The 57671-nt window shown below is 60.9% G+C and carries 51 protein-coding genes, 1 other RNA gene and 1 pseudogene (2 of these 53 running past the window's edge); 24 read left to right on the plus strand and 29 right to left on the minus strand.

Annotated elements, in window-relative coordinates:
- The 9 genes from mutL to HYP802_RS0119730 all read right to left on the minus strand — a co-directional run.
- A protein-coding gene (mutL, locus tag HYP802_RS0119690; protein ID WP_024276387.1) for a DNA mismatch repair endonuclease MutL crosses the window boundary here: on the minus strand, positions 1–1243 show its 5' portion. Its footprint begins 584 nt before the window's first position; 1243 of the gene's 1827 nt are visible here — the first part of the coding sequence; its start codon is at positions 1241–1243; its stop codon lies off the left edge, out of view.
- Positions 1244–1272: 29 nt separating this feature from the next.
- A complete protein-coding gene (locus tag HYP802_RS0119695; protein WP_245261516.1) occupies positions 1273–2598 on the minus strand; it encodes a glucose-6-phosphate isomerase in 1326 nt (441 codons plus the stop codon).
- Positions 2599–2953: 355 nt separating this feature from the next.
- On the minus strand, positions 2954–4375 hold the full coding sequence (locus tag HYP802_RS0119700; protein WP_013949446.1) for a pitrilysin family protein: 1422 nt from the start codon (positions 4373–4375) through the stop codon (positions 2954–2956).
- Positions 4376–4380: 5 nt separating this feature from the next.
- Positions 4381–5745: a pitrilysin family protein gene (locus tag HYP802_RS0119705; RefSeq protein ID WP_244420919.1), complete on the minus strand. Its 1365-nt coding sequence runs from the start codon at positions 5743–5745 to the stop codon at positions 4381–4383.
- A 303-nt stretch (positions 5746–6048) separates the two neighbouring features.
- Positions 6049–6528: a hypothetical protein gene (locus HYP802_RS0119710; protein ID WP_013949448.1), complete on the minus strand. Its 480-nt coding sequence runs from the start codon at positions 6526–6528 to the stop codon at positions 6049–6051.
- Between the two features lie 60 nt (positions 6529–6588).
- A complete protein-coding gene (lspA, locus tag HYP802_RS0119715; protein WP_013949449.1) occupies positions 6589–7098 on the minus strand; it encodes a signal peptidase II in 510 nt (169 codons plus the stop codon).
- Positions 7095–10235 carry an isoleucine--tRNA ligase gene (ileS, locus tag HYP802_RS0119720; protein WP_024276389.1) on the minus strand — a complete coding sequence of 1047 codons (3141 nt, stop codon included), beginning with the start codon at positions 10233–10235 and terminating at the stop codon, positions 7095–7097. The genes lspA and ileS overlap by 4 nt, the downstream gene beginning before the upstream one ends.
- A gap of 309 nt (positions 10236–10544) precedes the next feature.
- Positions 10545–11471, minus strand: coding sequence for a bifunctional riboflavin kinase/FAD synthetase (locus HYP802_RS0119725; RefSeq protein ID WP_024276390.1), 927 nt, complete (start codon positions 11469–11471; stop codon positions 10545–10547).
- A gap of 70 nt (positions 11472–11541) precedes the next feature.
- Positions 11542–11979, minus strand: coding sequence for a MaoC family dehydratase (locus tag HYP802_RS0119730; RefSeq protein WP_013949452.1), 438 nt, complete (start codon positions 11977–11979; stop codon positions 11542–11544).
- A gap of 244 nt (positions 11980–12223) precedes the next feature.
- Here HYP802_RS0119730 and HYP802_RS0119735 point away from each other — a divergent pair, with 244 nt between their 5' ends.
- Entirely contained in the window at positions 12224–12964 is a 741-nt protein-coding gene (locus HYP802_RS0119735) for a cell cycle transcriptional regulator TrcR (protein ID WP_013949453.1), read from the plus strand.
- 14 nt (positions 12965–12978) lie between these two features.
- On the opposite strand, the gene HYP802_RS0119740 is transcribed toward HYP802_RS0119735, so the two are convergent.
- Together HYP802_RS0119740 and HYP802_RS0119745 are read right to left on the minus strand one after the other, a co-directional pair.
- Complete coding sequence (locus tag HYP802_RS0119740) at positions 12979–14682, minus strand: SulP family inorganic anion transporter (protein WP_013949454.1); 1704 nt, start codon at positions 14680–14682, stop codon at positions 12979–12981.
- 107 nt (positions 14683–14789) lie between these two features.
- Positions 14790–15098 (minus strand): transcriptional regulator, encoded by a 309-nt coding sequence (locus HYP802_RS0119745; protein ID WP_013949455.1) that lies wholly within the window; start codon positions 15096–15098, stop codon positions 14790–14792.
- Between the two features lie 258 nt (positions 15099–15356).
- Here HYP802_RS0119745 and HYP802_RS0119750 point away from each other — a divergent pair, with 258 nt between their 5' ends.
- The gene (locus HYP802_RS0119750; protein WP_013949456.1) at positions 15357–16982 is read left to right on the plus strand and encodes an acyl-CoA synthetase; all 1626 of its coding nucleotides are present in this window, start codon (positions 15357–15359) and stop codon (positions 16980–16982) included.
- Between the two features lie 70 nt (positions 16983–17052).
- Positions 17053–17778, plus strand: a complete 726-nt coding sequence (locus HYP802_RS0119755) for a DUF4396 domain-containing protein (protein ID WP_013949457.1) — start codon at positions 17053–17055, stop codon at positions 17776–17778.
- A 21-nt stretch (positions 17779–17799) separates the two neighbouring features.
- Here HYP802_RS0119755 and HYP802_RS0119760 read toward each other — a convergent pair whose 3' ends face one another.
- A complete protein-coding gene (locus HYP802_RS0119760; RefSeq protein ID WP_013949458.1) occupies positions 17800–19773 on the minus strand; it encodes an acyltransferase family protein in 1974 nt (657 codons plus the stop codon).
- A gap of 395 nt (positions 19774–20168) precedes the next feature.
- On the minus strand, positions 20169–20825 hold the full coding sequence (locus HYP802_RS0119765; RefSeq protein WP_013949459.1) for a glutathione S-transferase family protein: 657 nt from the start codon (positions 20823–20825) through the stop codon (positions 20169–20171).
- Between the two features lie 123 nt (positions 20826–20948).
- Between HYP802_RS0119765 and phaZ the strand changes: the two genes are divergently transcribed.
- Complete coding sequence (phaZ, locus tag HYP802_RS0119770) at positions 20949–22163, plus strand: polyhydroxyalkanoate depolymerase (RefSeq protein ID WP_013949460.1); 1215 nt, start codon at positions 20949–20951, stop codon at positions 22161–22163.
- A 197-nt stretch (positions 22164–22360) separates the two neighbouring features.
- Here the strand turns inward: phaZ and HYP802_RS0119775 are convergent, their stop codons facing one another.
- Positions 22361–22660 carry a hypothetical protein gene (locus tag HYP802_RS0119775; protein WP_050976893.1) on the minus strand — a complete coding sequence of 100 codons (300 nt, stop codon included), beginning with the start codon at positions 22658–22660 and terminating at the stop codon, positions 22361–22363.
- Between the two features lie 312 nt (positions 22661–22972).
- On the opposite strand from HYP802_RS0119775, the gene HYP802_RS23065 reads away from it, so the two are divergent.
- The 3 genes from HYP802_RS23065 to HYP802_RS0119790 all read left to right on the plus strand — a co-directional run bounded on the left by HYP802_RS23065 (position 22973) and on the right by HYP802_RS0119790 (position 26409).
- Complete coding sequence (locus HYP802_RS23065) at positions 22973–23767, plus strand: DUF1236 domain-containing protein (protein ID WP_013949462.1); 795 nt, start codon at positions 22973–22975, stop codon at positions 23765–23767.
- 181 nt (positions 23768–23948) lie between these two features.
- Entirely contained in the window at positions 23949–25208 is a 1260-nt protein-coding gene (zigA, locus tag HYP802_RS0119785; RefSeq protein WP_013949464.1) for a zinc metallochaperone GTPase ZigA, read from the plus strand.
- A gap of 214 nt (positions 25209–25422) precedes the next feature.
- Positions 25423–26409, plus strand: a complete 987-nt coding sequence (locus HYP802_RS0119790) for a catalase family peroxidase (protein ID WP_013949465.1) — start codon at positions 25423–25425, stop codon at positions 26407–26409.
- A gap of 68 nt (positions 26410–26477) precedes the next feature.
- Here HYP802_RS0119790 and HYP802_RS24055 read toward each other — a convergent pair whose 3' ends face one another.
- The 3 genes from HYP802_RS24055 to HYP802_RS23370 all read right to left on the minus strand — a co-directional run bounded on the left by HYP802_RS24055 (position 26478) and on the right by HYP802_RS23370 (position 28178).
- Positions 26478–27407, minus strand: a complete 930-nt coding sequence (locus tag HYP802_RS24055; RefSeq protein WP_013949466.1) for an SRPBCC domain-containing protein — start codon at positions 27405–27407, stop codon at positions 26478–26480.
- Positions 27385–27741, minus strand: coding sequence for a metalloregulator ArsR/SmtB family transcription factor (locus HYP802_RS0119805; protein ID WP_013949467.1), 357 nt, complete (start codon positions 27739–27741; stop codon positions 27385–27387). The genes HYP802_RS24055 and HYP802_RS0119805 overlap by 23 nt, the downstream gene beginning before the upstream one ends.
- 257 nt (positions 27742–27998) lie before the next feature.
- The gene (locus tag HYP802_RS23370) at positions 27999–28178 is read right to left on the minus strand and encodes a DUF465 domain-containing protein (RefSeq protein ID WP_024276391.1); all 180 of its coding nucleotides are present in this window, start codon (positions 28176–28178) and stop codon (positions 27999–28001) included.
- A 254-nt stretch (positions 28179–28432) separates the two neighbouring features.
- Between HYP802_RS23370 and HYP802_RS23375 the strand changes: the two genes are divergently transcribed.
- From HYP802_RS23375 to HYP802_RS0119825, 3 genes are read left to right on the plus strand one after another with little or no spacing between them, the layout of a single operon-like run.
- Positions 28433–28639 (plus strand): DUF465 domain-containing protein, encoded by a 207-nt coding sequence (locus HYP802_RS23375; RefSeq protein ID WP_024276392.1) that lies wholly within the window; start codon positions 28433–28435, stop codon positions 28637–28639.
- Positions 28640–28688: 49 nt separating this feature from the next.
- Positions 28689–29708 carry a ligase-associated DNA damage response exonuclease gene (locus HYP802_RS0119820; RefSeq protein WP_013949470.1) on the plus strand — a complete coding sequence of 340 codons (1020 nt, stop codon included), beginning with the start codon at positions 28689–28691 and terminating at the stop codon, positions 29706–29708.
- 2 nt (positions 29709–29710) lie between these two features.
- Positions 29711–31726, plus strand: coding sequence for a cisplatin damage response ATP-dependent DNA ligase (locus tag HYP802_RS0119825; protein ID WP_024276393.1), 2016 nt, complete (start codon positions 29711–29713; stop codon positions 31724–31726).
- A gap of 184 nt (positions 31727–31910) precedes the next feature.
- Here HYP802_RS0119825 and HYP802_RS0119830 read toward each other — a convergent pair whose 3' ends face one another.
- Positions 31911–33122, minus strand: a complete 1212-nt coding sequence (locus HYP802_RS0119830) for an aminotransferase class V-fold PLP-dependent enzyme (RefSeq protein ID WP_013949473.1) — start codon at positions 33120–33122, stop codon at positions 31911–31913.
- A 241-nt stretch (positions 33123–33363) separates the two neighbouring features.
- Here HYP802_RS0119830 and HYP802_RS0119835 point away from each other — a divergent pair, with 241 nt between their 5' ends.
- Entirely contained in the window at positions 33364–34713 is a 1350-nt protein-coding gene (locus HYP802_RS0119835; protein WP_013949474.1) for an amidase, read from the plus strand.
- 225 nt (positions 34714–34938) lie between these two features.
- Here HYP802_RS0119835 and HYP802_RS0119840 read toward each other — a convergent pair whose 3' ends face one another.
- Complete coding sequence (locus HYP802_RS0119840; RefSeq protein WP_013949475.1) at positions 34939–35907, minus strand: D-glycerate dehydrogenase; 969 nt, start codon at positions 35905–35907, stop codon at positions 34939–34941.
- 191 nt (positions 35908–36098) lie between these two features.
- On the opposite strand from HYP802_RS0119840, the gene HYP802_RS0119845 reads away from it, so the two are divergent.
- The 9 genes from HYP802_RS0119845 to HYP802_RS0119890 all read left to right on the plus strand — a co-directional run bounded on the left by HYP802_RS0119845 (position 36099) and on the right by HYP802_RS0119890 (position 45802).
- Positions 36099–36476, plus strand: a complete 378-nt coding sequence (locus HYP802_RS0119845) for a hypothetical protein (protein WP_024276394.1) — start codon at positions 36099–36101, stop codon at positions 36474–36476.
- Between the two features lie 324 nt (positions 36477–36800).
- Positions 36801–38420 carry a tyrosine-protein kinase domain-containing protein gene (locus HYP802_RS0119850; protein ID WP_013949477.1) on the plus strand — a complete coding sequence of 540 codons (1620 nt, stop codon included), beginning with the start codon at positions 36801–36803 and terminating at the stop codon, positions 38418–38420.
- Positions 38421–38747: 327 nt separating this feature from the next.
- Positions 38748–39236 (plus strand): hypothetical protein, encoded by a 489-nt coding sequence (locus HYP802_RS0119860; protein WP_013949479.1) that lies wholly within the window; start codon positions 38748–38750, stop codon positions 39234–39236.
- Between the two features lie 4 nt (positions 39237–39240).
- Positions 39241–39924: a MotA/TolQ/ExbB proton channel family protein gene (locus HYP802_RS0119865; protein ID WP_013949480.1), complete on the plus strand. Its 684-nt coding sequence runs from the start codon at positions 39241–39243 to the stop codon at positions 39922–39924.
- A complete protein-coding gene (locus HYP802_RS0119870; protein ID WP_024276395.1) occupies positions 39924–40409 on the plus strand; it encodes a biopolymer transporter ExbD in 486 nt (161 codons plus the stop codon). The genes HYP802_RS0119865 and HYP802_RS0119870 overlap by 1 nt, the downstream gene beginning before the upstream one ends.
- 18 nt (positions 40410–40427) lie before the next feature.
- Positions 40428–41147, plus strand: a complete 720-nt coding sequence (locus tag HYP802_RS0119875; RefSeq protein WP_024276396.1) for an energy transducer TonB — start codon at positions 40428–40430, stop codon at positions 41145–41147.
- Positions 41148–41311: 164 nt separating this feature from the next.
- Positions 41312–42196, plus strand: coding sequence for a HAMP domain-containing sensor histidine kinase (locus tag HYP802_RS0119880; RefSeq protein ID WP_013949483.1), 885 nt, complete (start codon positions 41312–41314; stop codon positions 42194–42196).
- A 14-nt stretch (positions 42197–42210) separates the two neighbouring features.
- Positions 42211–44208, plus strand: a complete 1998-nt coding sequence (locus HYP802_RS0119885) for an ATP-binding protein (RefSeq protein ID WP_024276397.1) — start codon at positions 42211–42213, stop codon at positions 44206–44208.
- Positions 44209–44356: 148 nt separating this feature from the next.
- A complete protein-coding gene (locus tag HYP802_RS0119890; RefSeq protein ID WP_013949485.1) occupies positions 44357–45802 on the plus strand; it encodes a mannose-1-phosphate guanylyltransferase/mannose-6-phosphate isomerase in 1446 nt (481 codons plus the stop codon).
- 33 nt (positions 45803–45835) lie between these two features.
- Here HYP802_RS0119890 and pssA read toward each other — a convergent pair whose 3' ends face one another.
- From pssA to HYP802_RS0119940, 9 genes and pseudogenes are all read right to left on the minus strand, one after another.
- A complete protein-coding gene (gene pssA / locus HYP802_RS0119895; protein WP_024276398.1) occupies positions 45836–46753 on the minus strand; it encodes a CDP-diacylglycerol--serine O-phosphatidyltransferase in 918 nt (305 codons plus the stop codon).
- Positions 46754–46818: 65 nt separating this feature from the next.
- Positions 46819–47532, minus strand: a complete 714-nt coding sequence (locus tag HYP802_RS0119900; protein WP_013949487.1) for a phosphatidylserine decarboxylase — start codon at positions 47530–47532, stop codon at positions 46819–46821.
- Positions 47533–47577: 45 nt separating this feature from the next.
- A complete protein-coding gene (locus HYP802_RS0119905) occupies positions 47578–49044 on the minus strand; it encodes a Do family serine endopeptidase (RefSeq protein WP_013949488.1) in 1467 nt (488 codons plus the stop codon).
- A 120-nt stretch (positions 49045–49164) separates the two neighbouring features.
- The gene (locus HYP802_RS0119910; protein WP_013949489.1) at positions 49165–49350 is read right to left on the minus strand and encodes a DUF2065 domain-containing protein; all 186 of its coding nucleotides are present in this window, start codon (positions 49348–49350) and stop codon (positions 49165–49167) included.
- On the minus strand, positions 49347–50246 hold the full coding sequence (locus HYP802_RS0119915) for a protease modulator HflC (RefSeq protein ID WP_024276399.1): 900 nt from the start codon (positions 50244–50246) through the stop codon (positions 49347–49349). The genes HYP802_RS0119910 and HYP802_RS0119915 overlap by 4 nt, the downstream gene beginning before the upstream one ends.
- Before the next feature lies 1 nt (position 50247).
- Positions 50248–51457 (minus strand): annotated as a pseudogene (gene hflK / locus HYP802_RS22625) (FtsH protease activity modulator HflK).
- Positions 51458–51704: 247 nt separating this feature from the next.
- Entirely contained in the window at positions 51705–52229 is a 525-nt protein-coding gene (locus HYP802_RS0119925; RefSeq protein ID WP_013949493.1) for a dihydrofolate reductase, read from the minus strand.
- A gap of 289 nt (positions 52230–52518) precedes the next feature.
- Entirely contained in the window at positions 52519–53313 is a 795-nt protein-coding gene (locus HYP802_RS0119935) for a thymidylate synthase (protein ID WP_013949494.1), read from the minus strand.
- A gap of 32 nt (positions 53314–53345) precedes the next feature.
- On the minus strand, positions 53346–54104 hold the full coding sequence (locus HYP802_RS0119940) for a CPBP family intramembrane glutamic endopeptidase (protein WP_013949495.1): 759 nt from the start codon (positions 54102–54104) through the stop codon (positions 53346–53348).
- 148 nt (positions 54105–54252) lie between these two features.
- Here HYP802_RS0119940 and ssrA point away from each other — a divergent pair.
- Positions 54253–54692: a transfer-messenger RNA gene (gene ssrA / locus HYP802_RS23380) on the plus strand.
- Positions 54693–54796: 104 nt separating this feature from the next.
- Entirely contained in the window at positions 54797–55459 is a 663-nt protein-coding gene (locus HYP802_RS0119945; RefSeq protein WP_013949497.1) for a ClpXP protease specificity-enhancing factor SspB, read from the plus strand.
- 105 nt (positions 55460–55564) lie between these two features.
- On the opposite strand, the gene HYP802_RS0119950 is transcribed toward HYP802_RS0119945, so the two are convergent.
- Positions 55565–57031 carry a glycosyltransferase family 39 protein gene (locus tag HYP802_RS0119950; protein ID WP_024276402.1) on the minus strand — a complete coding sequence of 489 codons (1467 nt, stop codon included), beginning with the start codon at positions 57029–57031 and terminating at the stop codon, positions 55565–55567.
- Between the two features lie 245 nt (positions 57032–57276).
- On the opposite strand from HYP802_RS0119950, the gene HYP802_RS0119955 reads away from it, so the two are divergent.
- The gene (locus HYP802_RS0119955; RefSeq protein ID WP_024276403.1) at positions 57277–57600 is read left to right on the plus strand and encodes a metalloregulator ArsR/SmtB family transcription factor; all 324 of its coding nucleotides are present in this window, start codon (positions 57277–57279) and stop codon (positions 57598–57600) included.
- Positions 57597–57671, plus strand: the start of a protein-coding gene (locus HYP802_RS0119960) for a hypothetical protein (RefSeq protein ID WP_024276404.1). The gene runs 147 nt beyond the window's last position; only the first 75 of its 222 coding nucleotides appear in the window; its start codon is at positions 57597–57599; its stop codon lies off the right edge, out of view. Before HYP802_RS0119955 ends, HYP802_RS0119960 begins: the two co-directional genes overlap by 4 nt.

Genomic DNA, 57671 nt, shown 5'->3' on the forward strand with positions numbered 1-57671 from the left:
TCGTGTGCTCGGCGACAGGGGGCGCGTGCATGACCGGCGCATTGGCACTTGGCGCATCGAAAACGGCGAACGGTGACGGCGTGGTTTCCGCGAAAGCCGGTGGACGCGCGGGTGACGGCATCCAGGCGTAATCCGAAGGCATCTGAGGGGAATACTGTTGAGCTGCGGCATTCGGCAGAACGCCCGTCTCAAAACTCTCGACCGTCAGCACACCGCCTTGTGCAGAGGCACGATGGCCCGCGGTCGCCAATGCGTCGGCCAGCGCACGCACAAGCATGGCACGAACGCGGCCAGAATCACGGAACCGCACTTCGGCTTTGGCCGGATGCACGTTTACATCCACATCCGACGGCGCAACGTCGAGAAACAGCGCCAGCAGCGGCGAGCGTCCGCGCGGAATGAGATCGCCGTAGGCTGCACGGATCGCGCCGATCAGCAGCTTATCCTTCACCGAGCGGCCGTTGACGAACAGGAACTGCTGCGTGCTATCGGGCCGGTGCAGCGTCGGCAAGCCAGCAAAGCCGAAGACACGCATAGGCGCAGACGCGCCGCTCGCCGCGCCGGAGACTTCGAGCGCGTCGATCATGAACTCGCGCCCCATGATGGCGCCGATACGTTCGAGCCAGGCGGCCGATGAGCGATCGCCTTGCGCGAACACCGCCGGGCGTTTCTCGCCCGTTTGCAGGGTGAAGCCGATGTCAGGATGCGCCATCGCCAAACGGCGGACGACGTCGGTCACGGCCATCGCTTCGGCGCGCTCGGATTTCAGAAACTTCAGGCGCGCGGGCGTCGCGGAGAAAAGATCTCGGACCTCGACGACCGTACCGCGATTGACTGCAGACGGCGCTACGGGTGCTTTGGCGCCACGTATGACGGCAATGGCCGAGCCTTGCGCGACGCCGTCCGTGCGCGAACGTATTTCCAGCCGCGCGATTGAGCCGATGGACGGCAGCGCTTCGCCGCGAAAACCGAGCGAGCGGATGTCGAACAGATCTTCTTCGTCGAGCTTCGACGTCGCGTGACGTTCGACAGCGAGCGCGAGGTCATCCGGGCTCATCCCGGAGCCATCATCGGTCACGCGGATGAGCGACAGCCCGCCGCCCGAGACAACGACCTCGATGTGCGTTGCTCCGGCGTCGATGGCGTTCTCGACAAGCTCTTTGACGACACTCGCCGGACGCTCGATCACCTCGCCCGCGGCGATGCGGTTGATCGTTTCTGGCGATAGCTGCCGGATCGCCACCTTGAACGTTCCCCCCAGTCAAAAGGCGCCTAAGCGCCTTTCGCGAGGCGCTCTCTCGTCAGGACTTTCGCAAGCTCGACACCCGGTTGATCGAAGGGATCGACACCGAGCAGGCGCCCTGCGAGAATCGTTTCGATCATAAAGTGCATCAGCAGCGCACCGATGGTCTTTTCGTCGAGTTTTGCAATGTCGATTGTTCGCACCGGACGCCCGGCGCGCGCCAAAGCCTCAGGCAGAGCATGCGACTGGGCGGAAACGATATCGCCGACGGTGTAGCCGCCAAGCATTTCGGCGCCAGCGATTCGCGCGAGTTCCGGGTCTATCCTGGGGCCAACGCCCTCGCTCGCGACACGTAGAATCGTCAAATAGTGATCGTGCGGACCATCCATGAAGAGCTGGAGCTGGCTGTGCTGGTCGAGAGGGCCAAGCGCGCCGATCGGCGTCGTCCCCTCGCCGCCCTTGCCGAGGCTTTCTGCCCAGAGTTGCACGAACCACGCCGAGAGGCGGCCCAGCTTGTCGGCGTAGGGCATCATTACGAGCGTGGCGATGCCTTTTTCCTTCGACAGCGCGACGGCGGTGGCGGCGCCGACGGCCGGCGCGAAATCAGCCGCGGACTTGGCGGCGAGAAGCGCGTCGACCACGCTCTTGGCGCCAGCACGAATAGCGCGCGCATCAAGGCCGCGCGCGAGAGCCGGCATCAGGCCGACGTTGGTCAGGCACGAGAAGCGGCCGCCGATGCCGGTGTGATGCTCGAGCATGGGAATACCGAACGTCGACAGCAGCGTGCGCAGGCCATTCGTCTTGCCGGGCTTGTCGGGCTCGGTGATGCCGAGAAACATTTTCGGGATTTGCGCTTCGAGACCCGCGGCTTTCACGGCCGTCAACGCGGCGATCGTTTGCGCTAGTGTTTCGGCGGTGCCCCCGGATTTCGACGTCACGATGAAGCGCGTCGTCGGCAGGTCTAGCGAGTCGAGAACACCTTGCAGCGTGCCGCCATCGAGGTTGGCATAGAAGCGCGTACGAGGACGCTTGCTCTGTCCCGGCAGCGCAACGCCGTAAATGCCCCAGCCTGCGATCTGCGCGAAAGTCTCGCCGCCGAGGCTCGATCCGCCGGTGCCGAAGAAGACAAGCGTCTTGGCGCCTTCGGAAAGTTTCGCGAGCGCCGCTTCGGCGTCAGCGATGTCCTGCTCCTCCTCGGCGATGCGCAGAAGCGGGAGACGGTCCTTGCGATAGTCGTCTTTCAGGGTTTCGATGTGCGGCCCGATACTGTCGAGCCAAGAGGCATAAGCCTGAGGCGCGAGACCGTGTTGGCCGATCGCGGTTTCCAGGCACCCATCAATATTCTGCTGAAACATATTCCCGTCGTGTCGCTGCCCGTCTTGCATGGCCGCTTCAACGCTCCCTACCTAAATCCGTTCCGGCCTAACCGATTTCGGATGTGCGGCCAAGTGCGCTTCGCGTTATGCCAAGGGGAGCGTTAACCGGCGTGCCAACAGTTATGGGACATGTGCCTATGAGATGTGCCGCAAAGACGCGGGACAGACCGGCCGTTATGCCGACGAAGAGCCTGCGCGAGCCGTATCGGCCCCGGTCAGGCACCGCTATTGTTTCTGCTTAGCTGGATCCTGGCCGCCGCCGGGACGACGTAAATGGAAACGGGGTCCCAAATGCCATCCCCGGATTAAATCCGAAGATGACATTTGCCTTTCGTCAGCCACGGGTCGGAGCGGCGACCGCGGGTTGTAGAACCGGCGGCGTTGCAGCGGAGTTCATGCCCACGGGCTTACCGACGATTGTGACAACCAGATTGTCCGGCTGCAGGAAGCGGGCCGCGACGCGCTTGGCATCGGCCAGCGTGACGGCGTTGATCATCGCGTTGCGATTCTCAACGTAGTCGGGACCGAAGCCTTCCTGCATCAAGCCCAGAAGCTGCGAGGCGATCTTCGAGTTGGTGTCGAAGCGCAACGCATAAGAGCCCGTGAGATAATCTTTCGCCGCCTGAAGGTCTTCCGCTGTCGGGCCGTTGTCGGCCATCTTCTTCATTTCGCTACGGATGATCTTGAGGCTCTCAGCCATCGACGCGTTCTTGGTCGCGACGCTGCCGACAAGGATTGATGCGTGCTGATAGGGCTGCAGATAGGTGTAAACCGAATAGGCCAAACCGCGCTTTTCGCGGACCTCTTCCATCAGCTTGGCCGAAAAGCCTCCGCCGCCGAGGATGTGGTTGACGACGAACGCCGTGATGAAATCCGGGTCTTTACGCGGCATGGCGCCAACGCCGAAAACGGCGACCGATTGCGGCACGCCCATCTCGACGATCTTCTGGCTGCCGCCCTTCACCGGCGCAGTCTGGGCGACGGGCGCCAGATCGGCCTTGGCGGGCAGGCTGCCGAAGACATCATCGAGCAGTTTGCCAAGCTCGGCAGCATTGATATCGCCGACCGCGACAACCTTCAGATTGTCGCGCGCGAAGTTGTGCTTGTGATAGGCCACGAGATCGTCGCGCGTGATCTTCGAGACGGTTTCGGCCGTACCCGTCGCCGAACGACCATAAGGATGGTCCGGGAACGCCTGCGCGTACCATTCACGGATCGCGACCTTGTCGGGATCTTTATCGGCATAGGCGAGGTTGGCGAGAAGCTGCTGCTTGATGCGCTCGACGGCATCGGTGTCGAAGCGCGGCTTCTGCACGGAAAGCTTTAACAGCTCTACGGCCTTATCGCGGTTCTTCGTCAACGTCTCGAACGAACCGTAGAGCGAATCCTTGCTGTCGTCGTAGCTCATGCGCATGGCGATATCTTCCATGCGCTCCTGATAGTCTTCGGATTTGATGTCGCCGGCACCCTCGTCCATCATCGCGGTGAGGAAGTTGGCGAGGCCTTCCTTGCCGACCGGGTCCTGGCTGCTGCCACCGTCAAATGCGTAGCGCAAAGACAGCAGCGGAACGCTGTGCTCTTCGACGAGCCATGCCTCGATACCACCGGGAGATTTGATTTTCTGAATATTCATTGCTGATGCTGGCTGACTTGCGGATGCGGTGAACAACAGGGCCAAGGCCGGAAGGGCCGAGACGATGCCGAGGCGGGCTGCATGGTGAACGACCTTTGCAGCCGCGCGTGAGATTACTGTCATCAATATCACCTCAATACGCCGCCTGCGGACGGGGGCGGAAGATCGTCGTTGGCCTGCGCAACGCCCGACTGGTCGGGAACGAGGTAACCCGTCACTGAATCCTTGATGTCGAGGTACTGAGCAGCGGCTTTCTTCACGTCGTCGGTCGTGACCTTGGAGATATTGTCGGGCCACGCTTCGACTTCGGCGACCGTGCGGCCGACGGCGAGGTTCCAGCCATAGCGGCGCGCGAGCGTCGCTTGGTTGTCGCTGTCGTAGACGTAGTCGGCGAGATAGCTGTTCTTGGCGCGCGTCAGTTCTGCGTCGGTGACGCCGTTCTTGACGATGTCGGCCAGGACAGCATCGATGCCGGCTTCGACCTTTTCGAGCGGCACGCCATCTGCGGCGATGCCGTAGAGCGAGATCGTGCCGCCGTCGAGACCGTAGCCGGAATAGTCGCCGCCGGCGCTGGAGGCGATTTTCTGCTCGACGACGAGCTTCTTGTAGATGCGGCTTGTTGAGCCCGAGCCTGCGATCTTCATCAGCAGGTCAAGCGCTTCGGCTTCGCCGGGCTTGGCCGTGACGTAGCTCGGCGCCTGATAGTAACGCTGCATCAGGTAATTGCCCGCACGCGGATCTTTCAGCACCAAGCGGCGCGCGACAAGCTGCGGCGGCTCACCCGGACGATGGCGAACGGAAGAGACGGCCGGGTTGGACGGGATCTTGCCATAGGTGTCTTCGGCGAGCTTCTTCACTTCAGCATCGGTGACGTCGCCCGAAACGACCAGGATGGCGTTGTTGGGGGCGTAATAGTGCTTGTAGAAATCAAGCGCGTCCTGACGTGAGAGCTGCGCCATCTCGCGATACCAGCCGATCACCGGCTTATGATACGGGTGATTGAGATAGAGCGCGGCGTTCATCTGCTCATCGAGCAACGCCGAGGGATTGTTGTCGATGCGCGAGCGGCGCTCTTCGAGGATGACATTCCGCTCGGTCAGCACTTCCTTTTCGTCGAGCCGCAGGTTGACCATGCGGTCGGCTTCCATCTCCATCATCTTGCCGAGACGGTCTTTCGAGACGCGCTGAAAGTAGGCGGTGGCGTCGTTGCCGGTGAAGGCATTGTCCTGACCGCCGAGACGGCTGACGATTTTGGAGAATTCGCCGACTGGAATCTTGTCGGTCGATTTGAACATCAGATGCTCAAGGAAGTGGGCAATGCCGGATTTGCCGAGCACCTCGTCGGCGGCGCCGACTTTGTACCAGACCATGTGCGTTACGACCGGCGAGCGGTGATCTGGAATGACGACAACATCCATGCCGTTCGACAGCTTGAATTCCGAAGCACGGGTGGTGCCGTCGGCGGCGCGGGCTTGTGGGGTAACTGCGAGCATCAGGGTGGCCAATACGGTTAAGAGGCTAATACGGGAGCACGTCGCTAGACGCATTATGGCGATCCTTCGAACCGAATGCAGTAGTTTGCTCCCTAGCGTTTTTGATCCTACCCCAAACTGCAGAGCCGGGGATTACTTTCGCGAGAAGGCGCGGACGCCGGATAGCGGGAAGCCGCGCCAGTGAGCGGCAGATGGGCAATCAAAGTCAAATGACAAGGCGTTCATCTCAAGGCGCGTCAAACCTCGCCCCGATCAATATTTTTACGGCAATGGAAACATTCGGTTATTGCGCGTTCGCAGCGGTCACTGCGTCGAGGATGTATCTTCGCCGCCCGTGTCCTCGTAGGGCTTTTTCTGCGTCCACTTCTGAACGGCCGTGAAGATAGAGGGGTGGCAAGGGCCGAGCGGGCCGGCCGCGGATTCGGCAGATGAATCGCCCCGCTGCATCGGCTCGGTATAATTCTTCTGGCAGTATTCCGCCTGCTGCTTTTCGAGCGCGGCCTGATCGACGACTTTCTTTCGATCGGGGTCTTGAATGGAGGCAAGCGACGGCTGATCGGCCCTTCCGCTTCCGGGTGGCGGCAGCGAGTCTGTCGGCGGCAGCGTCAGCGGTTGGCGGACGGCCATTTTTGGATCGCCTTCCGGCGTGGACGGGCCGTTCAGGCCCACCATGTCAAAAACCTTGCCGTTCAGCTGGACGCCGTCAAAGCCACCGCAGCCGCCCAAAATCAGCGTCAGTGCCGCGACAGAAAGGCCGATTTTTCGCCCGTTTTTCAACGACATGCTTTTTTGTCCGTGCCAGACCGACACGCCCCCAAGCCCACTTAGGCCGACTTTACGGCGCTAATGCGACTCGCCCCTGAAGGACTCATACAACAAGCCAATTACCCCGGCAACGATGGCCACATCGGCGATGTTGAAGACGTACCAGTGAAAACCGTACGCATGGAATGAGAAGAAGTCGGCGACGCCGCCCAGGTGAAGCCGATCAATGGCGTTGCCCAGCGCGCCACCAATGATCAGTCCGAGGCTTAAGGCCATGAGGCGGCTGCCGCGGCTCCAGTTGAGCCAAAGCCACAGACCAAAGCTGGCGGCGACGGCAAACGCGACGAGCAGATATTGGCCGGTCATGCTCGCCTGATTGAAGAGCGAATAGCTGATGCCGATGTTCTTGACGTAGACGAGATCGAGAAACGGACCGACCGTGACGCGGCCCTTCGCTTCGATGTCGTAGACGTGCAGCATCCACCACTTGTGGAACTGGTCGATTGCCATCGTCAGGACGATGACGGCAAACGCCAGCGGCGCCGTGCGGCTCCAGAAGATGCTTCGCGAGGACGCTACATCCGTCATACCGTTGCTCCGGCGTCGATCTCGCGCATGGCGGCCGCGTCACGCGCCGACAGTTCCGGATACGCCGGATCGGAACCGACGTCCTTCGTGATGCGCCACGAACGCGCGCACTTTTTCCCTTCGGCGCGCTTCACGACGACGCCGACGCCCGGCTCGTTCGGAAGCGTGAAGGCACCGCTTGGCGGCGCATCGGCCGAGATCGAAATGCCCGACGTGATGCAGACTTCCGCCATGTCGATGCCATCGAGACCCGACATCAAATCCGCGTCGGTGACGTACACGTCGGGCGCGGCTTCGAGCGATGAGCCGATTTTCTTTTCGGCTCGGGCGATTTCGAGCGCACCTGTCACGACGCTGCGGACTTCCTTCACGCGATCCCACTTGGCAGCCAGATTGTCGTCACGCCACTCGCGCGGGATCTTCGGGAACGGCATTAAGTGCACGCTCTCGGCTTCGTCCGCTTTGTAGAGCAGCCATGCCTCTTCCGCCGTGAACGACAGGATCGGCGCGAGCCAGCGGATCAGCGCATCGCACAGCTTGTCGATGACGGTGAGCGCCGCCTTGCGCTTCAGGCTAGACGGCGCTTCGCAATAGAGCGTGTCCTTGCGAATGTCGAAATAGAACGCCGACAGCTCGGTATTCATGAACTGCGAGAGCAGGCCGATGATCTTGCGATAGTCATAATGCTCATAGGCCTTGCGGATCTCGTGATCGAGTTCGGCAAGACGATGGAGCATGAGCCGCTCAAGCTCGAACGGCTTCATCGCGGTTACCGGCACGGCTTCTTCGGGCTTGAAGTGCGCCAACGCGCCGAGCATCCAGCGTAGCGTGTTCCGCAGCTTGCGGTAGGTTTCCGAGAATGTCTTCAGGATTTCCGAGCCGATGCGCAGATCGTCAGAATAGTCGGATGCGGAAACCCAAAGGCGGAGAATATCGGCGCCGGACTTCGACATCACGTCTTGCGGCGCGACGACATTGCCGAGCGACTTCGACATTTTCTGCCCCTTCTCATCCAGCACGAAGCCGTGAGTCAGCACGATGTCGTAGGGCGCGTCGCCGCGCGTACCGCAGCTTTCAAGCAGGGACGAATGGAACCAGCCGCGATGCTGGTCGGAGCCTTCGAGATACATGACGCGGTCTTGGCCACCCTCACGCTTGCGGCGCAGGCCTTTGAAACCGGGGAAAGCCGTCGGATCTTCAAGCGTAAAGGCGTGCGTCGATCCTGAATCGAACCAGACGTCGAGCACGTCTTTCACCTGCTCCCACTTGTTCTTGTCTTTCGGCGAGATGAAGCCTTTGAGGAAGCGATCTTTCGCGCCTTCCTCGAACCAGACATCGGCTCCCTTTTCGTAGAAGGCTTTTTCGATGCGGGCGATCAGTTCGTCCGACTTTTCGAAGCCGGGGCCGGGGATCACCTCGTCCGTCTCGACATTGCGGAAAACGGTGATCGGCACGCCCCACGCGCGCTGGCGCGAGACGACCCAGTCGGGCCGGTTCTCGATCATGCCGGTGATGCGGTTCTCACCCGCCGCCGGCACCCAGGCGACGCGCTTGATCTCGTCGAGAGCAAGCTGGCGGAGCGTTGGCGCGTTATGTCCTCTTTTGTTCGCGCTTGGCGACTCCCCTTCGGGGAGTCGGCCGCCAAGCGCGGAAAGTGGCTTATCCATCGAGATGAACCACTGTGGCGTGTTACGGAAGATGACCGGCTTCTTCGAACGCCACGAGTGCGGATACTGATGCTTCAAGCGTCCGCGCGCGATGATGTTTCCGGCTTCGGCCAACGCCTTGATGACGGCGTCGTTGGCATCACCCTTGTCGCCGTTCTCTTTCAACACGCGCTTGCCTTCGAAGCCGGGCGCCAATTTCGTCAGCATGCCGTCGGCGTCGACGGTGAAGGGGATTTCGGTGTCGATGCCGCGATCGCGCAGCTTCTTCTGGTTCGCGATCCAGATGTTGTAGTCGTCAGCGCCGTGTCCAGGTGCGGTGTGGACGAAGCCCGTACCGGCGTCGTCGGTGACGTGATCTCCGTCGAGCATCGGCACATCGAAGGCATAGCCGAGGTCGCGCAGCGGATGCTCACACACGAGATGGCGCAGCTCGAATGCGCTGACTGTTTCGCGCTTCTCGTAGGCTTCGACCTTGGCTGCCTTCATCACGTCGGCGGCAAGCTTGTCGGCCAGGATGTAGCGATCGCCGACCTTCGCCCAGTTGCCGTCGGGCGCAGCCGTCACCTCGTAAAGCCCATAGGTGATCTTCGAGGAGAAGCTGATCGCGCGGTTGCCGGGAATCGTCCACGGCGTCGTCGTCCAGATGACGACCGAGGCGCCAAGTAGATTGTCCGGCGTCCACTCGGGATGGAGTTCGGGCGGCAGATCGGCTTGCGAAATATAGTCAAGTTCCGGGAGCGCCTTCGCTGGGAACTTCACCCAGATCGTGTCGGACTGATAATCCTGGTATTCGATTTCAGCCTCAGCCAGCGCGGTCTTCTCGACGACGGACCACATGACCGGCTTCGAACCACGATAAAGCTGACCGGTAGCGGCGAACTTCATCAGCTCGCGCGCGATGATGCTTTCGGCGCGATAGTCCATCGTCAGGTACGGGCGTTCCCAGTCGCCGACGACGCCGAGACGTTTGAATTCCTCGCGCTGGATATCGATCCAGTGGGCGGCGAACTTGCGGCATTCATCGCGGAACGCGTTGATGGCGACCGGATCTGAGAAGTTCGGCTTCTCCTGGCCCTTGGCGCGGTACTGCTCCTCGATCTTCCATTCGATCGGCAGGCCGTGGCAATCCCAGCCCGGCACGTAGTTTGAATCATTGCCGAGCATCTGGTGCGATTTGACGACCAGGTCCTTCAGGATCTTGTTCAGCGCGTGGCCGATGTGGATGTTGCCGTTGGCGTAGGGCGGGCCGTCGTGGAGGGTAAACTTCACGCGGCCCTTCGACTGCGAACGCAGCTTTTCGTAAAGGCCGATCTCGTCCCAGCGCTTCAAGAGCTTGGGTTCGAGTTCGGGCAACCCGGCGCGCATAGGAAAGTCGGTCTGCGGCAGGAACAGCGTTTTGCCCCAATCGCGTCCGGCAGCAGCTTCCGGAGTTGCACTTGCCTTGTCGGCAGCCTTGGCGTCTTTCGACATCAGTTGAGCTTTCAATTCCAAAGGAAATCAGCGCGGGTTCTAGCAAGGTGCGTCCGCCAAGTCATCCTGCGCCTGACTGCGGCGCCTCCCACTAACTAACGTCATCCCGGCGCAGGCCGGGATCCAGACAAGCCTTGGAAATCGCCCTTTTTTCCGGCTTGGCCGGGCCCCGACCTTCGTCGGGGTGACGGTATGGATGGGGAGATCGGATGTTTTCAGCTTGTTATCGTCGGCTCTATGCCGAGGATCCATTTATCCACTTGCTTCGCTGCCGATGAATCCTCGGGCCGAGCCCGAGAATGACGAGGGTTAAGACTTGGCCAAAACCGCTTTCACCGCCGCGATGTCTTTGTCCATCTGGGCGACCAGCTCTTCGACCGTGTGAAATTTCCGGTCGGCGCGAATGAAATCAATGAATTCGACCTCCATGTCGCGGCCATAGAGGTCGCCGTTGAAGTCGAACAGGAAGACTTCCAGCACCGGCATGCCGTCGTCGAAAGTCGGCCGGGTGCCGAGATAGGCGGCGGCGTCATGCGGCACGCCGTCGAAATAGGCCTTCACAGCATAAATGCCGTGGCCGAGCGTCGTCCCTTTCGGCATCGGCAGGTTGGCGGTCGGGTAGCCCATGCCGGTGCCACGCTTGGCGCCGCCGACGACCTTGCCCGCGACGCGCCACGGCTCACCCAGCACGTGGGCGGCGCCTTTGACGTCGCCCTGCGCCAGATAAAGCCTGACGGCCGAGGAAGAGAACGGTTCGCCCGCTTCGGCAACTGGCGGCATGACGGTCACTCCAAATCCAAGTTCTTCCCCGGCGCGCAACATCATCTCTGGATTGCCGCTGCGCTTATGGCCGAAATAAAAGTCATAGCCGATGACGACGTGACTGGCGCCAAGGCCCGCCACGATCACGCGCTCGATGAAGTCTTCGGCGGTCAGCCCGGCGATTTCGGCGTTAAACGGCTCGACAAACGCAATATCGAGACCGAGGCCCGCGAAGATCTCGAGCTTGCGCCTGAGCGGCGTCAACCGGAAGTGGGCCTCATTCGGCTGGAAAAACTCGCGCGGATAAGGCTCGAACGTCAGCACAGATGCGCGGACGTTCTTTTCGGCAGCGCGCGATTTCGCTTCCGAGATCAGCGCCCGATGGCCGCGATGGACGCCGTCGAAATTGCCGATGGCGACGGCCGAACCGCGATATTCCGGCGGAACGTGCTTGTATCCATGGATCACGTGCATTCGGCGCAGCCTCGTCGGAGTTCCCGGTGACATACCTATTAAGGGAAAACGATCGCGGGCTAGACTGCCTTTACCTCGGCCGGCCAGGAACCATCAGAACTGCTTCGCCGGTCAGCACCGGTTTACCTGCGACGGAGCACAAGCACTCGAAGCGCGCCCGCTTTTTATCGGGAATAAGTTCGACGAGCCGGACCAGAGTTTCGACACGGTCGTCGATCTTGACGGGGCCGCGGAAATTCAGCGTCTGGGAAATGTAAATGGCGCCTGGACCGGGCAGCTTCATGCCGAAAATGGCCGAGATGTAGCCCGCCGACAGAATACCGTGCGCAATCCGTTCCTTAAAGATCGTCTTGGCGGCGTATTCAGCGTCGAGGTGAACCGGGTTGTAGTCACCAGACAGCGCCGCGTAGGCAACGATATCCGCCTCGCTGACTATTCGCGACATCGAGGCTTCCTGACCGACCTCTAAGTCTTCGAAATATTTGGTTCGGCCGGCTGTTGCGAGCATTCAGACGTCCCTGCATGTTATTGAGCCAGATCATTGGACCAAGCCATTTTTCTCGAACACTAACCCGCTACAAACTCTGCCTGCAACCATACTAGACCAGTTATGGCTGCGGCCTTGTTGCATTTGATTAAGGCAATGAGCCTTGCATCGAGGCGGTTGGAGGCGTTATAAAGAACCATTCCCCTTTAATTTACCGTTTTAGCCGCCCTTCGCGATCCCTTGCGAAGGACCGAACGAGGACACCATGAGCGACCGCCGCCCCCTAATGCCGAAAGCCACCGCCGTTTGGCTGGTGGAGAACACGGCGCTCTCCTTCGATCAGATTGCCGAATTCTGCGGCCTGCATCCGCTTGAGGTTAAGGGTATCGCCGATGGCGAAGTCGCGCAGGGCATCAAAGGCATGGACCCCGTGACGACGGGGCAGCTGACGCGCGAAGAAATCGCGCGGGGCGAAAAGAACCTTTCGCACAAGCTCCAGCTTGCCGTCAGCAAGGTCGAGCTGCCGCCGATGCCGCAAACGCGCAAGGGACCGCGCTACACGCCGGTTTCGCGCCGTCATGACCGGCCGAACGCCGTGCTCTGGCTGCTGCGTAACCATCCGGAATTGAAAGACAGCCAGATCATGCGCCTTGTCGGGACGACCAAGCCGACGATCGCGCAAATCCGCGACCGCACGCACTGGAACTCGGCACAGCTGACGCCGCAGGATCCGGTGACGCTCGGCCTTTGCTCGCAGATCGATCTCGACGCCGAGGTGAAGAAGGCGGCGCGCCGGTCGGAGCGGGAGCGCAAAGAGGGGGGCGGCGAAGAGCTGGATCGCGCCGGGACGCTGTTGCCTGCCGCCGAGACGACGGCGCGGGCCGAGATTTTGGCACCGAAGGCAGCAGAAGAGTCTGAAGAGACGCCCGAGCAGGAGCAGGCCCGCGTTTTCGCCAAGCTCAAGGAAATGTCGTCCGCACCCAAGGACGAGACCGAAGACGAGTAACGGCCGTTGGGCCGTTATTTGCCTATCTTTCCGCTCCGGTACGAAGCGACCGCATCCTCGATCTGCGCTGCATAATGCACGAGCGGCGTGCGAAGTCCGGCAGCCAGGAGCGTGCGGCGCACGTTCCGGCTGGCTGACGTGAAATAAAGCTTCGTCCCGGAACGCGTAAGCTTGTGCGCAAAGCCCTCCAGCGTGCGCGCCGCCGTGCTGTCGACGAGCGGCACGTCCGCGAAATCCAAAATGAAAAGTTTCGGGCTGGCACCGACGCGGTCCAGCACCGTACCGACGGCCGCGGTCGCTCCGAAGAAGAACGCGCCGGAAATGCGGTAGACCATCACGTCGTTGCCGAGATCCGCGGGCTGCTCGGTATCGGAGACATCGGCGACATCGTCCCTGATGAGAGGCGCGCCGGTTTCGATCTCGACGGCTTCCGCCATGCGATGAAGAAAGAGGAAGGCGCCGAGAGTCACGCCGACCGCGATGGCCGTCGTCAGGTCGACGAAGATCGTCAGCAGGAAGGTTGCGAGCAGAACGGCGGCGTCGCCCCACGAGGAGCGCAACAGCGCCGCAAACTCCGCCTTCTCGGCCATGTTCCAGGAGACGATCGCCAGAACTCCGCCAAGGCTCGCAAGCGGGATATAGGCCGCGAGCGGCGCGGCCACGAGCATGAACAGCAGGACGAAGACCGCGTGCAGCATGCCTGAAACGGGGCCGTGCGCTCCGGCGCGGACGTTTGTGGCGGTGCGCGCGATCGTTCCCGTCACGCACATGCCGCCGAACGTGACGGCCGCGATGTTGGCCGCGCCCTGCGCGACGAGTTCGCAATTCGAGCGGTGACGGCGGCCGGTCATACCGTCGGCGACGACAGCGGACAGCAAACTTTCGATGGCGCCGAGAAGTGCAATTGAAATGGCGTCGGGTAGTGCAGCCTGCAATTTGGCAATATCGAACGCCGGCAAATGCGGCGCGGGCAACGTGCGCGGCACTTCGCCAAACCGCGAGCCGATGGTCGCGATGTCGAGACCCAACACCCAGGCGAGGACAGAGGTCACGCCCACGGCGATCAGCATTCCCGGCCAGGTCGGCCTCCATCGGCGCAAGCCGACGATCAACGCAATCGACAGCACGGAGACTGCAAGGGTCGCCGGATTGAGCGTTCCGATATGGGAACCGAGCGCGGCGAGCTTCGGCAATAGCGCGGCAGGCTCGTGGGCGAGATTGAGGCCCAGGAGATCCTTGATCTGACTGGCGAAGATGATGACGGCGATGCCCGCCGTAAAACCGACCGTCACCGGAAACGGGATATACTTGATGTAGGTGCCGAGGCGCAGAAAGCCGGCCGCCATCATGATCAGGCCCGCCATCGCGGTCGCCAAGACCAGGCCGTCATAGCCGCGCTGCTCCACGATCGTCGCGATCAACACGATGAAGGCCCCGGCAGGGCCGCCGATCTGGTAGCGGCTGCCGCCGAGCGCCGAAATCAAAAAGCCGCCGACGACGGCCGTGAACAAACCTTTTTCGGGCGAGAGCCCGGAACCTATGGCAATGGCCATCGACAAAGGCAGAGCCACGATGGCGACGGTCAGACCCGCGACGGTATCGGCGCGCAGGTCATTCCAGCGGTATCCCTCACGCAAGACCGTCACGAGCTTGGGCGTGAACAGGTCAGCCCAGCTCGGTCGTCCGCGTGCGGATCTACTGGTTACCGAAGTGTCCATGTCTCCGTCTCCCATTTTGACAAGGAGCGGCGAGATCGTCGGCTGCACCGTCGGCGGTCGTCGTCGCGAAAGCTCAGATCTGCGGGCGTTCAGAAGTGCCGGTGCACTCAGACGCTCCCCTTTTTGCCTCGGCCGTGGCCCGGTGCCGGGGGCGCGGCCTTCACGGGCTGCCGCTCCCTCAGACGAACGCCCCGGCCCTGTCCGGTGCTCGGCATATTCTCACCGATGAGTTCGACGCCTGCGGCTTCGAACGCCGCGACGACTTTCGTCAACGTATCGACGACGCCGCGAACATTGCCGCTGCTCGCTTCCATGCGCTGGATCGTCGGCAGCGAGACGCCAGCCCGGTCAGCAAGCGTCTGCTGGTCGATGCCGAGAAGAGCGCGACCTGCACGCATCTGCGAGGCCGTGATCAAGCGCAAAACCCCTGTGCCGATTCTAAAGCCCTATGCCTAAGTATTGATGCTTTAAACATCAAGATGAATATTTGAAACATGATCTAGATCAATGGCACGGTTGCCCTCGTCCCTGGCGGCTGCTCGCATTGGTGGATCAAGCTGAAATCCGGCATTGTCGGCTCAAGGCGCATTCGCTAGCGTCGTTCCATGCTCGGACCAGCTTTCAGCTTTGAAAGTTCTGAGCGTTCGCGTGCAGGAAGAAGCAGGGCAGCAATCGTGTCGAACCCTTTTGAGCACCACCTCGATAAGAATCCGGCAAACTATCAGCCGTTAACGCCCCTTTCGTTCCTGCCGCGGTCGGCGATCGCCGCGCCGAACCACACAGCCATCATTCATGGCAACGCACGCATCTCGTACGCGGAATTCTACACCCGCTGCAAAAAGCTCGCGTGCGCGCTGGCGCAGAAGTACATCGGACCGGGCGACACCGTCGCGGTCATGCTCGCCAACACGCCGCCGATGCTCGAAGCGCACTACGCAGTGCCAATGGTCGGCGCAGTTCTGCTGACACTCAACACGCGTCTCGACCCGGCTATCCTCGCGTTCCAGCTCGATCATGGCGGCGCGAAAGTTCTCATCACGGACCGCGAGTTCGCAAACATCATGAAGCCTGCCTTGGCGATGGCCAAGGTGAAGCCGATCATCATCGATTATAACGATCTCGAATTCCCACAGACGGGCGAGGCGCTTTCGTCAATCGACTATGAAGCGTTCCTGCAAGGGGGTGATCCGGATTTCAAATGGCGCTGGCCGAAAGACGAGTGGGAAGCGATCTCGCTCAACTATACGTCCGGCACGACGGGCAATCCGAAAGGCGTCGTCTATCATCATCGCGGCGCGGCGCTGATGTGCTACGCGAACGCGATCTCGACCGGTATGACACGCTTCCCGGTGTATCTGTGGACACTGCCGATGTTCCACTGCAACGGCTGGTGCTTCCCGTGGACGATCACGATGGTGCAGGGCACGCACGTGTGTCTTCGCTGGGTGCGGGCCAAGGCGATGTACGATTACATCGTGGCGCACAAGGTTTCGCATCTTTCCGGCGCGCCGATCGTGATGGCGACGCTGCTCAACGCACCGGACGACGAAAAGCAGAAGATCGAGCATGGCGTCGCGTTCAATCACGCTGCCGCCCCGCCGCCTGCTTCGGTGATTTCCGCGATGACGGACGCCGGTTTCCAACTAACCCATCTCTACGGGCTGACGGAGACATATGGGCCGGCGACGATCAACGAATGGGATGCATCATGGAGTGACCTGCCACCAGCCGAACGCAGCGCCAAACGCATCCGCCAGGGCGTGCGCTATGTAGCGCTCGAAGGCTTGAGCGTTCGCGACCCGGAGACGATGCAGGAAGTGACGCCCGATGGCGAGACACTGGGCGAAGTCATGTTCCGCGGCAATATCGTGATGAAGGGCTATCTCAAGAACGAGAAGGCGACGGATGAAGCGTTCGCCGGAGGGTGGTTCCATTCCGGGGATCTCGGCGTGATGCACCCGGACGGCTACATTCAGCTGAAGGATCGCTCGAAGGACATCATCATCTCGGGCGGCGAGAACATCTCGTCGATCGAAGTCGAGGAGGTACTTTACAAGCATCCGGCGGTGGCGTTCTGCGCCGTGGTTGCAAAGCCCGACGAGAAGTGGGGCGAGACGCCGTGCGCCTTCATCGAGCTGCGGCCGGGAACGACGGCGACCGCCGACGAGATCATCGAGTGGTGTCGCGCTGGCCTCGCGCGCTACAAGGTTCCGCGCCACATCGTGTTCGCCGAAGTGCCGAAGACCTCGACCGGCAAGATCCAGAAATTCAAATTACGCGAGATGGCTAAAGACGCGTGAGCGTATATCCGCACGGAACTTCCGTTGCGCGTGATGCTTTCACAGGTATCCGTTGTGAAGGAAAGTTCTGTTGCCCGCCGCTGCACCGTTTCCCGATTGGTTGATTATTCTGTCGTGGTCGGCGCTCTATCTGGGCGTCGGATGTGCGGCGCTGATCCTGGTCGATGTGGCGCGTTTTCCCCAGCACATGGGGATCATGAATATCGTTTGGCCGGTGACGGGGCTGTTCGGTACGGTGTTGGTTGCGGCCCTTTATTTCAAGTACGGGCGCAACGCCGAGCCGTCGCATCGCGGCGAAACGCACCGAACGCCGGAGACGCCGTTTCCGATCATGGTGGCGAAAGGAACGCTCCATTGCGGCGCAGGCTGCACGCTCGGCGACGTGATTGCCGAGACGCTGGCATTCCTCTTTCCGGCCATCGCTATTCTGTTCGGCTGGAAAACGATCTTTGCCGACAAGACGTATGCCGTTTGGATTCTCGATTTCGTACTCGCCTTCGGGCTCGGCATCGTCTTCCAATATTTCGCCATCGTGCCGATGCGCAAATTGGCACCCGCTGAGGGGGTGCGAGAGGCCATCAAGGCGGACGCGCTGTCGCTCATCTGCTGGCAGATTGGGATGTATGGACTGATGTTTCTGGCGCAACGCTATTTCAGCGCGTCGTTCGACCAACAGGCGAGGCCGGACAGTCCGGTGTTCTGGTTCGCCATGCAGATCGCGATGGTCGCCGGGTTCGTCACCAGCTTTCCGGCGAACTGGTGGCTCATTCGCGCGGGCATCAAAGAAAAGATGTAAGATCCACGCCGAGCAACGCCGTCAGTACGGCACGGGACCGGTGCCGAGGTGCGAAATATCGGGCTCGGGCCAGATCACCGGCACGAGCAAGCGGCTGGCGATCAACTGTGCGCCACTCATCGACAGATGGTTGTTGTCGAAGTAAAGCACGGCGCCGTCAGCGTAGGGCTTGCAGCGTTTGTCGGAGCACAGCTCCGATGACACGGGAACGAAGACGGCTCCATGCTCCGTCGCGATGGCGTTCAGACGCGCCTCGACGGCATGGACTTGCTTGGCGCCATACTTGAACGAAAAGTCGTTCGGGTCGCGACCCTTCGCCGTCCAGCGCGCAACCGCCGCCGGGATGCCGGATGCTTCAGGCAGGTCAGGCACAGGGCCAAGGACGACGACGCGATGCCCGGCGGCTTGCAGCGTCGCGATGGTGCGCTCGAAGCTTGGCCAGAACTGATCGGGATACTCGCGATCCCAGGCGAGCGAATAGGTCGCCAGCACGACGGTCGCGGGCGAGATCGACGTCAGCCGGTCGATGATGCCGGAGTTGTAGTGCTCGCAGCGATCGTCTGCCGGGAACGTGAAACCGGCAGCGGGCGGACAGCCTGAGGCCGTGATCTGGCGGACGCTGGCGTGCCGGGCTTTTGCAAACTCGCCCAGCGCGGCGCTGAATTCGGCGCCGTGGCTGTCGCCGTAGACGATGACGCTTGGCGCGACGTCATCGCCGATGATGCAGGTATCATCGAAGGAGCGTTTGCCCTCGCCGTGGAAATGGCATTTCTCGCGCAGCGGGCTGGCATCAGCTTGCGCAGCGGCGATCTGGAGGACGGCGTCGGGGAAACGCTGCGGCATGCCGTTGAGCCCGACGAGGACCGTCGCCGAGGCGGTCAGCGCGCCGAGGCCCAGCGTGCCGCCTTTGAAGATCGCACTCGGCGAATAGCCCGCAGAGCCGCGGCGACGGAATGGCTGCTCGACGAAATACCACGTCGCAGTGGCAAGGCCGACGGCGGCCGTTGCGAGCGCCAATTGCTCGATGCCGGAGAGGCGCTCGGCTGTCAGGACCTTGGTGAAGACGATCAGTGGCCAGTGCCAAAGATAGAGACTGTACGAGATAAGGCCGAGCAGCATCAGCGGCCGGAATGTCAGCACGCGCGTGCCGAAAGCACTTTCGGGGCCGCCGCTTCTCCCCTCGCCGGCCCAGATTGCCATCGCCGTACCGACGCATGGCAGAAGGGCTGCGGCGCCGGGGAATGGCGTCTTCGACGTATAAACGAAAATTGCGACGGCGATTGCCGTCAGGCCGAGCGCTGCCGCCGCTTCGCTTTGAAGGCGTGAAGTCGGGCGCGGCAAAAGCCCGAGCGCGACGATGGAGCCAGCGAGAAGTTCCCAAGCGCGCGAATGCAGGAGGTAGAACGTCGCCATCGGATGCGCGGGCAGGAAGACGATGCTGGCGACAAGCGATGCCGCGAACGCCAGCCAAACAGTCGCCCCGAGCGCCCGCGGCCACCAGCGAAAAACCGCCATCAGCACGAGCGGAAAGACGACGTAGAACTGCTCTTCGATGCCGAGGCTCCAGGTATGGAGCAGCGGCTGGGTGCCACTTCCGGGGTCGAAGTAGCCGGAATGCTGGAAGAACCAGACGTTACTGTAGGACAGCGCTGCCGCCATCAGGCTCGACGCGTAACGCTGCAGCTCGTCGGGCAGAAGAAACGCCATCGCCGCGACCGTCGTGCAGGCGCAAACGAAAACAAGGGCGGGCACGATGCGCCGGATGCGGCGCTCGTAAAAACGCGCGATGCTGAATGTCCCGGCGCGCAGTTCGGCGGCAATCAATCGGGTAATCAGAAAGCCGGAGAGAACGAAGAAAATATCGACGCCGACGAAGCCGCCGGTCACGAACGGCAGGTCGAGGTGATACGCCACGACCGCTGCGACGGCGATGCCCCTCAGTCCATCGAGATCCGGCCGATAGCCTTCGCCCGGCTTGGCTGAATGGCTAAGCACGCGCGCGGTTCCCCGCGACGGCCCAAGCCGGCTTCTTTGCAATGGCGCTCATGAACCCTCAGAAGACTTGCGAATTCCGGTGCGCACGACCAGGGCGCGGCCGCACTATCGTCATTCGTCGACCGGCTCTCAAACGATTTATTTCTCGCCTTCCGTCGCAGCATTCAATGGGCGTTCAGAAATGCCACAGAGCGGTCTTTAACGCCTTGTTTTCGCCATCGGCGTCGTCCGAAGCGCTTAAATGCATCAAAATTTGGCATGGGGACCCTCTCTGGGTCCCGGGGGCTCGCGAAAGGGCTCGCCCGGGATGACACGCCGATCAAACGCCATCGGGCCGCAATACGAAGCGAGAAAAGGACCTTAGCCCTGAAGCCGAGACGACATCCTAGCGGCGGTTAAAACTCAACTTCGAGTTCAACGATCTCGTCGGGTTCAACGAGCGCGCCTTGCGTCCATTCCTGCATCAGCGGCCAGTGGAAGATGGTTTCGCAGTAGCCTGACAGTTCCGGTTCGAGCGGCACGGCGTAGGTGCGGAAGCGGGTGCAGACGGGAGCGTACATCGCGTCGGCAACGGTCGGCGTCTCGCCGAAGAGATAGGGGCCGCCGTATTTACCGAGACATTCCAGCCAGATCGTCTTGATCCGCTCAACGTCCGGGCGGGCGCCGGAAAAGATCTTGAAGGACTGGTGACGGGCCTTCAGGTTCATCGGCAGAGCCGAGCGCAGGTTGTAGAAACCGGAATGCATTTCGCCCGAGATCGAACGGCAATGCGCGCGCGTCGCCTGGTCGGCGGGCAGCAGCCCGGCGTCGGGCGCGATCTCCGCCATGTATTCGGCAATTGCGAGCGTGTCCCAGACCGTCACGGCGCCGTGGATAAGCCGCGGCACCCGGACCGAGGGCGAGAGCAGCAGAAGCTCCTGGCGAATCTCCTGATCGTCATGCGTCACGATCTCCTCGTCGAAATCGAGGCCCGCCATCCGGCACAGCAACCAGCCGCGCAGCGACCAAGAGGAATAGTTCTTCGACGATATCGTCAGTGTCGCGTTCGCCATAGACGATCAGCTCCGTCGCATCCTAACCCTGCCTAAACAATCCTCTCGCAGTGCAACGAAGAATGCACTACGTTTTTCAGTCGCATGGTTTTTTACGGTTACTGCCGGGGGACTTTCTCGCGAATGCTTTACCAAGCCTATCAGTTTCAAGACGACTTGCTCGCTCCCTTCCGCGAAGTCGCCAAGAACTCGAAAGCCGCGATAGAAAAAGAGCTTTTTCCAACCGTCGACGCCCTGAAGTCGCATTTGGCGGCGGGCTTCGAGATGATCTCCCGGTTCCAACTCACTCATACGCGACCCGACTTCGGGATTTCGACGGTGCGAGTCGGCAACCGCGACGTGCCGGTGATGGAAGAAGTGGCGCTCAGCCTGCCATTCGGGAATCTCCTGCACTTCAAGAAGGATATCGACACGCCGCAGCCGAAGGTGCTCGTGATCGCGCCGCTGTCGGGACACTTCGCGACGCTGCTTGCCAAGACGTGCGAGACCCTGCTGCAGGATCACGACGTCTACATCACCGACTGGACGAACGCCCGCGACGTGCCGCTGGACGCCGGGCGTTTCGGCGTCGATGAGCACGTCGATTACGTCATTCGTTTTCTTGAAGAACTCGGACCCGACTCGCATCTGCTCGCCGTCTGCCAACCGTGCGTGCAGGCGCTCGTCGCCGTTGCCGTCATGTCGGAGGATAAGAACCCGGCGACGCCCCGTTCGATGACGCTGATGGCCGGTCCGATTGACGTGCGCGAAAGCCCCACGGCCGTCAACAAGCTCGCGAACGACAAGCCGCTGTCGTGGTTCAAGTCGAATGTCACGGCGCGGGTGCCGTCGCGGTATCCGGGGCGCGGCCGCCGCGTCTATCCGGGATTCGTGCAGCTCTTCAGCTTCGTCGCCATGAATGTCGATCGTCACCGGGCGCAGCACCAGAAGCTTTATGAGCATCTGGCTAACAACGAAATCGCGGAAGCACAGAAAATCAAGACCTTCTACGACGAGTATTTCGCGGTGCTCGATCTGACGGAAGAATTCTACATCGAAACGATCGACCGGATTTTTCAGCAAGCGCAGCTCGCGACCGGTGACTTCACCTATCACGGCCGCAAAGTCGATCCCGGCAAGATCCTGAGAACGGCGTTGCTGACGGTTGAGGGCGGACGCGATGATATTTGCTCGCTGGGGCAGACGTCAGCTGCGCACGATCTCTGCCATTCGCTCAGGCCGCATTTGAAGCGCCATCACCTGCAAGCCAACGTAGGCCATTACGGCACGTTCAACGGCAAACGGTGGGAACGCGAGATTTATCCGGTCGTGAAGAATTTTATCCTGTCGATGGAATAGCGGTGCGGCGATACGAAAGGGGCGTCGCTATGCCCCAACTGCCCCGGCCATGACGGTTATAAGTTGAGGAACGGCATTCGCGGCACATTTCAGCCGCTCGACGCCGGGTAGCGGCGCACCCGGCAGCGTCAGGTTTCTCTCCGACCGAGCGGGCTCGCCCGCCCAAGCGCGGCGCTTGAAGGAAGTGCCGAGCCGTTCTATTTCACCCAGACTTTATGCTGGCAATCGAGCCATTTAGCGATAACGGACCGATCGTGGAATTGGATCGCTCCGCAATTCTGGCAAACGATCATCAGCACGTTGACGGGTGCGTTGCTGGATGACGATTTCCGCTCGCACGTCAGCATGTGAATGTCGACGTCGCAATTGGAGCGAAAGCGCCCGCAGACCGGGCAACCCGTAATGTGCTTTCCGAAGAGGAATTTATCGACCTCGGCTTTCGTGAGGTCGCGTGTTTCAGTGGCCGTTTCTCGTTCCACTGTTGCGGTATCAGTCATCGCAATCACCGTGGGTTCACTTGAATAGTTGAATCGTATGATGATAACCCCTGCGACACAAGAAGAGTTCGGCAATTCGCGCGATATTTTACGGCGATTCAACGTGCTCAATCCTTTTGCGGCGCCGCGATTGCGTTGCAATAAGCGCTGCGATTTTTGAGCCGTTTGCCGCAAGTCAATGCGAACGAACGCAAAGTACTCCTCAGCACGCATTCCATTTCGGCGAATTGGAACGGCACACCATTCAACACGTTGATCACCCGAACGCGAGGGGCAGTCGCGCTTCAATGGACAACGTATGGAGGTGTTTCAATGCTGAAGTTTTCACTCACTGCCCTCGCACTCGTCGCGACGTCGACGTTTGCGATGGCGGACCCGAACATGAGCAAGCCAGGTGGCGGAAACGGTCCGGGCGGCGGCGCGATAGAGCGCTCCGGTGGCGATCTGAAAGGCGGCGGAGGTGATCGCGGCATGGGAGATCGCGGCCCGGCAATGAAGGGCAGCGAGGCGGGCGAGCCGAAAAGCCTCGGCGACCGCCAAATGAGAAGCGACCGTAGCGAGGCCAAAGAGAGCCATCGCGACGCGACGGACAGGTCCGCGTCTTCCGGCGACAGGAAGAACGACGCACGCAGCGAGAACATGCCGAACGACAAGCGGAATACTCACCAGTACAATCGTCAAGCCGAGGACAATAATAGTAGCGGCAAACGCGAAAACCGTGCCGATACGAACGATCGAAACGACCGTACACGTTCCAATGAGGCCAGGGACAACTCGCGGCCGGATCGGGGCGCGACGGGTGCCAGCGAGGGCACGGAAGGCAAGGCACGGTCAAAAGGTTCGCTGACGAACATCAGTCCCGAGCAGAAGACGAAAGTGCGCGCGGCATTTTCCGGACATCGAGTGGCGCCAGCCCGCGATATCGGGGTCGATGTGCGGGTCGGCGTAGTCGTGCCGCGGTCGGTGCATTTCTATCCGTTGCCGCCTACCATCGTGACGATCGCGCCCGACTATAGCGGCTACGAGTATTTCATGATCGACGACTCGCACGTCGCGATCGTTGATCCCGACACGCTAGAGGTCGTTGATATTATCGTCGTTGCGTAGCCTTTACGCGCAGAGGATTGAAAGCCGCCGGAATTCCCGGCGGCTTTTTTTGTGGGCTGTTCCCGCTTGACTGGAGCTGGCATTCGCCGAGATGGCGAGGACTATAGAGCCATCACGCATCACTTGACGGATGTTATAACATCCGAATATATGGTCGATCCTCAACCCCGGGAGATTGGCTATGGATTCCGACATCATCACGCATTTGAAAAAGACCGCCGTCACGAAGGACGGGCGCTTGCCCGTGACGGTGCTTTCCGGGTTCCTCGGCGCAGGCAAGACGACGCTGCTTAATCACGTCTTGAATAATCGGCTGGGCCTGAAGGTCGCGGTCATCGTCAATGACATGAGCGAGGTCAACATCGATGCCGATCTCGTCGCGATGGGCGGCAGCAATCTCTCGCGAACCGACGAGACACTGGTCGAGATGTCGAACGGCTGCATTTGCTGCACGCTGCGCGACGATCTTTTGAAGGAGGTCCGCCGCCTCGCTGCCGAACGCCGGTTCGATTACCTGATGATCGAGTCGACCGGTATCGCCGAGCCGCTTCCCGTCGCGACGACATTCGAGTTTCGGGACGAAGAAGGCCGCAGCCTTTCGGACGTCGCGCGCCTCGACACGATGGTGACTGTGGTCGATGCCGCACATCTGCTGAAAGATTATTCGTCTCGCGACTTTCTGAAAGATCGCGGCGAAGTTGCGGGCGAAGACGACGAGCGACCGCTCGTGCAGCTTCTCGTCGAGCAGATCGAATTCGCCGATGTGATCGTTCTGAACAAGGTCGATATCGCGACACCGGAGGACATCTCAGCGGCGCGGACGATCCTCCGTTCCCTTAATGCCGATGCGCGGATCATCGAAACGAGCCATGCGCGCGTCGATACCTGGGACATTCTCGATACCGGGCTTTTCGATTTCGAGCATGCTCATCGCCATCCGACCTGGCTGAAGGAGCTCAACGGCTTCAAGGAGCACAAGCCGGAAACGGACGAGTATGGCGTTACGAGCTTCGTCTATCGCGCGCGGCGGCCCTTCGTGCCGGAGAAGATCCATGCATTCTTCAACAGGTCATGGCCCGGTGTCGTCAGGGCGAAAGGTTTCTTTTGGCTGGCTTCGCGGCCGCAATGGGTTGGCGAGGTCAGCCAAGCGGGCGCCGTCGTGCGGCATGAAGCAATCGGCTATTGGTGGGCGGCGGTGCCGAAAAAGAACTGGCCCGCCGATGCCGGCCTCGTCGCGCGGATCGACAAGGGTTGGCACAAGGTCTGGGGCGACCGCCGCCAGGAGATCGTCTTCATCGGCATGCGCGACATGGACCAGGACCGCATCAAAGCCGATCTCGATGCCTGCCTGCTCCCGGTTGCTGAGAATAAGCCGCTCGACGTCTCGGCGTGGCGATCGCTGCCCGATCCGTTCCCTGAATGGCGCCGGGACGCCGCATAAATGAGCCGATGCCGTTTCACTGGGCCGGACAAAACCGATGTCCGGCCCTACATCATTATTTTCGATCAGTTCGATCGGGCTTTACGTGGCTAAGGGCCGCGTACACAGTGCTTTCCCCGCAATAATTGTTCTCTATCAATGACGGCGTTAGGAGAGCGGTGTCGTTCGGCGGGATTTCCGCTCTCTTTCTGCAAACCTGCAATGGAGAGCTTCCATGAATTTCAAACGGCGTGTAGCTGCCGCCACGCTTGTCACTGCGCTTGCGATTGCCCCAATCTCCCGCGCATACGCGGAAGAAGCCGATGCCGAAAGCCTCGTCAACGCACTCAACGCCGTCTTCGGCGCTCACAAAGGTCTGCGTGCGGCGCATCCGCATGGCTTCTGCGTCAAAGGCAACTTCGTTGCGGACCCTGCAGCTGCCACGCTAACGAAAGCTCAGCACTTCAATTCGAAGACGCCGGTCGGGGTCATCGCCCGTTTTTCGATGGCAGGCGGCAGCCCGGATGCTTCCGACGCTCAGAAAGATAATGCACGCGGCTTTGCGATCCATTTCGATCTCGGACAGGACACAACGACCGACCTCGTGACGATCTCGGCACCCGTTTTCGTGGCGCGCGATCCGGATCAATTCCTGAAGCTGCTGCAAACGGTCGCGACGAAGGACAAGGCGAAGATCGGCGAATTCTTCAAGGAGAACCCGAATTCGACTCGGCAAGTCGCATGGCTCAACGCACGACCGGTACCGGCGAGCTTCGCGACCGTCGATTACTGGGGCGTTCATGCCTTCACTGCAACGAACGCGGAAGGCAAGAAGCAGGTCTTCAAGTACAAGCTCATTCCGGTCGCGGGCGATGTCGGCCTGTCGGATGAGGAAGCGAAAAAGAAAGATCCCGACTTCTATCGTCCGGAGTTGAAAGATCGGCTGGCCAAAGGCCCTGCGCAGTTCAAGCTGATCGCAATTCTCGGTGAGCCCGGCGATCCGACCGACGATCCGACGGCCATGTGGCCGGAAGACAAGCGCAAAACGCTGACGCTCGGCACAGTCTCGATCACCGGCTTTGAAGACAACAAGACGTGCGATGCTGGCATCTTCGATCCGACCAACGTGACCGACGGCATCGACGGGCCGGAGAACGATAAGATCTTCCCGATGCGTTCGGCGGCTTACGCCGTCTCGTTCTCGCGCCGCGCGGCGCCGTGATCGACCAGATTGGAAATCATCCTCGGCTGATGCCGGGGATGATTTCTGTTTGTTGAAGCGTCTCTTCGCTAGGCCTTCCCGATATACGCGGCAAGCCGCGCAAGAGTCTGGTGGCCACCTTCGACAGCTCCGAACTTCGCCATGGCGGCGCGATGCTCGGCCGTTGCCATGACGAGATGCAGCGTGACGCGGGTCTTTCCGCCTTCTGCTTCGAACGTGATCGTCTGTTTGAACGCAGACGCGGCATCGCTACCTTCGCCAGCGTCGTGATCGTAGGCGATGACCTCCGGCTCGCGGATCTCGGTGTAGCGGACGCGATTGGGATAGTCGGTACCGTCCGGTCCATGCATGGTGAAGAGCCACTGTCCGCCGGGACGGAAGTCCATTTCGTAGGTCGTCGTTCTAAAACCGTTCGGTCCCCACCAATGCCCGATGTGAGCGGGGTCCTTGAAGGCCGCGAAAACAAGCTCACGCGGCGCATTCACGAGACGTGAAATGACGAACTCTCGGCCGCCGCGCAGCTTTTCCAAAAGGATCGCGAGCAGATTGAAGGCGCTCGTCCAGCCTTCAGCGTGGCCGTCGCGCGCGAGCGCTGACGTGAAGCCTTCCTGCAGGAACGTCATTTTGGTCTTGCCGTCGCCGACGTCATCAAAGGTCACGGTGATGGTCGTCTCAGGACCAGCCTGACAAGCGCCATCGAGCCACGCGTGAGTCATGACGATGCGCTTGCCTTCGACCATGTCCAGGTACTTGCCTCGAACGCAATGGTCGTCGCCGGCGGGCGAACGCATACGCGCGAAATAGTCTCCGCCTTTGCGGAAATCCGCTCTGGCTTCGGGGATCGTGAAGCCTTCGGGCGCGGACCACTGTCCGAGATGCTCCGGCGTCGTCCAGGCCTCATAGACAAGGGCGCGGGGCGCCGCGAATATCCGAACGATTTCGAGCCGCGCCGCGGATTCGGCCGCGACATCGGCCTTACTTGGTTTTCCTTGGGCCACGCTTTTTCTCCTTCGCCTGCAACACGCGCAGATACTCGTCCAACCGATCGAAGCTCTGCTCCCAGAATTTGCGGTAATGCTCGACCCAGTCGTCCACCTCCTTCAATGGCGCCGGATCGAGACGGCATGGACGCCATTGCGCTTCGCGGCCACGCACGATGAGGCCCGCACGCTCGAGCACCTTCAAATGTTTTGAGATGGCCGGGAGGCTTATGTCGAATGGCTCGGCGAGAGCCGTGACGGATGTCTCGCCGAGCGCAAGACGCGCGAGAATCGCACGCCGCGTCGGATCGGCCAGGGCTGCAAACGTTTCGCTCAATCGGTCGTCGGGCATTTATTTAGCCAATTCGTTAAATAACCATTTGGCTAAATACAGAGAGCGCATGCGAGCGTCAAGCGTCGCGTTGCGCCCTCTTGCAAGGACGGCGCTGCTATTGCGCTGCGAACAAGCTTGTATGGGTCCAGGCTCGCACAGGAATGAAAGAGGCTGGATCAGCGCTGAGCGGGAAATATCTGCAAAAATATAAAAGCCCCGCCCGGCTGTCGCCGGTGGCAGGGCTTAGACCATGAATTCGATTTTTGGTTCCTGAGCTAGTGGCGCGTCTCTCTACGCAGCCGCTCGATTTCGTCTTTGAGTTTCAGCTTTTCTTGCTTCAACCTGCGGACTTCGATGTCGTCCGAACCTGGGCTGACTGCTACCTGATTGATTTTTTGTTCGAGTGCCCGGTGCTTCTCTGCGAGTTCCGCGAGATGAGCCGTGATCGTCATCAGTTGCCTCCTATGGAGATTGCCGACGTTGAAATCGTGCCACACGTTTCTCACGTTGTCCAACGCGTCTTAGGTCTGAGCTTGGATGTTTGATTTTTGTTACGGTTGCCGTCATAGCTGCGGCTATTAGTGATTCGTAAAATAAATTCAGACGATTAGAAAGGTCGCCCAGGTTCGCGCTTTGGAAGGCTTGCCAGACGTGAGGCAATCGCCCAAAAGCGACGGACAGTCGATCCGGGTAGCGACAGGGAATAGGCATGGAGCGACGCGACGAACGCGAGCTCAGGGAACAGTTGGTCACGTTGCGCGCCGAGCATCGCGAGCTCGACGCCGAAATCGCTGCCCTTGAAGGTAACCCTTCGGCTGACCAACTTCTTATCAAGCGGCTGAAAAAGAAGAAGCTCGTCCTGAAAGATCGGATAACCCAGATCGAGGATAAGCTCCTTCCCGATATTATTGCGTGAACGACGTTTCACGCTAGGCTGCTTTGCAGTTCCGCGCGTTTAGTAGTTCATGACCTCGCCCTCACCTGCCGTCGATACTTGGCTTTATCCGGTCGGATCCGGAATTTATTGCGAACCTGGCGATTTTTATATCGACCCCGGCCGGGCGGTCGATCGCGCCATCATTACGCACGGCCATAGCGATCACGCGCGCTCCGGGCATCGCGCCGTTCTGGCGACGGCTGAAACCATTGCCATCATGAAGGTGCGCTACGGCGAGGATTGCGCCGGCTCGTTCCAGGCTTTGGCGCTTGGCGAGACAATCTCGATCAACGGCGTCCGCGTGCGCCTTGCCCCGGCTGGTCACATTCTCGGCTCAGCGCAGGTCGTGATCGAATGGGCTGGGCGGCGGGCGGTGATCTCGGGTGACTATAAACGCTCCAGCGATCCTACGTGTACACCGTTCGAACTCGTCCCTTGCGATGTGTTCGTGACCGAAGCGACGTTCGCGCTGCCCGTATTCCGGCATGAGAAGGCCGCGCACGAAGCGCAGAAGCTGCTGGCATCGCTCGCAGCCGAGCCCGACCGCACGCATCTTGTCGGCGCCTATAACCTTGGCAAAACCCAACGCATGATCCGCGTCGTTCGCGATCAGGGCTACGACAAGCCGATCTATCTGCACGGCGCGGTCGCGTCGCTGACGGAGCTTTATCAGAAGCTCGGCATCGATCTCGGCGACCTTCAACTTGTATCGGAGACAGACGCGAAAGCGATCCGCGGCGGCATCGTGATGTGCCCGCCGTCCGCTCTTGGCGATCGCTGGTCGCGCCGGTTCGGCGATCCGGTGATGGCGTTCGCGAGCGGATGGATGCGCGTGCGCGGACGCGGGCGTCAGCATGGTGTCGAGCTGCCGCTTGTCGTGTCTGATCATGTCGATTGGCCGGAGTTGATCCAGACGATCATCGAAACGGAGGCGGAAGATATTTGGGTGACGCACGGGCGCGAAGACGCGCTGGTGCATTATCTCGGCTCCATCGGACGCAAAGCGCGCGCGTTGGCGCTCGTCGGATACGGCGAGGAGGCGGAATAGCGATGCGCGTATTCGCCCGTCTGCTCGATAGTCTTGTCTATACGCAGAGCCGCAATCGCAAAGTCGCGCTGCTTGGCCATTACTTTCGAACGGCGCCTGATCCCGATCGCGGCTGGGCGCTCGCGGCGCTGACGGACGGCGTGCCGATCCGCATTCCGCTGCGGCGCATGTTGAGCGATCTCGTCTCGCGTTTCGTCGATCCAGTGCTTTATCGGCTATCGCGCGACTACGTCGGCGACACGGCGGAGACGGTGTCGCTGCTCTGGCCGGACGATCGGGTTGTCGTTGCGACGCCGGACGTTGCGGAGGCTGCCGAAACCCAAGATGACGTGCCGGAAAAGCCGAAGCAGCTTGTTCTGGATCTCACCCCCACCGCTCGTCAGTCCCCCACCGCTCGTTTGACCCCCACCGCTCGTTTGACCCCCACCCCTAGCCCCTCCCCGCAAGGGGGAGGGGAATCGTTCACTTCTCCCTCGCCCCGCGTGCGGGAAGAGGGCTGGGGTGAGGGGCAGCCGTGGCCGAATGTTTCCGCGCCTCGGCCTCTCCCCGTGGAGGAAGGAGAGAGTGACAACGGGAACTCTCACCTGCCCTCCACGATGGGCGTTCCCACTTCTCCCCTCCCCTTGACGGGGAGGGGTCGGGGGTGGGGTGAAGCGGGACATAACTCAGGCGAGCCGCCGGAGCTTGCGCTTGGCGCGGTCATCGAGGCGATGGCAGATGGGACGACGGCACAGCGCACCGAGCGGCTTGGCCATCTGCTCGATCAACTCGATGCAACTGGACGTTGGGCGCTCCTGAAACTCATCGGCGGGGCTCCGCGCGTCGGCGTGTCTGCACGACTGGCGCGGACGGCGCTGGCGGAATGCTACGGTCGCGATGTCTCAGAGATCGAAGAGATCTGGCACGCGCTGACGCCACCCTATCTCGATCTCTTCCAATGGCTCGACGGCAAAGCCGAGCGGCCCGATCCTGGCTCAAAGCCCGTCTTCCGGCCGGTCATGCTTGCGCATCCGATCGAGGAAGAAGATTGGCCGCGGCTTTCGCCGGAAGATTTTTCGGCGGAATGGAAGTGGGACGGCATTCGCGTGCAGATCGCGGCGCGTGGCGGCGAGGTGAAAATGTTCTCGCGCCAGGGCGATGACATCTCTGGCGCGTTTCCCGAAATTCGCAGCGCCTTTCATGGGCACGATTGCGTCGTCGATGGCGAGTTGCTCGTCATGCGCGAGGGCGAGATCGCGCCGTTCAACGACTTGCAGCAGCGTCTCAACCGCAAGACCGTGACGGCGAAGATGATGCAGATGTATCCGCCGCATGTGCGGCTCTACGATCTGTTATTCGATGGAGCGGAAGACTTGCGCGGGCTGTCGTTTGAAGACCGGCGCGCACGGCTCGAAGCGTGGCACGCGAAGCATCATCCGCGGCTGACGGATATTTCGGCGCTCGTTGCATTCAAGACGTTTGAAGAGCTGGGCGAGTTGTGGGCGTCGGCGCGAGCGGAAGGCATCGAGGGCCTGATGCTGAAGCGGCGCGCGAGCGTTTATCAGGCAGGCCGCGTCAAAGGCGAATGGTTCAAGTGGAAGCGCGCGGCGCTAACGCTCGACTGCGTGCTGATGTACGCGCAGCGCGGCTCGGGCAAACGTTCGTCGTACTATTCCGATTACACGTTCGGCGTCTGGAAGACCGACGACAACGGCGAGAAGCAGCTCGTTCCGGTCGGCAAAGCCTATTCGGGATTTACCGACGAAGAACTGCTCGAACTCGACAAATGGATCAGGGGGCACACAACGGAGGCGTTCGGGCCGGTGCGCGCCGTCGAGCCGGAGCTTGTGTTCGAAGTGGCGTTCGATGCCGTGCAGCCGTCGACGCGGCACAAGTCAGGCGTCGCGATGCGGTTCCCACGCATTCACCGCATCCGCTGGGACAAGCCCGCGGCCGAAGCCGACACTCTGGAAAGTGTTCTGCGGTTGATCGGGGGCGCGACGGCCGCAACGACTGCGGAGCAATCACGTCTCGCGTAAGTATTTGGGCGGCCCGATCCGCTCTGTCATGCCGACGGAGGTCGGCACCCAGACACGTGTCAGCAAAGGTGGTGCTCTGACTTGACTAGATCCCGGCCTGCGCCGGGATAACGGCAATAAAATCGCTTCATCCTCGGCATGAAGCCGAGGATGACATTTGTTCATGGCTGCGAGCGCCGGGCGCTTACTCTGCCGCCGCCTTAGCGGCTTCCGCAGGATTGGCCGTCTCGGCGATGTAGCTCATCGCCGCTGCAACGCCACCCTTCTTGTGGGGCACGCCGGCCAACTCGAAGCCCATCTCGACGCCGGTCAGCGCGCCGAGCACCGTCAGCTCGTTGGTGTCACCGAGATGCGCGATGCGGAACGCCTTGCCAGCGATCTTGTTGAGACCGGTGCCGAGCGACATGTTGAAGTTGTCGAGCACAATCTTGCGATACGCATCGGCGTTATGGCCTTCGGGCATTTGCACCGTCGTGACGGCGGGCGAATAATACTTCGCGTCGCGGCACTGAATTTCAAAGCCCCAGGCGCGGACGGCGCGACGGGTTGCCTCTGCCAAACGGCGATGACGCGCGAAGACGTTTTCCAGGCCTTCCTCGTTGATCATGTCGATCGCTTCGGCGAGGCCGTAGAGCAGGCTCGTCGCCGGCGTGTACGGGAAGTAGCCCGTCGAATTCATCGACAGCATGTCGTCCCATGCGAAATAGGACTTCTTGAGCTGGGCGGTTTTCGACGCCTCAATGGCCTTGGCGCTGATCGCGGTGAACGACAGGCCCGGCGGCAGCATCATACCCTTCTGCGAACCGGACACCGTGACGTCGATGCCCCACTCGTCGTGGCGGATGTCGGCGGCGGCGAGCGAGGAGATCGCGTCGGCCATCAGCAGCGCGGGGTGGCCCGCGGCGTCGATCGCCTTGCGTACTTCATCGAGGCGCGTCAGACATCCGGTCGAGGTTTCGTTGTGGACCACGCAGACGGCTTTGATCTTCTTGTTCGTGTCTTCGCGCAGCCTCTTCTCAATGGCGTTGGCATCGGCGCCAATGCGCCAGTCGGTCGAGATGACTTCCGTTTCAAGACCGAGCCGGCGCGCCATGGCTTCCCATAGCACGGCGAACTGCCCCGTCTCGCACATCAGCACCTTGTCGCCAGGCGACAGCGTGTTGCTGAGACCCGCTTCCCAGGCGCCCGAACCGGACGAGGGATAAATGATGACATGGCCCTGGGTCTTGAACAGCCCCTTGATGCCACCGAGCACGCGACGGCCAAGCTCACCGAACTCAAGGCCTCGGTGATCGAGAACCTGGCGCGCCATCGCGGCCAGAATCCGCTCCGGCACGGGCGTCGGGCCCGGAATCTGCAAAAAGTGGCGGCCGGGGCGGCGGTGGCTTGTCGACATTCGCGTAGTCCTCAAAGGGTATTATTATTGTTCGTCTCCGCGGGTGTCCTAGTACCGAACCGTTCCGGATACAATTGGCCCGAAGACCGATTTTCGCGCCTGTACTGCGCATTTTGTCCTGGTGACTGTTTGAACAGGAAAAAATGGTTCTTTCCCGTAATAACAAGCACGTCGGAAGCGCGCCACTTGCATCGAAGCGCTGGTGGGCGCATGTCACCCGGACATGGGGCGAAATACTGAAATGTATGCAAGTGAACCAGGCAGTCTTGTCCGTCTGACGGCGGTCGAGGCGCAAAAAGCGCTCACCGCAGGCGATCTGACATCGGAAGAGCTTGTCGGCGCTTGTCTGAAGCGGATTGCCGACCGCGAGCCGGAAATCGGTGCGTGGGCGCATCTCAATAGCGCCGCTGCGCTGGCGGCGGCCCGTACGAGCGACCAACGGCGGGCGCGCGGCGAGCCGTTGGGGGCGCTGGAAGGCATCCCGGTCGGCGTCAAGGACATCATCGACACCAAGGACTTCCCGACAGAGCTTGGCTCTGAGATTTTCGCAGGCCGTCAGCCGACTGAGGATGCTTTCGTCGTCTCCGAACTGAAGGCTGCGGGGGCGATTATTCTCGGCAAGACGGTGACGACGGAATTCGCGTTCTTCGGTCCGGGCAAAACGCGCAATCCGCTCGATTTCGAACGAACGCCGGGCGGCTCGTCGTCCGGATCGGCCGCTGCCGTTGCCGACTTTCAGGTGCCGATTGCGCTCGGCACGCAGACGGCTGGGTCGATCATCAGGCCCGCATCCTATTGCGGCGTCATCGGCTACAAACCAACGTTCGGATACGTGTCGCGCACCGGCGTTCTCGAACAGTCGCCGCCGCTCGACACGATCGGCGGCTATGCGCGCTCGATCGACGACTTGGCGCTGCTGATCGACTGCATCAGCGGTTTCGATACGGTTGACCGCGATATGATCGGCCATGATCCGCAGTTGATGTCGGCGATGCAAAACGCGAAATCGCGGGCGCCGCGACGGCTGGCGTTCATCAAGTCGCCGGTTTGGGCGCAGGGCGACGACAAGATGCGTGCGGCGATCGAATTGTTCGCGTCGACTTTCCGAGATATCGAGGTCACCGAAACGGAATTGCCTGCGGGCTTCGATCACATCATCCGCTTGCAGCAGATCGTGCAGTTCTCGGATATCGCGCGCAACTACGGGCCGATCGCCGATGCGCATCCTGACCGCGTGTCAGGGAAGCTCAAGGAAGTGATCGCCGAGGGACGGTCGTTCTCTGCGACAAGCTACGACGACGCGCGCAGCAAGCAGGAAACTCTGTGCGAGGCGCTGCGACCGATCTTCGTCCACAACGACGCCATCCTGACACCTGCAGCCCCCGGCATCGCGCCGGCAGGACTGCAGAGCACGGGCAGCCCAATGTTCAACGGCCTGTGGACCTATCTCAAGCTGCCGTGCATCTCGCTACCGCTGCTGACCGTCGATGCGATGCCTCTTGGCGTGCAACTCGTCGGCGCGCGCGGGGACAGCGGACGCCTGCTCGGCGTTGCGTCGTGGATGATGAAAGAGCGCGGGCGGAGAACGTAGGCGAACTGCTCGCGAAAATTGCCGCGCCGGTTTCGTCCTCTGTCGTCATCTCGGTGCAGGCCGGGATCCAGCCAACCCGATACACCGCGTATGTTGATCGTTGTCTGGGTGCCGACCTCCGTCGGCATGACGGAGATGGAGGCAACGGAATCGCCAGCATGATGCAGAACAAAAATGGCCGGGGTAGCCCGGCCATTTCGTAAAAACATTTGCGAGCGTGCAGGCTCAAGCGAGCTTGAACGGCATGTCCTTGCCGGCGAAGAACGCATCGATGTTATCGAGCGCTTCGAAGCCCATCTGGTTGCGTGCTTCGATCGCCGCCGAGCCCAGATGCGGGAACAGGAACGTGTTCGGCAGGTCGTAATAGCCTTCGTTGATCTTCGGCTCACCGGCGAAAACGTCGAGGCCGGCGTATGCCAAGCGACCTGACTTCAGTGCCGCAATCGTGTCTTCGTCGTTGACGAGATCGCCGCGCGCTGTGTTCACGACGATGGCGCCCTGGGGCAGCTTCTCGATGGTCGCCTTGTTGAAGAAGCCGCGCGTTTCCGGCGTCGACGGCGCGTTGATCGAGAAGAACTGCGAGATCTTCAAGAGGCTGTCGAGGCTGTCGTGGTAGGTGGCGTTGTACTTCGCTTCCACCTCGGGCTTCGCGCGGTAGATGTCGTAGTAATGGATTTCCATGTCGAAGCCGCGGGCGCGCTGCGCGAGGGCCTGGCCGATTTTGCCGAAGCCGTAGATGCCGAGCTTCTTGTTGTCGAGGCGCTGGCCGACGAGTTGCAGCGGCTGCCAGCCCGGCCACGACCGCGTGCGGATCATCTTTTCGCCTTCGGAAGCGCGGCGCGCCGAGCCCAGAAGCAGCAGCATCGCGATTTCGGCGGTGGCGACCGTCACGCCGTGCGGGGCGTTGCCGACTTTGATGCCGCGCTTCTTGCAGGCTTCGAGATCGATGTGGTCGAAGCCGATCGAGAACGTCGAGATGCACTTGATGTTCTCGGGGATCTTTTCGATCACCGCAGCGGGGCACTTCTCATTGAGGGTGAGAAGGATGGCGTCGACCGATTTCGCCGTCTCGAGCATCTCGTCGACAGTGATCTTCGGATTATCTCCGTGGGCGATGACATCGTAGGTCTCGCGAGCGCGGGCCATGGCAGCTTCGGGCAGAGGCCACGTAATCAGGATCTTCTTCTTGGACATGACGTGAGGGGTCCTCCCGGACATTCGGATGTTTTTCGCCGGCACGCTTGTGCCCGACCAAAGCGCAACTGACAAGTCCGGCAAGTCGCTCCGCTGCACCGCAACCTGCCGCTGGACAACGCTTTTTTCACCATAATGGGGGCATGATCGGCGGCGAGGGAAATTTAGGTTTTCGCGTCCAGGGCGTTGTCATGCGTACGGTCTTGTTCGGTTTGATCCTGCTGGCAGTCGGCAAGGTCTGGTTCCAGGACCATACCTATCGCGTCGCCATGAGCGATGCCGTGGTGGATGCCTATCGCGACCATGCCATCGAGATTTGCCGCCGGATGGCGCTGAAGCGGGGCACGGATGCGCGCGAGGACGGCGTTTCTGCGTGGGGTACGGCATCGAAGGCCGAAGCCGTCATCGGCAATCCGGACATCGACGTCGCGATCTGGGATACGCAGAACCCACGGTGGGACCAGCGTTTTCGCGATCCGCAGTTGATCCTGAGTTCGACGGGCGGCGCGGCGCGGTGTGCCTACGACGTTCGCCAGGGCAGTGCGACGCTTTCGCTAGCGGTGCGCTGAGCAGACCGGCGATCTCGACGCTTTCGCACATCTCGAAAAGTTCGAACGCCCGACTTTCTGATCGCTGTCGGGAATTGCCCGCCTCCGCGGCCACGGCGTTCGGGGGACCACATCTGCTCGTTTTCATCGCCGCCTGCGGCGGGATGGCGGTGGATGAAACGCACTCTCGGCGGCTTTTGGAATGCAGATACACGGTGCACCCTTTAACCAACAACATCCTGTTCATCTTTGATCGTGACAATGACGAAGTGAGTCGGCTTCGCCGATCACGAGAGCGTTTCGGCGATGGGGTGCGCCGGCGCTGCGGGGAAATGAACTGAGGCCATGGCCGAACACAGCGCACGCGCCGACCATCATCGCTTTCGGTCCGCCCTTGCGGATGCCAAGGTGGCGGTCATCAAGCGGGCAAAGGCCGTGGCGCTTTTCCCGGTGGTGATGGGATTGATCGCCTGGGCCGTCGTGGCGTTCGTCCCGGACCGTTATGCGGCATTCGTTTTGATCCAGGTTGATCCTGGACAGGCGATGCCATCGGCTGATGAGCCGAAAACCCCTCCACCGGCGGCATTCGAACTTGAGCGCCGCGAGGTCGAGAAACAGGTCGAGAGAATGACCTCGCCTGCGTTGCTCGATAACGTGGTGACGGCGATGGATCTGACGGCCGATCCGGAATTCCAATCGCGGTCCTGGCTTTCGCGGCTGATGTCGCCGCTCGATAACTCCGATCCACGTGCCATAGCGCGCGAAGCACTGGAAACGCGGCTATCGGTTCGACGGGTTCACAACTCGTCTTTGATCAATATCGGTATCTCATCGCAAGATGCGGCGAAGGCGGCGAAAATCGCCAATGCCGTCGCGGCGCGCTACATCGCCGAGCTGCTTTCTGAAGCAACCGCGAACAGCAGCGCAGAGAAACGATCGGCCGAACCGACCGCTTCGGAGAAGGTTTTTGCCTCCCTTCTCGATCGCTATGGACTGACGCGGACGCTGACGGGCTCGCGGATCGTTGAGGCCGCAAAAATACCTGATGTGCCAGCGGGGCCGAAACGCGTCCGCATCGCTGAGACGGTGGCGATGTCAACGCTTCTGCTCATGCTGATGCTTGCCGTTCTGCTCGAACGCGATACGCGACTGCGTACCCGCAAGGTCGAACAGATGCTGGCTTGTCCGCATATGACTTCGCTTCCCGCGGTGACGCACGACGATGAAGCCACGAATGCGATGCGGCGGGCGCGATTGATCATTGCTGAGCCCGGATGCCGTTATGCGGAAGCCGTTCGTGCGGCGTGCGACGCGCTCAAGGCGCGCGCCAATGGTGACGGTCCACGCGTTATCCTCACGGTTTCGGCGCTGACGGGTGAAGGCGCGGAGCCATTCGCATCGAACATCGCGCATCATCTGGCGGTCGACGGACAAAAGACGCTGCTGGTCGATTGCGATTTTCACGCCAAGGTTCTCAGTCGCGAGCTGACCCCGCATGCGCCGCCGGGGCTGCTCGATCAAATCGCGTCGCATGCGCCGGTCGAGAACGTCATTCTGCGCGACAACCTGACGGGACTGCATTTCCTGCCGTCGTGCGGCTCGGCACCGATCCCGCTGGCGATGCCGTCCGCACTTCGTTCGGTGGCGTTCACGGCGGCATTCCAGCACCTCAAGGCACGCTTCCCGACGATCATCATCTCGGCGCCGCCGTTGCTCGAAGCGGACGACGCGCAAATTCTGGCCGATCTCGCCGATCAGATCGTGTTTCTCACGGCTTGGCACCGGACGCCCCGCGCGCTCGCCAAGAAGGCCGTGGCGCTGCTCGAAGCGAACCAGCGCAAGATCGCGGGGGCGGTGCTCGCCGATATTTCGGATGACCGCGACGCCGGCTTCATGACCTTCTCTGCCATGTTCAACGAGATCCGCCGCGCGGCTCGGCTGCCTGCCATCGACCACGCCGCTTGAAATCGCCCGACGTCGTGCGCGAAGCGCTGGCGATCATGCTCGCTTTCAAATCGCAAAGTTCCAACGCAACGGGACGGCGCGCACATGACAGCTCAAATCGCCTGCGGGAGCTTTTCCTGCGTTAATTCGGGAAAAATTCTTGGTGCGCCGCGACGACAAAAATCGCGCTTCGCTTAGGCCGTTACCGCATCTGAAAATTGTTCTAAATCGAAAACTCATCGCGGCGATGGAACTGGCCAGCCTTACGAATTTCACACTGGCAACAACGGGCCAAAGTGGCTACACGCGTTTGGGGAATTTCAATTTAAACGCAATGGAAACCTTAGCGTGATCAGAACCCTGAAGCGTTTCTCGCTTTCCTGCCTGCTTGTTCTTCCCGCATGTCTGTGGGCGACACTAGCAAATGCCGATCCCAATGCCGATCCCGCTTCGACGGCGCATGCGGAAGAAGCTCCCGCAGCGCCGAGCGCCGGTGTCCACGTAGAATTGAATAAGCTCGAAGCTTCCTCGAAGGGCTGCCGTGCCTATATCGTGGTCGATAACCCTGCTGAGACAACGTACAAGTCGTACAAGATCGACCTCGTTCTGTTTCAGACCGACGGTGTGATCGGCAAGCGCTTTTCGATCGATCTGGCGCCGCTCAGGGCGAAGAAGAAATCCGTCAAGCTGTTCGAGATCGACGGGATTCAGTGCGACAAGATCGGATCGTTTCTGATCAACGACGTCATGGAATGCAAGGCCGAGTCAGGACCGGTTTCCGGCTGTCTCGATCAGCTCAAGACGACTTCCCTGACAAAAGTTCAACTTTCGAAGTGACGCGATGAACCCCTTATATGTGATGTCAGCGGAAATCGCCGCCAAAGATCTATCGATCATGGGGCTGTTTCATCACGCCGATATCGTCGTGAAATGCATTATCCTGGGCCTGCTGGCCGCCTCGGTCATCTGCTGGGCCATGGCGTTCGAGAAGCTCATTCGCGTGTGGATGGTCAACCGCGAGATCACCAAGCTCGAAAAGAGCGGCGTGACCGCTAAATTGCCGGAAGCGCGGGCGTCAAGCCTGATCGGTGCGGTTGGCGAAGCGGCACGCACCGAATGGAGCGAAGCCGGCAACGATGCTTCGACCGGCGAAGTGCGCGACCGTCTCGAAGTCGCCATGCGCGCTGCCGTCAAACGCAAGCTCAAGAGCATCGAGCAAGGGCTGCCATTTCTGGCGACGATCGGCTCGGCTGCGCCCTTCATCGGTCTCTTTGGAACCGTTTGGGGCATCATGAATTCGTTCACGGCGATCGCACAGCAGAAAGACACGAGCCTTGCAGTCGTGGCGCCAGGTATCGCCGAGGCGCTATTTGCCACCGCGGTCGGCCTTGCTGCCGCCATTCCGGCGGTCATTTTTTATAACCAGATCACAGTCGCGCTCGGACGTGCGTCCGATCGGGTCATGCCGGCGATCGTCGGTATCGCGCGGACCATGTCCCGGCGCGGCCTGGAGGGCGCGAACTAATGGGAATGGCTGTTGGCAATGGTTCGGGGGGTGATGACGACGGAGGCTATAAGCCTCTCGCCGAAATCAACGTCACGCCGTTCGTCGACGTCATGCTCGTGCTGCTGATCATCTTCATGGTCGCTGCACCGCTGATGGTTCAGGGCGTGCCGCTCGAACTGCCGAAAACGACCGCTTCCAAGATCGGTGCACAAAAAAAGCCGATGGTCGTTTCGCTGGCGCCGGACGGCAAGCTCTACATTCGCGACGAAGAAGTGACGCGCGATACGCTCGTGCCGCGGCTTGAGCAGATCAAGGCTCAGGAAGGCGACGCGGTCGTCTACGTTCGCGCCGACCGGAAGATTCCCTACGGCGACGTGATGGAGCTTTTGGGACGCGTCGGAGATTCGGGTTACGCCCGAGTGTCGCTGCTGTCTCAACCGGCGCCATCGTCGTCGTCCGCCGCATCGGGTGCCCCCCCATCGGGGGCCACGGCCAACAACTGACGACGAGAGCCGCCCGGGATGTATTTGCGAATTGCCGCCATACTCTTTGCCCTGATCATTCACGGGGCGGTCGGCTACGCTATGCTTCCGCATCTCATGGATACCAGTGCGCCTGCCATGGACATGGGCAAGGGCATGGACGTGATGCTGGTCCAGGGCGCCGAGTCGAACGAAGGCATTACGAAGGGCGATTCTTCGGAGACGCGCGAAATCCCCGAAATCGCCGCGATGCAGGCTGCTCCGCCGCCGCCGCCGGAAGAAAAGAAGCCGGACGAGCTGCGCGACGTCATCTCGTCGCCCGAGGGCACGGTCGAGCAGCAAGTCGTCAAGACGGAAGAACCGCCGCCACCGGCCGATACGCCGCCTCCGCCGCCGGAAGTGGTGCAGACGATCACGCAACCGGCTCAGGTCGCCGTTCTTGAAGTTCGCAGCGCCGGGCAAGCGTCCGGCGGCAACGCCAAGGCGTTCGGACGCTACATGAGCCAAATCAACGACCGCGTTCAAAAGGCGAAGCGCAACCCGCGCGTTCCCGCATCGGGAACGGTGGTGCTCCGCTACACGATCGGCGTCGATGGCCACATCCTGTCGAAGGAGATCGCGACAAGCTCCGGCTTCAAGCAGCTTGACGACGCGGCGACCGACGCGCTCGATCGCGCTGCGCCGTTCCCGCCGATCCCGCCGGATGTCAGCGTCAAGCCGCTCGCCTTCACGCAGCCGTTCAAATTCATCATGCGGTAACGCCGGCCGGCGTTCTCGAACCCCCGCCTGTGCGATGTCTACAATTTTACGCAATCTTTATGATTTCGTTCGCGCGCCTGCGCGCTGAGGACTGTGATTAACCTTGAGTTAGGCAGTCGCCGATAAGTTGAGCCGAGCAATTGTAATCGCGTTGAGCTCAGTCGATGATGTTTGGGTCGGTTGGACAGGTCAAATCCAACTCGTTGATGGACGAGTACGCCTCGCTCTTGAGCGACGCGGTTCTGCGCCATCGTGCTCGCGCCGCTGAGCAGTCGGCACGCATCCAGGCCGAACTCGCAAGCAAGATCAAATCCGAATTCATCGCGAACATGAGCCACGAGCTCAGGACGCCACTCAATACGGTCATCGGCTTTTCGAAGCTGCTGTCGCAGCACGATGAGCGCAAGCTCGCCGACAAAGACATCGTCGATTACGCGAACCTCATTCATGACGCGGCCGAGCACCTGCTCTCGGTCATCAACGACATACTCGACATCTCTAAGATGCAGAGCGGCAAGTACACGCTCGAGGCGCAAGAGATCGACGTCGGGAGCATTCTCTCGGGCTGCGTCAACGCCTATCAAATGATGGCGAGCGAGGCGCATGTCGACCTTCGCTCGGATATCTCCGCCGATCTGCCGGCCATTCGCGGCGACGCGACAAAGCTGCGGCAGATCTTCATGAATATCATTTCAAACGCGCTGAAGTTCACGCAGGCGACCGGCATCGTCGAGGTGATCGCCCATCGCAGCGTGAGCGGCGGCACGATCATCGCCATCCGCGACAGCGGGCTGGGCATGACGGCCGAAGAAATCGATATCGCGATGACGCCATTCGGGCAGGTCGATAGTGGCCGCTCGCGCTGGCGCGAAGGCGTCGGCCTCGGTCTGCCGATCGCCAAGGCTCTCGTCGAGCTGCACGGCGGCGTCATCGAGATCAGGTCGAAGAAGGGCTCGGGAACCGATGTCGTCATGGCATTCCCGGCGAGCGACAGCGTCAGCCCCGTAGTTTCGTCGCAATCGACTTTCAGCGCTGCTTCGTCCCCCTGACCTCCGGATCCTGAATGCCAAGCATCAGCACCCCGACTCCCGCGAACGGCAGCACCGACCTCTCGATCGGCCGTATCGTCTCAGTCACCGGCTCGAAAGCCATCGTGCTGCTTGACGGGGGCGGCGACCTGCGCTGCCGGTCACCGGAGCACCGCCCTGAAATGGGCACGCTTCTCGCCATCGACACCTCGCGCACGACCGTTCTCGCAATTGTTTCTGCGCTGAGCGTTCCGGTGCCCTCGCAGCGCGAGGGTGAAGGCGAGGTGTGGATTGCGGAACTGGGACTCGTCGGCGAGCTGGCAAACGCAAAATCCGAGAGTTCGACGACGTTCAACCGGGGCGTCACCGCATATCCCGCGCTTGGCGACCGGGTGCGCCTGGCGCAGAAACCCGAGCTTGAGGCAACGTTCTGCGGCGATCTTTCGGCCATGGTGCGCGTCGGGACCATCCGCCAGGACAACAGCATTCCGGCCATGGTGCGCGTCGACGAATTGCTCGGCAAGCATTTCGCCATTCTCGGCACGACGGGCACGGGCAAATCGTGCACGACGGCGCTCATCCTGCGCTCGATCGTCGAAAAGAACCCGGCGGCTCATATCGTTCTGCTCGATCCGCATAACGAATACGCGACCGCATTCCGCGAGTGGGCCGAGGTCATTTCTCCGCGCAACATGCAGCTGCCCTACTGGCTGCTGACGTTCGAGGAGATGGTGGAGGTTCTGGTCGGCGACGGCGATCGCAAGACCGAAATCGAAGTGCTGCAGGATCTCATTCCGATCGCAAAAACGCGCTACGCGATGGGACGCGCCGGAGAGCCTCCGCGCGGCCGACGCGGACTGGGAGACGCGAGCCGCTATACGGTCGATACGCCCGTTCCCTATCGCATCTCGGACTTGCTGTCGCTCATCGACGAACGGATGGGCAAGCTCGAAAATCGCAAGGATCTCGCGCCTTACCGCGTTCTGAAAAACCGCATCGAGACGCTGTCGCAGGATGGCCGCTACGCCTTCATGTTCGGTTCGCGGACGGTCTATGATTCCATGGCACAGGTGCTGAGCCGTCTGTTCCGCGTGCCAGTGAACGACAAACCCATCACCATTCTCGAACTGACCGGCATTCCGTCGGAAGTCGTCAACGTTGTCGTGTCGGTGTTGTGCCGCATGACCTTCGACTTCGCGCTGTGGAGCGAAGGCCAGGTGCCGGTGACGCTCGTCTGCGAAGAAGCGCACCGTTACGTTCCGGCGAACTCGGCGCTCGGGTTCGAGCCGTGCAAACGCTCGATTGCGAAAATCGCGAAGGAAGGCCGCAAGTACGGCGCGTCGCTTTGCATCGTCACGCAGCGCCCTGCGGAAATCGATCCGACAATCCTGTCCCAGTGCAATACTGTGTTCGCGCTGCGCATGTCGAACGACCGCGACCAGGCGATCGTGCAATCGGCTGTCGCGGACACCGGCTCGGGCCTGCTTGAATTCCTGCCCTCGCTCGGGCAACGCGAAGCCATCGCTTTCGGTGACGGTATGGCGCTGCCTGTCCGCATCAAGTTCGATGAATTGCCGAAGCACGGGCTACCGCGATCCTCGACCGCAGTTTTCTCGAAGCGCTGGCAGACATCGCTGAACGACGAAGGCTTCCTCGATCAAATCGTCGAACGTTGGCGCGCATCGGCCATTCCGGTGACGGCCGATGGCACGTCGTCTCAGCTGGCGATGATGGCCGATGCTCTCGGTCTTCAAGGCGCGCAGCCCATGGAAGCGCCCGCCCACGACCTCGCTCCGGAACCCGCCGGATATCGGTCGGCGACGATGCCGCCGCCCTATCCCGGTTCGGCCTCAACGACGCGTCCAAACAGCTCGATCGTCCGCCGCGAGACGTCGGCAGCGCCATCGTCTGAAGACGCCGCACCGATGCACAAAGCTACTTCTTCCGCACCACCAGCCAAGCCGGTGGCGCCATCTGCGGCGAGCACGTTCGATACGCTCAGATCGCTGCGGGAACGACTGGCACGCTCCTGATATCGCGTTCGCCCGAAAACGCTGTTCCCGGTCGATTATCCAAAATGAACCACTTGGAAACTGTCATGTTTCCGCGCTATCGTGGCGTCTTGTTCAACAAGCCATTGAGATTTAAATTTATTTCTCTTAACCGGGGTTAGTCTGTTCCATGAGCACCATTTATCCAGTGATCTTGTCGGGTGGTTCGGGGACGCGGCTTTGGCCGCTGTCGCGCTCGATGTATCCGAAGCAATTCATTCGCTTCTTCAATGGTCAGAATACGTCGTTTCTCGGCTCGGCGTTAGCGCGCCTGCCGCAGAAGGCCGGTTTCGAAGCGCCGATCCTGCTGTGCAACAACGATCATCGCTTTCTCGTGCGCGAGGAAGTCGACCGCGCCGGCATCGAGCCCAAGGCCATCATTCTTGAACCGATTGCGCGCAACACGGCGCCCGCGATTGCAGTTGCGGCGCTGATCGCGCTGCGTGACGATCCAAATGCGATTCTCGCCGTCATGCCGTCCGATCACGTCATCGGCGACGAGGCGCTCTTTGCAGAGAACATCCGGCGGGCTGCCGCCGTGGCCGAGACGGGCAAGCTCGTTCTCTTCGGCATCACGCCGACGGAGCCGCACACCGGCTACGGCTACATCAAGCGCGGCGCGGCGCTGTCAGGATTTGACGGCGACGCTTTCGAGGTTGCGAGCTTTGCCGAAAAGCCCGACCGCGCCACCGCCGAAGATTATCTGGCGGACGGCTCCTACTTCTGGAACAGCGGCATCTTCGCGCTCAATGCCAAGACGTTCCTCGCCGAGATCGAACGCTACGAGCCGGTCATTCTGGACGCAGCGCGCGCAGCACTTGCGGGCGCCAGCGAAGACCTCGGTTTCCTCCGGCTGGATAAGCCGAGCTTTGCGGCGTCGCCGAACATCTCGATCGACTACGCGGTGATGGAGAAGACGAACAAGGCCGCGATCCTGCCGATGGATGTCGGCTGGAACGACGTCGGCTCATGGTCGTCGCTGTGGGATATCGCGCCGCGCGATGACAAGGGCAACTTCATCAAGGGCGAAGCCGTGTTGGAAGATACATCCGGCTGCTATGTCCACTCAGAGAAGTCGATCGTGTCGACGATCGGGCTCAACGATCTCATCATCGTCAACACGCCGGATGCGCTGCTCGTTGCCGACAAGACCCGCACGCAGGACGTCTCGAAGGTCGTGCAGCGGCTGAAGCTGTCGAACCGCAAGGAGCAGGAACAACACCTGCGGAACTATCGGCCATGGGGCTACTTCGAGACGCTGAACATCGGGCCGCGGTTCCAGGTCAAGCTGCTGCACGTCAAGCCCGGCGGCAAGCTGTCGATGCAAATGCATCACCATCGCTCGGAGCATTGGATCGTGGTGCAGGGCACGGCGCAGGTTTCGATCGGCGATAAGGAACAGCTCGTTCGCGAGAACGAGAGCGTCTACATATTTGCAACGCAGTGGCACCGGCTGCAGAACCCCGGCAAAGTTCCCGTCGAGATCATCGAGGTGCAGATCGGATCGTACCTCGGCGAGGACGATATTCAGCGCACCGACGACATCTACAATCGCCAGCCCGAAGAGACGAAGTAAAGAGTGCGGAAATATCCGCGCCCCAAGAACTTCTTATTTTCCCGGATCGTTCGGACGGAACGCGAAGATGCGGCCTGTCGTCGTCTCAGGCTTTCCCGATGTGTCTCCCGGCGGAGATGCATCCGGAGAAGCGGCAGCCGACGCGGCCCCCTCACCTTCACACTTGTCGCGGAATGCACGCCAGCTCAGCGGAATGAAGCCGAGGTAAAGGCACGTCAGCACCGTCAACGTCTCGTAGGGATAGGTGAAGAGAAACGCGACGACGCCGATAGCGACAATGAAGATCGGCAACACCCATTCGCGGCGGACACGCTCTCCGAGCAGCTTGCCGGAATAGGTCGGAATGTTCGATACCATCATGAAGGCAATGAAGACGGTGTAGGTGAGCACGATTTTCAGCGCCCACTGCGACTTCGTTTCATCAAGACCGAGCTGAAAGAGATAGACCGGCAGCAGCACCGCAATGGCGGCGGCAGGCGTCGGCATACCCATGAAATAGTTCGACTGCCACTTCGGCCGATCGTCATCGAGGGCTGCATTGAAGCGCGCGAGACGCAGAGCGGAGGCCAGAGCGAAAATCATCACGCAGATCCAGCCCGCGCTTTTGAGGTCGCCGAGGCCCCAGTTGAAAATGAGGAACGCGGGCGCGACGCCGAAGTTGACGAAGTCGGCGAGGCTGTCGAGTTCGGCGCCGAAGCGCGAAGATGCTTTCAACAGGCGCGCGATGCGGCCGTCGATGCCGTCAAGGCAGGCGGCGAAGACAATCGCGGCGATGGCGAGATCCCAGCGGCCTTCGATGCCCATGCGGATCGACGTCAGACCAGCGCACAGCCCGAGCAGCGTGAAGAAGTTCGGGACGAGCATCCGCACCGGAACGCGCCGATGGCGAAACAGCGACCGGCGTCTGCGGCGGCGCGTTTCGGTTTCGATAAACGGCTCATCGTTCTCCATGGCAGCCTCCTTGCCCCCATGCCAAATTGAGATCGCTTTTCGACAACGTCGCGATCGTCCAGCCTCTAGGCGCGACGCGCCTCACGTTCCGGCTCCGGCGAGTGAAGATCCGCCAAAACGGTTTCGCCCGCAACTGCACGTTGGCCTATACTGACAAGAGCCGTTTTTCCGGGCGGCAGGTAGATATCGACGCGCGAACCGAAGCGAATCAGGCCGAATCGCTGGCCCACGCCGACGGCGTCGCCGACGTCAGAAAACGTCACAATGCGCCGCGCGACGAGACCTGCGATCTGGACAACGCCGACATCGCCGTCGGTCGGCGTTTCGATGACGAGGATGCGCCGCTCGTTATCCTCGCTCGCCTTGTCGAGGGCGGCATTCAGGAATTTACCCGGAACATAGAGCGAGCGAATGATGCGACCGGCGACCGGCGAGCGGTTGATATGGACATCGAACACCGACAGGAACGTCGAAATGCGGACGCGTTCCTCGGAGCCGAGACCAAGCTCTGCCGGCGGAATGATCTTCTCGATGCCGGAAATCTTGCCGTCGGCGGCCGAGACGACGAGGCCGGGCCGAAGCGGCGTCACGCGCAGCGGGTCGCGGAAAAAGTAGATGACCCATGCCGTGATGCCGGCGCAAAGCCAGCCGAGCGGCGGATAAAGAAAGAAGAACAGCAGCGTCACCGCGGCGGCGATCGCGATGAACTTGTGTCCATCGGGATGCACGGGCGAAAGCTGGTCAAAGATCGTATCGAGTAAGCCGTGACCCTCAGACACCAATTCTCTCCTGGCGTGAATTTTCAGATGGCGATAGCACGCCCGTTACGACACCGGTACGGCGACGAAACGAAGATCCCCTTTCGAATCCTCGACGCGCAATAGCACGGCCTTGCGACCGGACTTCTTCACCTTCTCGATGCTTTTGGCGACATCCTGCGGATCGGACACGGTGTCCTGGGCCGCTTCGACGATGACGTCACCTGCCTTCAGCCCCTTGGTGGCTGCCGGGCTTTGCGGATCGACGGCCTCGATGACGACGCCGGCGATCTTGGCGTCAAAACCATATTTCTTACGCAGTTCATCGGTCAGCGGCGACAGGCGCATTCCGATAATGGCCGAGCCCTTCGGATCTTCGTCTTCCGTGCCCTCGTCGCTTTTGAGGTCGCTGGCGTTATCGTCATCGTCTTCGAGACGACCGACCGTCACCTTCGTGCTCTCCTGCTTGCCCTTGCGCAGCAGCTCGACGTCGACGGCCTTACCGATGGGCGCCTGCGATACGATCTTCGGCAGGCCGCGCATGCTCGTCACTTCCTTGCCGTCGAACTTCAGGATGACGTCACCCGGCTGCAATCCGGCTTTCGAAGCGGGGCTGTCGGGCGTGACGGCCGCGACGAGCGCGCCTTCGTTTTCATCGAGCCCGAGCGTTTCGGCGATCTCATCGGTCACTGATTGGATTTTAACGCCGAGCCAGCCGCGGCGAACCTCACCGTACTGCTTCAACTGGTCGACAACGTTCGAGACGGTGTCGGACGGCACCGCAAAGCCGATGCCGATCGAGCCGCCGGTCGGAGAAATGATCGCAGTGTTCACACCGATCACCTCGCCGTTCATGTTGAACAGCGGACCGCCGGAGTTGCCCTTGTTGATGGCGGCATCCGTCTGCAGGTAGTCGTCATACGGACCGGAATTGATGTCGCGGCTCTTGGCCGAGATGATGCCCATCGACACCGAGCCGCCGAGCCCGAAAGGATTGCCGATCGCCATGACCCAGTCGCCGACCTCGATGGCGTCGGAGGAACCAAACTTCACATCTGCCAGCGGCTTCTTCGGTGACACCTTCAGAAGCGCCAAGTCGGATTTGGTATCGCGGCCGATGACCTTGTCGACGACCAGTTTCGAGCCGTCGTGGAAATTCACGTCGATCTCTTCCGCGCCCTCGATGACGTGGTTGTTGGTGACGATCAGGCCTTCCTTGCCGTCGATGACGAAGCCGGACCCGAGAGAGGAAATCTTGCGGTCGCCGTGCGGAACTCCGCCGCGCTTGTTGAAGAAATCATCGAAGAAGTCTTCGAACGGCGCACCTTTCGGCACTTTTGGCAGCGGCACGCCCGCCGGCCCCTTCACGGTCTGCGACGTCGAAATGTTGACGACGGCATCGGAGAGTTTCTTGGCCAGCGGAGCAACAGACGCGGGCCCGTATTGGAACGTCTCAGCCCAGGCGCCTGGCACGTTCAACAATCCAAGGCTCAAACTCAAGCCGAGAAGAAGCGCCGAAACTTTCTTCGTCATTGCAAGGAACTCCAAGTCTGACCGGCACCCGAGGACCGCCGCGAACCTATGCTAGCTCGCCCAACATCAAAGCGTGAACATGGCAAGGTAGCATATCGCCAGCATGCGGGGATAAGTTGCCTATCCCCGAGCGAGCCAGACTACAAATACGCCAACGGCCACTGCGGCGACGGCGCAGATCTGGATGCGGCCGGTGGAGAAATTTGCAATCTCTTCAACGGTCCGCCGCGCAAACTGCGGCGCGGCGGCCCATAAGAGACCCTCAAGGACAAGGGCGACGCCCAGTCCCGCCAGGAGGTCGTTCATCGCTGCGGCGCGGGAGCAGCCGCAGCGGGAGGCTTGCCGTTAGGGTCCTCAAAGTACCGGAAGAATTCGCTGTTGGGAGACAGCAGCATGCGGGTATCGCCCGGCTTTAAAGCCGTCGTATACGCCTGCATCGACCGGTAGAAGCGGAAGAAGTCCGGGTCCTGGCCAAAGGCTTCAGCGAAGATGCGGCTGCGCTTGGCCTCACCGTCACCGCGGATTTCATCTGACTTCTGCGTGGCGGTCGCCTTGATGATCGTCACGTCCTTGTCGGCGTTGGCGCGAACGCGGTTGCTTTCGGCCTCGCCCTGGGCGCGAAGCTCAGTCGCCTCGCGAACACGGTCGGCCCGCATGCGGTCGTAAACCTTGACGAGGTTTTCCTGCGGAAGATCGGCGCGCTTGATACGGACGTCGACGACTTCGAGGCCATAGTCGCGGCCTTCCGTATTCACCTGCTCGGCGATCTGCTTCATCAGCGATTCACGCTTGTCTTTCACGACCTCTTGTAAGGTCGCGGAGCCAAGCACGCGGCGGATTTCAGATTCGATCAGCGGGCCGACGACTTCGCGGACGCGATCTTCGTCGTGGACGTTCTGATAGAACTTCAGCAAGTCGACGATACGATAACGAGCGTAAGCATCGACGATGAGACGCTGCTGATCGGAAGCCGTCACTTCCTGCTCGGTCGTGTCGAGATCGAGGATACGTTTGTCGAATTTCTCGACCGTATCGATGAACGGCATCTTCCAATGCAGGCCCGGCTGGGTGATTGCAGGCTGTGCCTTACCGAAGCGCAGGACAAGCGCCTGCTCGTTCTGGTGGACGATGAAGGCGGAGGAATAGAGCACCACCGCGGCGACGCCGATAACGGCGAGAATGAAAGCGAAGAACGCACGCATGTTATTTCGCTCCATCCGTATCGGTGGTGGTCTGATCATCACTTGGGCGACGCTGGAGTTGCTCCAGCGGCAAGAACGGAACGACGCCCTGGCCGTTGCTCTTCTGGTCCAGAATGATCTTGTCGGCGCCGGAGAGCACGCGCTCCTGCATTTCGAGATAGAGCCGTTCGCGCGTCACGTCGGGCGCCTTCTTGTATTCGTCGTAGACCTTGAGGAAGCGAGCGGCCTGACCGGTTGCTTCCGCGACCGTCTGATCGCGATAGCCCTCGGCGGCGGCGATGATGCGATCGGCATCACCATGCGCGCGCGGCACGACCTGATCGGCATACGTCTGCGCCTGCTTGATGAGCGTTTCCTTTTCCTGAGCCGCTGCTGCGACTTCGCGGAACGAGCGGATGACTTCTTCCGGCGGATCGACCTCTTTCAGCTGAACCTGGTCGATCTTGATACCGGCGCCGTAGGAATCGAGCGTCTTCTGCATGAGCTTCTGCACGGCTTCCTGCGTCGCCTGTCGGCCGCCTGTCAGAAGCGGCTGCAGGTTCGACTGGCCGACGACTTCGCGCATGGCGCTTTCGGCAACCTCGCGCACCGTCGTCTCGGGCTGCGCAATGTTGAACAGGAATTGCTCGACGCCGGTCTGGCCGTTGGCTTCATTCTTGTCAGGGCTGATGCGCCAGAAGACGACGAAGCGGACATCAACGACGCTACCGTCGCCCGTCAGCATCAATCCGCTGTCACGGCCACCGATGATGCTGCGGCCCCGCGCCGATTTCGATGGTGCGCTGCTGCGTGACCTTCGGCAGACGGACTTCCTCGATCGGATAGGGCAAGCGCCAGTTGAGGCCGGGGCCGACCCAGCGCTCATACTTGCCGAAGCGGAGCACGATGCCCTGCTCGTCCGGGTTCACGCGGAAGAAAAAGCCGTAGAAGACGACGCCCGCGAGAACGAGCATCGCAATAAAGAACAGGAACGGTTTGGGCACGCCGCCGCCGAGGCCGGCGCCGCCACTGCCGTTGCCGCCGCCACCGCGCATCACCTGACGCATGCGATCCTGGCCGCGACGCAGAATTTCATCGAGATCCGGCGGTTCTTTCCCGCCGCCACCGCCGCCCTGCGGTCCCCATGGCCCTTGGCCCCAAGGGCCGCCTCCACCTTTGCGGCCGCCGTTTCCCCCACCGCTGCCGCTACCGCCTTGACTACTCCAGGGCATAAATCAGGGCCTCTTTCGAATTTGAGCTGAAGATTAAAATCGTGCCCCCCAATGGCCTTTTCGAGATGTGGCGGCACCGTGGTGACGCCGGATGTAAACACACGCACTGCAAAGGCCTGAGCAACGTAGATAAAACCGGGATTTGCGCAGCTTATAGGGCAGGGCCCCGACGTTCGCAAATTTCCCGTTGGTTTGGCTAATCGCAATTTGGGGCCTCGGCACGCGCCTTCAAGGGCGGCCGGGCTTTTCAAGCGTCCTGCTTTTGGCGATCGTAAACAACGAGTGTTGCGGCGTGGTCGTCACGCGGGCCTTGGGGCAGCGGCTCGCTGCTTAACTCGCGCCATTCGGCTGCATCGAGCGCGCCGAAATGGCGGTCGCCTTCGACATCGGCGTGAACACGGGTCAGATAAATTCGATCTGCAACGGGGAGAGCGGCCTCGAATACCTGAACGCCGCCGATAACCATGATCTCATCGGCGCCGCGGGTTTTGGCGAGCACTCGGGCCAGCGTCAGCGCGTCAGCTACGGACTCGCAGGTCGAGACGCCTGCTACCTCGAAGGCCGGATCTCGCGTGATGACGATATTATCGCGGCCGTCCAGCGGCTTGCCGATGGAGTCGAACGTTTTTCGGCCCATGACGATGGGCTTGTCCATCGTCAGGCGGCGAAATGTTTTCAGATCGGACGAGAGCCGCCACGGCAGCGCGCCGTCACGGCCGATGACGCCGTTTTCCGAAACGGCGACGATCAGGGATATGCGTGTGTCATTCATCGGCGGGGCATAGCATTATTTGTTTGCTCTTTGCGACTCCCCTGCGGGCAGCCGGCCGCAAAGCGCGGGATTGTTGGTGCCGGCGACTCTGCTGCGCAGAGCTTTCCGTTTGTCCGCGACGACTCTCCTTCATCGAGCCGGCCGTCGCAGACGGAGACCCAGCAACGTCATCCCGGCGAAGGCCGAGATCCAGTCAAATCGAAAGCAACGAAGATGCCGATGCTTGTCTGGGTGCCGACCCCGGCCTTCGCCGGGGCAGGCTCTTCGTCGGCATGACGGTGGACCTGGCTTACACCGCCACGGGCGCTTTGATGTGGGGGTGCGGGTCGTAGCCCGACAGCGTGAAGTCTTCGTATTTGAAATCGAAGATCGAGGCGACGTCCGGGTTGATCGTCATCGTCGGCAGCGGCCGTGGATCGCGCGAAAGCTGCAGGTCGGCCTGTTCGAGATGATTGAGATAAAGGTGCGCATCGCCGAACGTGTGCACGAACTCGCCCGGCTTCAGCCCGGTTACCTGCGCCATCATCATCGTCAGCAGCGCGTAGCTCGCGATGTTGAACGGCACGCCTAGGAAAGTATCGGCCGAACGCTGATAAAGCTGGCACGAGAGCTTGCCGTCGGCGACGTAGAATTGAAAGAGGCAGTGGCACGGCGCGAGCGCCATCTTCGAGAGGTCGCCCGGGTTCCAGGCCGTCACGATGATGCGGCGCGAATCCGGATTGCGCTTCAGATCAGACACCGCGTTCGTAATCTGGTCGATGGTCGAGCCGTCGGCGGCTTCCCAGCTTCGCCACTGCTTGCCGTAGACCGGACCAAGATTGCCCTCCGAGTCTGCCCACTCGTCCCAGATGCTGACGCCATGTTCCTTCAGATACTGCGTGTTCGTCGCGCCGGCGAGGAACCACAGCAGCTCGACGATGATCGACTTGGTGTGCAGCTTCTTGGTCGTGACGAGCGGAAAGCCGTCGGCGAGATCAAAGCGCATCTGATGACCGAAGACGGACAGCGTGCCGGTGCCGGTGCGGTCGGTCTTTTCGGTACCGTGGTCGCGCACGCAGCGCAGAAGATCGAGGTATTGTTGCATGGGGTCAGACTTATGCGATTCTGGAACGACCTTCAGCCCGTGGTCAGCGCACTGTTGGGCGCCAAGACCATAAGCAGAATGATCAATGAGTTGTAGCACCCATGGCAGACCATCGGGGTCAGCAGGCTGCCGGTGCGCTCGCGCAGCCACGCCAAGTAAAGGCCGATGAGCGTGATCGCGCCGAGACCGTAAAGCGAATAGTTGGCGTGGAGGGAGGCCCACGCGACCGCTGTAATGGCCGTCGCCCCCACAAAGCCTAGCGGCGATTGCCGCAGTGCACCGAAGATCAGCCCGCGAAACAGCAATTCTTCCGCCAACGGTGCGCCAACGCCGGCGGCCAGCAGGATGAGCCACCACGTCCGCGACTTCATCATCTCGGAAAAAGGCTGCAGATCGTGGCGCAGCGCATCCGGATTGAAGACGAAGACGAGCGAGGCGAAGCAGGTCGCGAGCGAGACAAGAGCGATGACAGCGAGGAGGAGCGTCCAGATCCCGCCGCGCGGCATGGCAAAACTCAACGTGCCGGCGCCCGTCGTCCGGCGTCCGTAGGCATTGACCATCAGGACCGAGGCGACCGTCACCACCTGGAAGGCGAACAGCGAAGACGCGACGCGGCCGGTCAGCAGCGCCTCAAGCTCGCCTGCGGCAAATGCGCGAGGCTCATGAATTTGGGCCCAGACGTCGAACAGCCAGGCTGCTCCATACCCGGCTTGGGTGGCCAGAATAATGATCACGACGGCCAGAGCGGCCGTGACCACGACGCCTTTCCAGGTCTGAATTATGTTTTCCACGGGGGATTATCTGCTTCTTTCCGGCGGCGGTCGCATCGAAACACCCGCGTAAATACGGCATCCGGGGGTCCGCCTGAGCCGGTTGATCGTCACCCAGCCGTCACAGCGGGTAACAGGTTTTCAGGGCGAGCGAAACTAGGTCACCGAAACGCTTTTTTTCGTAAGCGTTGCCCCCTATATTCAGTGGTGCTGGCTCTGCCAGCTATGGCGATAAACGCGGTCGTAATAAGCCGATCGGACCCGGGGGCGGTACCCGGCGCCTCCACCATTTTATGCTGGGCCTTGCGACTCCCCCTTCCCGGGGAGCCGGCGGCAAGGCCCGGTGATCTCGTTGGGTTTCCCTGCGAGCACCGGCCGTAAGGCCCAGCTGTTATGGGGGCGAAATAGGATCGACGAAGGTGTAAAGGACTTAGCTTTTGCCCGGCATGATACCACCGTTATCGGGTCATACAGAATAGTTGCCAATGACAACTATGCTGAGGCCGCTCTCGCTGCGTAATGCAGCGCGACTAGCCTGAACTTGAAGCCCTTGCCCCTAGCAGGGTAAGGCGCGGTCCGGAGGGCACCGGGCAACAGAAGCCCTCCACCTTTCCGCCTGCGCGCCGAGGTAAACTTGACGGCGCGGGCTTGACGGGACGGGAAATCTGATTTCAGAGGTCAGATGGAATTCAAGTAGGATCGAAGGCTGAGGCATGGCATCGGGGCCGTCCATAGATTACGGGAAACTGCAGCAGGAGGCGATGCGCGGGGTCGTGCGCGCCGTTCTGCAACGGGTCGTCAAGACGGGACTCCCCGGTGAGCACCACTTTTATATTTCCTTCCTGACGCAGGCTCCGGGCGTGATCCTGTCGAAGCGGCTCAAGGAAAAATATCCGACCGAGATGACGATCGTCCTCCAGCATCGCTTCTGGGACCTGATCGTTTCCGACGAGCGATTCGAAGTGAAGCTGACGTTCGACGGCATTCCGGAACGTCTCGTCGTGCCGTTCGCGGCGATCAAGGTCTTCATCGATCCGAGCGTACGCTACGGCCTGCAGTTCGATGAAGAAACGAACGAGCAGGAGGCTGCCTCTTCGCCTCGCGCCATCGACGCAACCTACGATGACGCGAGCACCGAAGCGCCGCGTCCGAAGAAGCCGCGCGCGCCGCGCAAGCCCCGCACCGCCGAAAAGGATGCGCAAAACATCTCGACGCTGACGGCGGTCGAACCGGTGGACGTGCTGCCGCCCAATCCGGAGCCTGCAACGCGCGCCGGAGAAAACCTGCCGAGCGACGGCGACGAAGATGCGGCGGAGAAACAGCCCGAAAGCGGCGGCGCAAAAATTCTGAGCTTGGATCAGTTCAGGAAGAAGTGAGCCGTCTTTGACGGCCGCTCTCGTTATCGTTCGAAACGAGCGAACCGCAGCCGATAAGAGCATCGGATTGATGCTCCCATTTCGTCGGTCGATGCCGGCTTCTTGCTAGTTCAATCGAAGCAACGCGAAGTGGTTAAACGCGAGAACCGATGTCATCAGTCCGTGGCTTCGAGCGAGCATGGCACGCGCATCAGTCTCCGGCGCGACAAGCCAAGCTGGCCTCGTAATATTTGCTATTTGGTTGGGCGTTATCGTCATCACCGGGACGCGCACATACGGAAGTTCGTTCAAGGCCACATCCCAGCCCGTTCGATAGACTGGGGCTGGCGCTTCCTTTACGAGCGTTGCGATTTTCGCGCCGTCGACTTTTGAACGAATATATCCGGGCGTCAGGAACACGTCACTCATCGAGTGGAAAATCGCGTATCCTAACAGAGCGGCGACGAGCACACCGACCGTCGCAACGAACGGCGCCATTCGTTGCGACAAGGCATCAAATGCAACGCCCCCAAGAACGCACAAGGGTAGCACCGCAGGCAAGATGTAACGCGGGTTAACTTCGGCCGGCCAGAACAGAACAACCAAAGTGCACGTCAGAGCGTAGCAGCTGACGGCCAGGATGAAGTGCCGGCGAGGTTTCGTTTCCATAGCGCTGAAGTCGGCAAGCGGAAGAGCCGCCGCCAGCAGTGCAGCCGGCAAACATTCGAAAAAGAAATCGGCGCCGTTCGCAAACGGGTGAGGCCACACAACGCCGTTGGACGAAAGCCGCGTGTAGCGCAGCCATTCGCCTTGATCTCCGGCGACGAAAACATGGGCATACCACAACGCAGTTGGAACCGTTGCGATACAGCCGGCGAGGATGAGGCCAGGAAATTGACGCCACCCGGCGGTCAACGAGAGAAAGACGAAGATGCCGAGAAAGAAATAGGCCGTCGGTTGCGGACCCTTCATAAGGGCGGCGATCGCTAAGATGGCTCCAATGATAATCCAACGACCGACCGTCAGCCGTTCGGCGACATATGCATTCCACCACACCAGAAAAGCGCCAAACAATAATACCGCTAGCGGAAGGTCCGCCACGGACGTCACGTAGTATCTCATGACGAGCGGGCAGGCCAAAAACAGCAGGGCCCCAAAGCATGCAGCTTCAGGACTGGCATTCGGCCGTACTGCGCGCCAGATCAGAACAGTGCCCGCGACAAGCGAAAGCACCACGGGCAGACGCGCGATAAATGGGGACACTTGGCCAAACGGCATACTCAGCGCAGCAATAACCCAGGACAGGAGCATAGGTCGCTCTATCCAGCGCAGATTGTACATATGCTGACTAAACCAATTCCCGTCATCCAAGGCGCTTTGAGCCACGGTGACAGTTAGTCCTTCGACGTAGTGATATCCGTGAAGGAGAGATTGCGGCACGGAGACGATGAGCGCCAAGGCGATGATGAGGACTATCGCATCGCTGCGATGGGCTAGCGCTTTGAATATTCTCTTTGAATGCTGAGCGAGAAGCGGAAGACGCAGCGCGCGCAAACCTTTGGCTTGGGCCAACCCGACGATTTCGTCTGACATGCTTTTTGAATTGCCCCGAGACAGGTTTGCAAAATGACGCCAGGAGGAATTGCCGTTCCTGGCGGCAAAATCAGGTCATCGGTCATACGATCCTGTAACACGATATGTGTTCCGTGTACGCACTGGCTTGCGCAACCTCTCTCTCATCTTCCCATGTCACTGACCACTCCTCCTTCTTTGGCGCTTGACTGATACATAACTGGTCGGATATGTATCCATTCATAGCCAATGGGTTATGGATTGCGATGCAGGGCACTCACGACATTCTTTTTCGCACACTCGCCGATCCCACACGGCGCGCCATTTTCGAGCGTCTGTGCCGTAATGGAGAGCAAACAGTCAGTATGCTGACGGCGCAAGCTGGGATTTCGCAGCCGGCCGTTTCGAAACATCTCGGCATCTTGAAAGATGCCGGGCTCGTGCGCGACCGGCATGAAGGCCGGCAGACGCACTACAGCGCAAAGGTCGGCGCGCTTGCTCCACTCATCGACTGGACGAGCCAGATGACCGGCTTCTGGCAGAGCCGTTTTGATCAACTCGAAGACCTGCTGAAGAGGATGGACCAATGACTCTCGACATTTGGGTTCGGCAAATCCACCGCTGGCTGTCGATTGCTTTTACTGTGGCGGTCGCCGCCAAT

The sequence above is a fragment of the Hyphomicrobium sp. 802 genome (assembly GCF_000526135.1).
In the GTDB taxonomy this organism is placed as follows: Bacteria; Pseudomonadota; Alphaproteobacteria; order Rhizobiales; family Hyphomicrobiaceae; genus Hyphomicrobium_B.

Excerpts from the sequence above, each read along its gene's own strand:
- HYP802_RS0119695 (WP_245261516.1), bottom strand. The coding sequence starts at position 2,598 with ATGTTTCAGCAGAATATTGATGGGTGCCTGGAAACCGCGATCGGCCAA.
- HYP802_RS0119700 (WP_013949446.1), bottom strand. The coding sequence starts at position 4,375 with ATGACAGTAATCTCACGCGCGGCTGCAAAGGTCGTTCACCATGCAGCC.
- HYP802_RS0119705 (WP_244420919.1), bottom strand. The coding sequence starts at position 5,745 with ATGCTCGCAGTTACCCCACAAGCCCGCGCCGCCGACGGCACCACCCGT.
- HYP802_RS0119710 (WP_013949448.1), bottom strand. The coding sequence starts at position 6,528 with ATGTCGTTGAAAAACGGGCGAAAAATCGGCCTTTCTGTCGCGGCACTG.
- lspA (WP_013949449.1), bottom strand. The coding sequence starts at position 7,098 with ATGACGGATGTAGCGTCCTCGCGAAGCATCTTCTGGAGCCGCACGGCG.
- ileS (WP_024276389.1), bottom strand. The coding sequence starts at position 10,235 with ATGTCGAAAGACGCCAAGGCTGCCGACAAGGCAAGTGCAACTCCGGAA.
- HYP802_RS0119725 (WP_024276390.1), bottom strand. The coding sequence starts at position 11,471 with ATGCACGTGATCCATGGATACAAGCACGTTCCGCCGGAATATCGCGGT.
- HYP802_RS0119730 (WP_013949452.1), bottom strand. The coding sequence starts at position 11,979 with ATGCTCGCAACAGCCGGCCGAACCAAATATTTCGAAGACTTAGAGGTC.
- HYP802_RS0119735 (WP_013949453.1), top strand. The coding sequence starts at position 12,224 with ATGAGCGACCGCCGCCCCCTAATGCCGAAAGCCACCGCCGTTTGGCTG.
- HYP802_RS0119740 (WP_013949454.1), bottom strand. The coding sequence starts at position 14,682 with ATGGACACTTCGGTAACCAGTAGATCCGCACGCGGACGACCGAGCTGG.
- HYP802_RS0119765 (WP_013949459.1), bottom strand. The coding sequence starts at position 20,825 with ATGGCGAACGCGACACTGACGATATCGTCGAAGAACTATTCCTCTTGG.
- phaZ (WP_013949460.1), top strand. The coding sequence starts at position 20,949 with ATGCTTTACCAAGCCTATCAGTTTCAAGACGACTTGCTCGCTCCCTTC.
- HYP802_RS0119775 (WP_050976893.1), bottom strand. The coding sequence starts at position 22,660 with ATGACTGATACCGCAACAGTGGAACGAGAAACGGCCACTGAAACACGC.
- HYP802_RS23065 (WP_013949462.1), top strand. The coding sequence starts at position 22,973 with ATGCTGAAGTTTTCACTCACTGCCCTCGCACTCGTCGCGACGTCGACG.
- zigA (WP_013949464.1), top strand. The coding sequence starts at position 23,949 with ATGGATTCCGACATCATCACGCATTTGAAAAAGACCGCCGTCACGAAG.
- HYP802_RS0119790 (WP_013949465.1), top strand. The coding sequence starts at position 25,423 with ATGAATTTCAAACGGCGTGTAGCTGCCGCCACGCTTGTCACTGCGCTT.
- HYP802_RS0119805 (WP_013949467.1), bottom strand. The coding sequence starts at position 27,741 with ATGCCCGACGACCGATTGAGCGAAACGTTTGCAGCCCTGGCCGATCCG.
- HYP802_RS23375 (WP_024276392.1), top strand. The coding sequence starts at position 28,433 with ATGGAGCGACGCGACGAACGCGAGCTCAGGGAACAGTTGGTCACGTTG.
- HYP802_RS0119820 (WP_013949470.1), top strand. The coding sequence starts at position 28,689 with ATGACCTCGCCCTCACCTGCCGTCGATACTTGGCTTTATCCGGTCGGA.
- HYP802_RS0119825 (WP_024276393.1), top strand. The coding sequence starts at position 29,711 with ATGCGCGTATTCGCCCGTCTGCTCGATAGTCTTGTCTATACGCAGAGC.
- HYP802_RS0119830 (WP_013949473.1), bottom strand. The coding sequence starts at position 33,122 with ATGTCGACAAGCCACCGCCGCCCCGGCCGCCACTTTTTGCAGATTCCG.
- HYP802_RS0119835 (WP_013949474.1), top strand. The coding sequence starts at position 33,364 with ATGTATGCAAGTGAACCAGGCAGTCTTGTCCGTCTGACGGCGGTCGAG.
- HYP802_RS0119840 (WP_013949475.1), bottom strand. The coding sequence starts at position 35,907 with ATGTCCAAGAAGAAGATCCTGATTACGTGGCCTCTGCCCGAAGCTGCC.
- HYP802_RS0119845 (WP_024276394.1), top strand. The coding sequence starts at position 36,099 with ATGCGTACGGTCTTGTTCGGTTTGATCCTGCTGGCAGTCGGCAAGGTC.
- HYP802_RS0119850 (WP_013949477.1), top strand. The coding sequence starts at position 36,801 with ATGGCCGAACACAGCGCACGCGCCGACCATCATCGCTTTCGGTCCGCC.
- HYP802_RS0119865 (WP_013949480.1), top strand. The coding sequence starts at position 39,241 with ATGAACCCCTTATATGTGATGTCAGCGGAAATCGCCGCCAAAGATCTA.
- HYP802_RS0119870 (WP_024276395.1), top strand. The coding sequence starts at position 39,924 with ATGGGAATGGCTGTTGGCAATGGTTCGGGGGGTGATGACGACGGAGGC.
- HYP802_RS0119875 (WP_024276396.1), top strand. The coding sequence starts at position 40,428 with ATGTATTTGCGAATTGCCGCCATACTCTTTGCCCTGATCATTCACGGG.
- HYP802_RS0119880 (WP_013949483.1), top strand. The coding sequence starts at position 41,312 with ATGATGTTTGGGTCGGTTGGACAGGTCAAATCCAACTCGTTGATGGAC.
- HYP802_RS0119885 (WP_024276397.1), top strand. The coding sequence starts at position 42,211 with ATGCCAAGCATCAGCACCCCGACTCCCGCGAACGGCAGCACCGACCTC.
- HYP802_RS0119890 (WP_013949485.1), top strand. The coding sequence starts at position 44,357 with ATGAGCACCATTTATCCAGTGATCTTGTCGGGTGGTTCGGGGACGCGG.
- pssA (WP_024276398.1), bottom strand. The coding sequence starts at position 46,753 with ATGGAGAACGATGAGCCGTTTATCGAAACCGAAACGCGCCGCCGCAGA.
- HYP802_RS0119905 (WP_013949488.1), bottom strand. The coding sequence starts at position 49,044 with ATGACGAAGAAAGTTTCGGCGCTTCTTCTCGGCTTGAGTTTGAGCCTT.
- HYP802_RS0119910 (WP_013949489.1), bottom strand. The coding sequence starts at position 49,350 with ATGAACGACCTCCTGGCGGGACTGGGCGTCGCCCTTGTCCTTGAGGGT.
- HYP802_RS0119915 (WP_024276399.1), bottom strand. The coding sequence starts at position 50,246 with ATGCGTGCGTTCTTCGCTTTCATTCTCGCCGTTATCGGCGTCGCCGCG.
- HYP802_RS0119925 (WP_013949493.1), bottom strand. The coding sequence starts at position 52,229 with ATGAATGACACACGCATATCCCTGATCGTCGCCGTTTCGGAAAACGGC.
- HYP802_RS0119935 (WP_013949494.1), bottom strand. The coding sequence starts at position 53,313 with ATGCAACAATACCTCGATCTTCTGCGCTGCGTGCGCGACCACGGTACC.
- HYP802_RS0119945 (WP_013949497.1), top strand. The coding sequence starts at position 54,797 with ATGGCATCGGGGCCGTCCATAGATTACGGGAAACTGCAGCAGGAGGCG.
- HYP802_RS0119950 (WP_024276402.1), bottom strand. The coding sequence starts at position 57,031 with ATGTCAGACGAAATCGTCGGGTTGGCCCAAGCCAAAGGTTTGCGCGCG.
- HYP802_RS0119955 (WP_024276403.1), top strand. The coding sequence starts at position 57,277 with ATGCAGGGCACTCACGACATTCTTTTTCGCACACTCGCCGATCCCACA.